We start from the raw sequence: 57,671 nt of genomic DNA, 5'->3' as shown, positions 1-57,671 counted from the left end.
GGGCAACATCGACATTTCAATCCACGTGCCTACGTGAGGCACGACAGTTATGTCCGGTCATTCCTCAGCTACTTGCGCATTTCAATCCACGTGCCTACGTGAGGCACGACGTCAACGACGATATCCGGCCGCGAGTATCCTGTCTATTTCAATCCACGTGCCTACGTGAGGCACGACGAGTTATGTCCGGTCATTCCTCAGCTACTTGCGCATTTCAATCCACGTGCCTACGTGAGGCACGACGACGATGATCGAGATCCCGGTATCGGCGTTCCTATTTCAATCCACGTGCCTACGTGAGGCACGACGTATTCGGTCGGGGTTAAGAATTGGATCCCGATATTTCAATCCACGTGCCTACGTGAGGCACGACTCGATGACAACGCCCCGTTCCAGTGCGCCCTCGGATTTCAATCCACGTGCCTACGTGAGGCACGACATCCACGACCTGCGTCCAGTCGCATTTAGCAAATTTCAATCCACGTGCCTACGTGAGGCACGACAGGAGCGCTTGCAGCGACGGCGGGGACTGAGAAATTTCAATCCACGTGCCTACGTGAGGCACGACTTGACGTCATCGGTATCGTCCGGGATCTCCGCATTTCAATCCACGTGCCTACGTGAGGCACGACCCCGATGCAGATCATCCTGGAGGCGACCGGGCAATTTCAATCCACGTGCCTACGTGAGGCACGACGATCTCACCGGCCATCCCGATGAACTGGGATGCATTTCAATCCACGTGCCTACGTGAGGCACGACCTGGAGTTCAAAGACCGACTATACCGGGATTTGATATTTCAATCCACGTGCCTACGTGAGGCACGACGGCTGCACAAGAAATGATCTCCATTCGTCGAACATTTCAATCCACGTGCCTACGTGAGGCACGACGTCAATGGAATCAACATATGCCTTCGCTCAATATTTCAATCCACGTGCCTACGTGAGGCACGACAGATTATCAAGCAGATCTTCTCCGAACTCATCGAATTTCAATCCACGTGCCTACGTGAGGCACGACCCGGGCGCCACCCCGACCCCGGACACCAGAACCGGTATTTCAATCCACGTGCCTACGTGAGGCACGACCCCATTCCGACGAGTTCCGGGAGTACATCGAAATTTCAATCCACGTGCCTACGTGAGGCACGACCTGTAGAACTCCAGCCGACCGGCGGTGGCATCCCATTTCAATCCACGTGCCTACGTGAGGCACGACCGACTTCCTGCCCAGTTACAAGCAACGCCTCTTCATTTCAATCCACGTGCCTACGTGAGGCACGACCTATATGGCAGCAACAAAGCAATTTCTCGTCGAATTTCAATCCACGTGCCTACGTGAGGCACGACCAGGAGGCCCGGGGCGACGGCACGCCCTGGTGATTTCAATCCACGTGCCTACGTGAGGCACGACATCGTCACCGTGCCCTGCAGCGGCTGCCGGGAATTTCAATCCACGTGCCTACGTGAGGCACGACACCATGATACGACAGATCCCACAGTCAGGTCAGTATTTCAATCCACGTGCCTACGTGAGGCACGACGCCGTAGCCCCATCGCCAAACTGCCAGAACCATATTTCAATCCACGTGCCTACGTGAGGCACGACGGACGACGAGGAAGAGCTCGAGGCGACGGTATATTTCAATCCACGTGCCTACGTGAGGCACGACCATAAAGGACGAGGACGGCCGCAAAGTTCTCGATATTTCAATCCACGTGCCTACGTGAGGCACGACGTTCATGATGACGGCGTAGTTCTGCTGCAGGATAATTTCAATCCACGTGCCTACGTGAGGCACGACGGCCGTCACCCGGACGCACCAGGAGCATATCGAATTTCAATCCACGTGCCTACGTGAGGCACGACGATACTGCGACGCGGAGCGGGCATGGTATATCTGGCATATCGAATTTCAATCCACGTGCCTACGTGAGGCACGACCTCGGGGCAGGGTCTACGCCCAACGCCCGCCTATTTCAATCCACGTGCCTACGTGAGGCACGACAGCCCGGGAGGCCGCGGAGGCCCCATGTATCTATTTCAATCCACGTGCCTACGTGAGGCACGACGGTGATCCCGCTGCAGGCCCGTAGGTCGTTCACATTTCAATCCACGTGCCTACGTGAGGCACGACTGCTCGGAAGGCGCTCACGAACGTTGCGCGGGAATTTCAATCCACGTGCCTACGTGAGGCACGACGACGTCCGGCCGCACCATCGCGACCGGGCTCATATTTCAATCCACGTGCCTACGTGAGGCACGACTGGTGCAGAGATGACGCCGAGAGGCCGCCCTATATTTCAATCCACGTGCCTACGTGAGGCACGACGGGGACTCCGCCGTGACCCAGGCAGCCAACTGGTCATTTCAATCCACGTGCCTACGTGAGGCACGACAAGCCGCCGGATCCCGCTGACCTTGATTGCATTATTTCAATCCACGTGCCTACGTGAGGCACGACGCGGAAGCCGGGGAGACTCCGACGAGACTGTTTCCCATTTCAATCCACGTGCCTACGTGAGGCACGACAGGAGACGAACCGGCCCGCATGGTAGTACAGTATATTTCAATCCACGTGCCTACGTGAGGCACGACACGTCCGGGTGCGCCATCGCAACCGGGATCATATTTCAATCCACGTGCCTACGTGAGGCACGACTCCCGCGTTGCTTCTGCTTTTTGGGCACTTAGTATTTCAATCCACGTGCCTACGTGAGGCACGACCCCCGCCGGTACAGACCCCACCACTCGCCCCGGTATTTCAATCCACGTGCCTACGTGAGGCACGACGTGGGAACTAAGCGCAAATGTCCCCTATGCGGATTTCAATCCACGTGCCTACGTGAGGCACGACGGATCTCCTGGCAACTGAGGGAGGGGCGGCCGTATTTCAATCCACGTGCCTACGTGAGGCACGACTTGTGCGTGGTATTTCCTAAGAGTTTTCACCGTATTTCAATCCACGTGCCTACGTGAGGCACGACGGAGATCGCCCGCGGGATCCGCGAAACCGGCGAATTTCAATCCACGTGCCTACGTGAGGCACGACCTGTAGACCCTGCGTAGATGTGCTTCTCGTAGCATTTCAATCCACGTGCCTACGTGAGGCACGACCTTAACTCTCGTTTATAATATTGGGTGATCACATTTCAATCCACGTGCCTACGTGAGGCACGACCTGCAGGCACCGGGTGACCTCCGTCGGGCTCTTATTTCAATCCACGTGCCTACGTGAGGCACGACAATGGTACGTTCCTTCAATTCTGGGCTCGTAGATTTCAATCCACGTGCCTACGTGAGGCACGACGAGGCGCTGCGACAGCGGGCAGCTGTCCTTGTATTTCAATCCACGTGCCTACGTGAGGCACGACGTTATCCCAATGAGCGGTTGATCCTGGTAGAGATTTCAATCCACGTGCCTACGTGAGGCACGACACATACGGGGGCGTCTCTGTGCGACTGGTAAGTAATTTCAATCCACGTGCCTACGTGAGGCACGACCCGGGACAATCTTTCTCATCGGCGCTGCGAAGTTATTTCAATCCACGTGCCTACGTGAGGCACGACTTGTATGGATACGGAGAATAACTCGGAAGGAGATTTCAATCCACGTGCCTACGTGAGGCACGACAGTTTGGCCTGTCGCCGGGTGGCCCGGCGGAATTATTTCAATCCACGTGCCTACGTGAGGCACGACAGGTGGGGGGCATCCTCGCCACGACACCCGGCACATTTCAATCCACGTGCCTACGTGAGGCACGACCATTGCTAGGTATGCCCTCCAGTACGGGCGCGTATTTCAATCCACGTGCCTACGTGAGGCACGACGCGCGGCCCGATCCGACGCTTGACGACGGGGAATTTCAATCCACGTGCCTACGTGAGGCACGACGGCCTTCTTGTTCGCCCCGGTGAGCTGCATCGCATTTCAATCCACGTGCCTACGTGAGGCACGACCCCGGATGCGACCTTCTTCAGCGATGCGCACGGATTTCAATCCACGTGCCTACGTGAGGCACGACGACCGGCGGGGTGCCGACCAGGACCGCAAACTCATTTCAATCCACGTGCCTACGTGAGGCACGACCGAACGGGTCCACCACGAGATCCCCCGGCCGGGTATTTCAATCCACGTGCCTACGTGAGGCACGACAGCGGTCGTTGATGATCGAGCGAGAACTAGAAATTTCAATCCACGTGCCTACGTGAGGCACGACCGACCCGCAACACGGATGGACATGGGTGAGGGCATTTCAATCCACGTGCCTACGTGAGGCACGACTCTTCGGCTTGCCGTCCTTGCCGGTTGCCGGGGTATTTCAATCCACGTGCCTACGTGAGGCACGACGCTGTACATGCTCGCGAAGAGGGTTGGAAGGTATTTCAATCCACGTGCCTACGTGAGGCACGACATGCGTGACGAAGCGATTCGGCTGGAAAGGTTCCTATTTCAATCCACGTGCCTACGTGAGGCACGACCATCGGACTCTCCCACTACGTGTGGGGCGAGTCATTTCAATCCACGTGCCTACGTGAGGCACGACGCGGCCGGGGGGCGAGGGTCGGGGGTGCGGGGATTTCAATCCACGTGCCTACGTGAGGCACGACAGTTACGGACTGTTTGACGCCGCCGATAAGCTATTTCAATCCACGTGCCTACGTGAGGCACGACCTGCCGGGCGAGAGCCCTCCCACATGTCCGCGAATTTCAATCCACGTGCCTACGTGAGGCACGACCTGCTCTTCGGTCTGCTCTTTGATAATCTCGATATTTCAATCCACGTGCCTACGTGAGGCACGACCAGGCGGGATCGCCTCCGGGGTCGTTGGCGGATCATTTCAATCCACGTGCCTACGTGAGGCACGACCGTCGAGTTGCCGGAACAGGCCGCTGATGAGGTATTTCAATCCACGTGCCTACGTGAGGCACGACCCGATCATCGCTTTCCCCTTCTTCGACCGGAGATTTCAATCCACGTGCCTACGTGAGGCACGACAGCGATCCTCCATCGTCCGTAACCAGAGCATAGGATTTCAATCCACGTGCCTACGTGAGGCACGACGTGGGTGTGGCAGGAAGCAAACTGCCCAAGCAGATTTCAATCCACGTGCCTACGTGAGGCACGACCGGGCGAACCGCTCTGATCTCAAGCCGAAAAACAAGCATTTCAATCCACGTGCCTACGTGAGGCACGACGTGACCTCGGGCAAGCCCCTCTCGGCGAGAGAATTTCAATCCACGTGCCTACGTGAGGCACGACGGTCTGCCAGCGCGTCGTTCATCTCGGTGATCATATTTCAATCCACGTGCCTACGTGAGGCACGACGACCGTGAGCACGACCAGTTCGGGATACTCGATATTTCAATCCACGTGCCTACGTGAGGCACGACCGCGGAGCTCAACGCACAGGGGGTGCAGGCGTATTTCAATCCACGTGCCTACGTGAGGCACGACCGGTGGCCACCGTCTCGAGTTAATACTATAGTAATTTCAATCCACGTGCCTACGTGAGGCACGACCTGCTTCCAGGAAGACCTCCATCGCGTTCCCCATATTTCAATCCACGTGCCTACGTGAGGCACGACCATGCAGCGCGAGAGGTCCTTGATGGAGACCAGATTTCAATCCACGTGCCTACGTGAGGCACGACTGAACCCCGGATCGCGAAGATCGGGTCGGGGGCATTTCAATCCACGTGCCTACGTGAGGCACGACTTCGTACTTGGTGTAGACGGTTCCCGTGACGGTATTTCAATCCACGTGCCTACGTGAGGCACGACTCTGCGTCGAGCACTTCTCGGAGTGGTGGACCGCATTTCAATCCACGTGCCTACGTGAGGCACGACCATATTCCGCGCGGCGTGCTGCCGGAGGATCCTATTTCAATCCACGTGCCTACGTGAGGCACGACTCACAGAGGATCCTCCTCCCCCGGGGCCCGATCGGATTTCAATCCACGTGCCTACGTGAGGCACGACCGTTCCACGGATGGGAAGGCAGGCCATATCGGTCATTTCAATCCACGTGCCTACGTGAGGCACGACGGGGAGGATGCCGTGTTCGTCGGGGTTTTTCGTATTTCAATCCACGTGCCTACGTGAGGCACGACGGATGATCGACCCCTGGCACAAGCCTCGGAGATGATTTCAATCCACGTGCCTACGTGAGGCACGACGGTTCGACGTGGAGCCCTCTACCCCACGCCGCATTTCAATCCACGTGCCTACGTGAGGCACGACGGAGACCGGTTCGCCGCCCGGGGACGGAAGAAATTTCAATCCACGTGCCTACGTGAGGCACGACGGGCGTGGCCGGTGGCCACGATGTTGAGCCGCTTATTTCAATCCACGTGCCTACGTGAGGCACGACCGGGTATGGGAGCAGACCGGCGACCAGTTCCAATTTCAATCCACGTGCCTACGTGAGGCACGACCGACGACCTCAAATCCCTCTCCCGGCGGATCTCCATTTCAATCCACGTGCCTACGTGAGGCACGACTTTATAGATTATTGGTACAAAGTAGAATATGGTAATTTCAATCCACGTGCCTACGTGAGGCACGACGCCGGACGTTAACGCCTGCAAGCTCTGGCTGACATTTCAATCCACGTGCCTACGTGAGGCACGACGGGACGACCGCCTGCATGGGCGGCGGCGAGAAGAATTTCAATCCACGTGCCTACGTGAGGCACGACTTCCCCGCCCCGGTCGATGCAGCGATCAGCCGGTATTTCAATCCACGTGCCTACGTGAGGCACGACTGATGTGGAGCATCAGGAACAGGTGACGGTATATTTCAATCCACGTGCCTACGTGAGGCACGACTAAAATGCTGCTCATAAAGTCCGTTTTCAAAATAATTTCAATCCACGTGCCTACGTGAGGCACGACCTCCTATGAAGTCGATCCCACCGTCACCGAAGACGTATTTCAATCCACGTGCCTACGTGAGGCACGACAAGCCGCCGCCGAGCCGAAGATCATTTCGATGGAATTTCAATCCACGTGCCTACGTGAGGCACGACCCCAGTACCGCGACGTCTGGGACAAATTCCTCGTATTTCAATCCACGTGCCTACGTGAGGCACGACCCGGGACCCTGAATCATTCCGTGCGAAGATCAAATTTCAATCCACGTGCCTACGTGAGGCACGACCGCCCGGCAGAACGCCGACCCGGACGGCATCAAATTTCAATCCACGTGCCTACGTGAGGCACGACTCGTCGCCGGAGGCGTCGCAAAACTCGGTATCGAATTTCAATCCACGTGCCTACGTGAGGCACGACCCGACGGTGCGTGTTCTACCTCTGGGCGCGCGGATTTCAATCCACGTGCCTACGTGAGGCACGACCTCCTACGACGTTTCGCGCCTTTCGGCGAAGACATTTCAATCCACGTGCCTACGTGAGGCACGACAGTGTAGAGGTCGGCGAGATAGGGCGGGTCGGTATTTCAATCCACGTGCCTACGTGAGGCACGACCGGTTCCCTCCGGAAGTGGTCCGCAGGATCGACATATTTCAATCCACGTGCCTACGTGAGGCACGACTTATGTGTTGAGTTTAGTGAGTTTAAGCGAGGAATTTCAATCCACGTGCCTACGTGAGGCACGACGCCCGTCAGGATACCGACGTCCACCATGTCGGCATTTCAATCCACGTGCCTACGTGAGGCACGACCAGGTTGATAGTTCGCAGGATCACCGGTGGGAATTTCAATCCACGTGCCTACGTGAGGCACGACGCCTTCGCCTCCGCCTCGGACATGCCGAGTTTCATATTTCAATCCACGTGCCTACGTGAGGCACGACTCATCGGAGCCACCCCCCGGAGGCGAGTGCGGTATTTCAATCCACGTGCCTACGTGAGGCACGACTTATGTGTTGAGTTTAGTGAGTTTAAGCGAGGAATTTCAATCCACGTGCCTACGTGAGGCACGACTGTCCTGACCTATGCCGATTCAGGCGGCGACGCATTTCAATCCACGTGCCTACGTGAGGCACGACAGGCCCCCCTCGCCCCTCTGGCTCTGGCTGATATTTCAATCCACGTGCCTACGTGAGGCACGACCGGGGATACGCCGTGCTGGAGGGCGCCGCCAAATTTCAATCCACGTGCCTACGTGAGGCACGACCCGCACGGGTCTCATGGCCAGCGAACCCCCGGAATTTCAATCCACGTGCCTACGTGAGGCACGACTCGATATCGCTCCATGAATGGAACGTATAGATATTTCAATCCACGTGCCTACGTGAGGCACGACCGTGACGGGTTCGGGTTCAGGGGCAGGCTCCGGATTTCAATCCACGTGCCTACGTGAGGCACGACATCGGGATCCGGGGGTCCCGGATGTTCGTCATCTATTTCAATCCACGTGCCTACGTGAGGCACGACCTGCTCAGGCACAGATGATGTGATGCTGTGCCCAATTTCAATCCACGTGCCTACGTGAGGCACGACAACGTCGCCGCCGGCACGATCACCTCCCTGGCCGATTTCAATCCACGTGCCTACGTGAGGCACGACAACAAACGGGGGTGGCTCTGTGGCATTTCTGAAAAATTTCAATCCACGTGCCTACGTGAGGCACGACGATCGTGGCATACCTCGTAGACGTCATTAACCGGATTTCAATCCACGTGCCTACGTGAGGCACGACGGGGTTTGCGGTTCCGCCTCTTAAATCTAGTGCATTTCAATCCACGTGCCTACGTGAGGCACGACCAGCATCACGGTGACGTGAGATGACCGGGACAATTTCAATCCACGTGCCTACGTGAGGCACGACCCGAAGAGGAGCGCCGGATCCTCCGGCAAACGATATTTCAATCCACGTGCCTACGTGAGGCACGACCCGAAGAGGAGCGCCGGATCCTCCGGCAAACGATATTTCAATCCACGTGCCTACGTGAGGCACGACCACCGGCCCGGCCGGCTACAACCGGAAACCCCCATTTCAATCCACGTGCCTACGTGAGGCACGACCTCCGGCCGACGCCACAGGCATGGTAGGACAAATTTCAATCCACGTGCCTACGTGAGGCACGACTGCGAAGTACTTCCCCATCGCCCCGTCCGAACTATTTCAATCCACGTGCCTACGTGAGGCACGACATGATGCCAGGCAGCCGCCCGGCGGAGACGTATTTCAATCCACGTGCCTACGTGAGGCACGACTCTATACTATATATCAGGGAACAAATATCTTACTTGCCTTAAGCGCCGCATTATTGCCATCATATCCGATAGAAAGCGTAAAAAACATAGAAGTACACTCTGAAACACAAATACAGTGCTTCAAACGATTAGTTGTCTGCATCACGCCGTGGTTCACCTTAGAAATACAAGAAATGTGCTTCGTATCGGGGAACAGCCAATATTTGCCGGATCGCGAACCTCCCCAGGAAAACGTGGGCACTTCACCTTCGCGGCACTCCTCGGAAACAGTACTACAAAATCAGCACGCCCTCAACATTCAGCCCCGGCTTTGCCCCCACATGCTCCACATGATCTCGACCATGCTTCCCTAGATTATAATACCGTACACTATCAATCGCTGGATCGATGACCTCACCGATCTTCGTTTTCATCTCCATCAGTTGAACAGAATCCACGACACACTCGAAGACCGAATTCTGCACGCGCGTACCATAATTCATGCAGATTCTCGCAACCGTGCGCAGTCTGCGTCTCCCTTCCGGACTCTCTGTATTTACATCATACGTAACCAGAACAAACACCACGCTCACCTCATCACGAACGGTGGATACCCATCGATGTCCCCCCGCAGGTGCCGGGCGAGCAGCATTGACTGTGCATACGGCAGAAGGCCAACCGGAACCCGTTCATCTAAATAGCCGTGCATGACCTCTTCCGTCTTCCGTCGCTGCCACGCCGCAAGAACTGCTTTCCGCCCTGTATCTGTCAGGATCACGGCCCCATTCTCCTTCACCAGGAAATCATCCGCCGCAACAACCCGGTTGTTGATCAGACTCAACACAAACCGGTCTCCGAGATACGGCCGGAACTCCTCCATCAGGTCCAGCGCAAGGCTCATCCGCCCCGGTCGGGCGCGGTGGAGAAACCCCACCTGCGGATCAAGCCCCACGGATTCGAGAGCTGAAGCGCAATCCACCGCGATCAGCGTATAGACAAACGACAGTAGAGCATTCACCCGGTTCAACGGGGGTCTCCTGCTCCGGGACTCAAAAGCAAACGCAGGATCTTGCGACAGGATCAGATCATCGAAACAATCAAAGTAACACTTCGACAGAATCCCCTCACGGCCCCGGAGTTCGTTCAGCGTGTCGGATGGCGATTCCCGCAGCTGGCGAACACCCTCTGTCAGCCATTGAAGACGCTCTGAAAATTCAGGTGATACCTTCTCAGGATAGTCACGGCCAAACCGGAGGAGAACGCTCCGACAGTTCAGCATCTTTCCGAGCACGCAGTTCATTGCAATCCGCGCCGCGGCCTCCTCATCGTCCGAAAGAAGATACTGCCGCTTGCGGAGCAGCACGTTCCCGGACACGCGGCCAGATACCCGTCCAAGAAATTTCCCGTACGGCGACACGAATGCAAGCCCCACGTGGTGAGATGCACATAACTCCATCACGCCCGGACTTGCTCCCATAAACCCAAAACAGATGACCCCCTCCAGGTTGTGAATGGGGATCCGTCCTACCTCCTTGTGCTCAACGGAAACGACGATATTTTCCCCATCTTTCGCGAGATAAGAGTCAGGGTTGGTAACATACAGAACGTTCAGGAGTTTTCTCATGCATCATCCCTCCCTATGCAGGTGGCAAGATAGCGGTCCACCGAACGCCTGCGGGACGAGACGGCTGGCATGCAGAGCTCGACAAGAGAACAGTTTTTGCAGTGCGGCAGCAGGACCGCCGGAGGAGTGGTACCTGCATCGTAGAGCACATACATACCGGCGACTAACTCCGCCACCCGCCTGCGAAGTTCATCGTCAAGAGCTACCTCCGTCCGCCGCCGGGTTTTGCCGTAATATAGATATCCATATTCAATCCGCGTCCGGTACATCTCCTCAAGACAGATCGCCTGAGCGCACAGTTGCACCTCGTCGCGGTCGTCCGGCTTCCGCTTTCCCGCCTTGTACTCTACCGGCACGACGGTCCAGTGCCCCTCCCGTCCGGGGATCACGATCCCCGAATCCGATCGATGATACTCCACCACATCCGCAACACCGTATATCTTCAGCGCGTGGGAGACCAGAGGCACACTCCGCGAGATCAGCACATCGCCCCGGCTCTCCGTGAAGAAAGGATCGTCCGCATTCCTATGCATCTGCCTGCCGCCAAAGGTGAGCACGTTTTCCTTCCACACCTGTTCGATATGGATGAGCGCCCACTGCCGTCTACAGAACGCAAAATGCTGGATGCCGCTGAGCATGAGGTAGTCGTCAGGGTCCATGGAAGTCCTGATCCCGATAAGGCATTATTATAAGTTGTGATATAAGAACCTATCAACAGACGTGACCGCCCATGTACCTTGCTCGCTACGATTCTAAAACCCAGACTCAGTACTTCGTTAAACTCTCCTCCCTCTCCTTCCGTTTGGCTTTGCTCCGCTAGCCTTTCTCTACACCGGGCACCGAGGGAAGGGGCGAGTTAATCTCAATCCACCTCGACATATTCCCTAATACATGAGGAGTTTGAGCTCAGATTTTTGAATAATTCCCGCCATATATCCCAGAAAATCATCATATGCGAGATTCCAGTGGTAAATGTCTTCTGTGATTTGCGGTATATGCAGCTCTTGCAGTTTATAATGGGATATTTGCAGCGAATGTTTCTGTAATTCATGCCAGTCACAATGCCCATTGCGTATTCTATCGACGATTTTAGTGTCTGCAACCGCAATGCGTGTATCCGTATTGATTACCTTGAAATTCTCTTCGACAAATGGAAAATCCTTGTCGATTTCCTTTTCGAGCAACTTCCTGTGAATCGGCTTGCTGCCATATATCTTAAGTTCCTGCTCGATAGCCTCGGTCGTGAGGGACGGAGAAATATCGACTCCTGTTTCTATGAGCTTACGTAGGACTGCGGCGGAATTTTTTATGTCAGGGTTTGATTTTAACATATTGCTCTCTGAAAGACAAAATGTATGCATTTCAGAAACACCGTACTCACCATTTCGGTTGACACGCCCCGCTGCCTGCAACAGCGAGGTCAGCGATGCAAGTTCCCGGAAGCCGGTTCTAAACGAAAAATCAACGCCCGCCTCCACGCAGGATGTAGCGACAAGTGTCCAGTCATCATCATCGGACCTGTTAAGCCGCGCCTTCACCTGCCCAAGCGTTTTCTCCCTGTCGCTCGGCGTAAGCGAGGTTGACAGATGCTCTACGCGCCCGCGCCCGTACTTCTCGCAAATATACTCTGCAACTACCGCCGCGCTTTGCACTGTATTGAGTATAACAAGCCTTGGCCCTTGTGATTGCGCCACAACTTCAACAAATGTCTCCAGTGACTGCGGCGTCAGGTTAGCCTGATATTCTATGCGCTTGCCTTCAAATGCGTTGAGCGAAGCCCTTAAGGATGGATTTACTATATTTGGCACTTCCAACTTTTGTTCGGAGATCTCTTTTATTTCCCAGAATTGATTAAGCGAACCTGAAGCCAGAATCCAATAACAAGACCACTCTTTAGCGTAAATGTTAATCCATCGCCATGCTAATGGCAATAAGTGCGCAGGCAGCGCGCCGTGTGCTTCGTCCACGAATACCGCGCTGCCCGCCAACTCATGCATCCGCCTAAGCGCGGACGGAGTTTTCGCCGCAAGGGTTTCAAAGAATGCAACCGCTGTGGTGACGATGATCGGCGCGCGCCATAGCGCCGTGAGATGCCGCGTATCCTCGCTTTCAAATTCGGCGCGATGGTGCAGTTCAGCCACAACCTCTTCTCCGTTTTCGCCTGGGAAAACCAGTGCTTCACGGTATTTCTCGACCGACTGCTGGATGATATTTGTAAATGGCAGCACTATAAATATGCGACGCAATCCACGCGTATTCGCTTGCGCCAACAGATGCGCCATTACCGCAGTTGTTTTGCCTGAACCAACGGGAGCGTCACAGGCAGCAATGTTTTCACATATCAAGGAGTCCCTACACACTGCATACATTTCAGAGCGCAGTTTATTTCGTTCGTCATCTTCGCCTGTTTTTCTAAGTGTTTCGACATAGTGATCCAATAACGCGAGACGCTCTGCCGGACGAAGCGGGATGGAATTTTCCGCCTCAGGATACTTGCCGTAATGCGAAGCGGTATCGGTGTGGTCGGCATCAACCAGGCAAGACAGCAGCATACGCAAGAATACCGACAAATCCCCCGATGGTATAGCGCTCTCTATTTGCGGCCTTGTGCTTACATTGCTGCTGTGTATTTGCGAATACTCCAATAACGCCGCATCAACCCGCGTCTTTATTTCATCATCGCGGAACGCGGACTCCTCGCGGATGCTCTCCGTGCCAAAATCCGGAAGTCCAATATGGTGCGCCGCGACAGAAACAGCAGCAAGAAGGGCGGGGGATACATCGTCCAGCAAAAAAGCCGCACCTGCATCCGTGTGATTAAGCGGCAGACGTTTTGCCGCTCTCTGGCCGGACAAAACTGACTGATTTTCCCCATCAAGTTTACCCAGATCGTGGTAAACTGCCGCAACTTCCGCTGTAGTTAAAAGCAGTGCGCCGTCGTCAAGGGAGTACCGGGCAGCGTCAGATGCATGACGCCTGGCTCGTTCCGATACTCCGTTGATATGTTGCGCATATGTCTGGGCGGGATACCCATCCTTCGGACTATGAGCGAAATATTCCATCACAGTGTCATCAAATCGACCACTCTATCAATCCGCGATTTGAGATTCTCTGGTAGAGAAGTTTTGTCCTCGTAGTCTGCCCACTCGTTGGAAGGATCAGATACATTACCTATGCGAGTAGGCGTCAACGCCTCAAGCAACAGATAATCCGGGCAGCTTCCAAGCGCATTTTTATGCTCGATATACCAGGCATGACGGATTCGCACATCAGGGCGTATAGCCGAGCGGTTCAAATCGTACGCCTTCGGAATCAACAGTTTGAGCAGTTCTATATCGTCCGGGGTGCAGCCACTCTTTCCCGCGTAGTTTGGATTGATAAAGAATGGCATACAATACACGCCATGCTGTACGATACGGAACGCAAGCGGTGCCATGCCGGCATTTTTTCCCTCTTGCACACCGGCTTTATTTGTGTTCGTATGGCGTACAATATCTATCGGCGATATGGAAACTCCTACGCCAAACTGCGCCACACCCGTCTTGATGAAGCCTTTTGCCGAACCCTCTTCAAGGAACGTGTTGCCGAACACACGAGCATCCCAATATTTTTTTACGAAGATGCTTTTGAGGAAGGACTGTTGATTAAAGTTTTTGGTATCGCCCATTTCCTGTGTAATCTCTCTGCGGTCACGCCCACGTGATTCAAGTATGCGGTAGTGATCCGGATTTTCCTTAAACTTCTCTGGCAGGCTTTTGAAGAATGGGCTATCCGAATCCTCCAACAAATCGCGTAGTTTACGTTTGAAGGATACGGGTGATATTTCGCCGCGGCCATTCGGGCGCTGGCGTGGTTCGCTCTCTCGGTCGGGGTCGCCATTAGGATTTGAATTCACGGCCTCTATTACCAAAAGCCCCGTTGCACGTTTGACTTCATTTTGCATCTGTAAATACCTCCTCAGTAGATTGTTTGTTTGTCAATTTGGGAAGATCCGCAAGGTAACCGATAAACAACTGTGCTTTTTCTAGGTCGCCGAACCGGATATTCTCTGTCAGGTTTTGACGCAGTTGTGGCATGAGTTGGCCATACTGCCGCCTGTACCACGCTGCTAAGCCACTTTTCTCCTGACCCTGCCGTCTGTACTGGTCTGCCCATGCTATGTACGGAATCATTCGCGTACAGAGCAGAGCCACGGCCTGCGCCGGTGTTTCTGATGCCGTTACGAAAACAGAGTTTCCCGCCAGTTGTGGCGGCACTTCACCGTCGCGCTTGACCTCACAATACAGCGCATGCAGCTCGTCGGAAATTTTCAGTAGCTGTCCAATTGAATATGCCGTGTCTTGCATATAATCCTCCTTTGTTATGCCGCTCTTGTACAGGAGCAGCCCGAGTAAGGGAAATAAATCGCCGATTTCCGCTCTAATCACATCTTTAACGGCACTCCTGCCTCTTGGCAGGTTATTGCCGACAAACAGTATCAAACCCAATGAGTTCGCGGTCACGCCTCTGGTAATGCGCAATATCTGCGACGGGATGGGCTTATCCAAAAGCAGCCCCATGCCTTGATAATATCGTATCAGTTTAACCTCGTTCTTGCCGTCCGCACGTGTGCCGTTCCGTTTCCAAACTTTGTTTGCGATTTTTGAGATATTCAAAGGGAACGGTGTGATAGGTTCAGTTCGTGCGATCGGCGGTAGATTGAGGCATCCCCGCTGCCACTCGGTAGCTGCATCTATTAGCCCGCTTGGGGTTAGATTGCGAGAGAACACCACCCTTGCGCGCTTAGATAGGGCCGGCTGCATTTGCTGTAATGCAAACACATGGATATTTTCCGGCTTCTGATTTGTTTCAAGTCCGTTGAGTGTCTTACTAAAATCCTCTGCAACCTTTTCAAACCTGTTTGTGATATCCTCATGGTTCTCCGTACCACCGAAAAGCGCAGTAAACTTAGGCGGAATTTTTGGAACCCTGTTTGGATATACAAACAGCATTGCATCTTTGTCAATTCTGCGCCACGTAATGTTCTCGTTGTCAGGTTTCACAATCCATTCAAGCGAGGTTTTCAGAGTGTCACGATTCGCTTTGTTAACTGGGAAAGAGTGGCCATCAGCTTTTCTATAGCGGTACTGGCACCCTTGCTCACGGAACATGGAACGCAACGCCACCTCAAACCCCGGCGCAAGCCGCACAGAGGGCATGGGTTCGTCAAGCTCCGCATATGGAGATCCAAAAGCATCAAGTTGATCGCTTGTTTCGGGCTGGTGGTCACTTTCGTCGGCAAAAAGCCAATCATTCACTTGCTTTGTGGTATTTTCATTGGCTATTGGATATTCGAATTTATCCCAATTTACTAAATCAAGCACAATCGATACTGAACCAACATCATCTTCCGGCCGCTTCCTTTCGTTTCCTTTATGAATAAGCAATGGCAGATACGCCTTTATATCGCTTGGCAGTCTTTTCCAAACCTGCTGTTTAAGGGTGCTGCGCAGCACGTCAATGTCAAGCGATGTTGTGATGTTCATCAGCGCGACGATTGCGCTATCTTCAGGCATATTCGGCATTTGCCTGTTCAGGCAGCCCGTTATCTTTTTGCGAAGTTTGGGCCCCCAATTATCGGTAGTGCATATCGATTGCAAATAGTTTATATCCAGTTCCGTTTTACCTTCGTAAAGCGCATCGTAATACCTCTTATCTTCATCCGATGTGACGCGGTACAACGGTGCAATGTTGAATGCGGGAAATGTCCCCTGATTATTGCCAAATTTTCGGCAGACCTTCACCAGATCCTTGCTCATCAGCTCAACGTCCGCCACCGCGTCATCATCGCCAAACCATATACGATAACAGGCTCCGCCCGGTAACGGTTTATACTGATGGTGCCACTTTTGCTGCTTGATGTTGTGGCTTGCAAGGGTTGCAGACAGCTGATGCAGTTCGTTCAGCATGGTCTTTCTCCTTTCCCGTAAGCCAGCACGCCTCCTGTAATCTCAACATCCGTGTCATACAGATACGCGACTTCGGATTGGTAGCCTTTTGAAAATACCTGCCGTAGCATAGAGGGAATAACCGCAGTCTCCATATCAGACATGACATGTGTATCATCACGGAACTCGCCGAAATAGGATGGCGTGAACTCCCGCCACCCCAAGCAGGGCACAGCGAAACACTGCCCGCGCTTCAGCCTTCTGGCGAATATCTCTTGATATGCGTGCCCCGGCGACGTGGTTGCGTTATCCCAGTTCTTCGCTGCTTGAGGAAGTCTACCTTTTATCTTATACGGAACAACTTCGGCGTACAAGCGATAGCAGACATCAATAAGAACGGTGGCGCAAAGCTGGTAACTGTCTCCGTGTTTGATGTTCGTTGTTTTTCGCAGTGGGCCACCATAATTTGTGTAATAATTGTGAAACTGCACCGGCGCACAAATTTCCGCCTTAAGTGGAATAATTTCTATCGCAGGTCCCCACAGCACGGACTCAAAAATAGCTTTAACCGCCGAGTATGTGGGTGCTGGATAACTGACGGGGTTGTCACCGGTGTCCGGTCTTGTCCACATAGCGGTGTCGCCGGCGATTTCCAACTGAACGATATATGCTATAGTTTTCACCTCTTAGTTGTTCATCCAGGCAGATCTCTAAGATCTTCAAACAACCCTGACCAGAACTCCACTCACACTCTATGACTTCTGCACCAGGGATCCTCCAATACCTATCTTTCCGCACCCAGGCAACCACCAGAATCCTCAATGCCGGTAACTGTGATCTCTGATTTTCTGTAGCTCGTCTGAGTCCTGTCCCTTTTTTTGACTATTCTTTCTCCATGCTCAAATACCTTTTGCCGGTGTCACACTCGTTTGATATGTTAATCTGAATGAAATCAGCCAAAAAAAGGAGATTCCTCATCGGAAACACACCTAAGCCTTAATTCCACCCTTAAGTTTCTTAGTGCCCTGGCCGATTCGAAAACGACAGTTCATCCGCCCGCCCGGAGGGCAGTATGGAGGTCTGCAAGGTGTTCTGGTGGAAACACAACTCAAAGAGCGGGCAGTATTCTTCCGCAAAGGTTCACCGGACGTTGCATGTGCAGCCGAAGATGGATGCACCGAAGTCCATCGAGGACTACGAGATCACGGTAGACAGGCTGGAAGGTCTCGAACCCGAGATCTTTGAAGGAAGGTAACGAAAACTCTGGCGGTGGACGCCGCCGGTGCGGACCATCCCGACCATCGGGATGGCATATCGGTGAACATCGGTTCGATCGATCTTGATCCAAGAGGTAAAGGTGGGAGAACTCCCCGCCTTCACCGCCTTCCGAGCCAGACTGCAACAACCGCAAGCGCCCCGAGCACGACCACCCACCCGGCCGCCGCCTGTGTCGGCACCGCCGAAGGCTCCGCGGTCGCGTTCTCTGCCTGCGCCTCGATCCAGTCGACCGCATACGCAAGCTGGACGTCCTCCCCGGCCATCGCCCGCGCCAGGGTATCCCGGTCGAGCGGGACCCGCACCGTCGGGGCGACTCCGCCGACCATCGACGCGTTGCTGTCGACCTGGATCCTGCCGTTCTCGTCGAGCGACGCGCCCGCCGGGAAGGCCGTCATGATACCGAGGGGGAGGACCGGCCCGAGAGACTCCATCCCGAACGCCCCGTTTGTCCCGTACCACGAGACGATCGCGCCCGTCCCGGACTCCGCAAAGACCTTCGGGAGCCCTTCGCCTGAACTGATGGTGTAGGGGCTGACGAGGAGGGCGACCGGGCCATCGTATCGGTCGGGCCGGGGCTGTGTCCAGGACTCCCAGAGGACCGCCTGCTCCCCGGTCCCGGGGTCGTAGGTGGTGCCGTACTCGTAGAAGACCGGCCGGTCCACGAACCACCCGGCGTAGGCGGCGGCCAGGTTGTCGTCCCCGCCCCGGTTGAACCGGAGGTCGACGACGATGCCGGGCGCCCCGTCTGCGATCGCATCCTTCACCGCCGCCTTGAAGGGCTGGTAGACGTCGTAAGACTCTTCGTAGATCCCGATGTAGGCGATCCCTCCGGGGAGGGTCCGGGTGGTCACGGTCTCGTTCGTAATCATCGCCTTGAGCTCCGCCGACGATCCGGCCGCTCCGTCGTTGACCTCGCGGCCGAGGAAGATGCTCGTCCGGGCGAGGGTCTCGTAGCCGTCGTCCGCTGCGGTCAGGTTGATCGTGCGGGGGGCTGAGTCCGCCGGGCCGGCGATGCCGACGGTCGCCCCGGCCCCCACCGGTGCCCGGGTCAGGAACCGCTGCTTATGGAGGAGGACACCTTCGGCCGTCGAAGGCTTGACCGGGGTCCAGATGATCGACGTCGCGTCGATCGCCTCCCCGACCGGCCGGCCGTTCCAGGAGATCACCTCGTCGCCGAACCGGATCCCCGCCCGCTCCGCATCGCTCCCGTTTGCGACGTAGGTCACGATTACCTCGCCCGTATCGAGCCGTGCGACGGCGAGCCCGTAGCCGCCGCCGATATCGGCGTGCTTCGCCCCGAAGTCGTCGGGAGAGAGGACCAGGACGTGCCCGTCGGGGATGGCGAAGACGAACTCGCGGAGCGTCCGGTAATACGCGGCGTTGTCATGGTTCCTCTCGGCATCCGCGATCTTCGGCGCGTAGGTCGCGTACAGCGCGTCCCAGTCGACGCCGCGCCACTCCGTAAAGGCGTAGCGCTCTTCCATATAGGCGCACGTCTCGCGGAAGGAGTCGCTCCAGGTCATGCTGCTGAAGTCGGGTGGCCCGTCGGTCAGGTTCGCCATGATCGGCGTGTAGGACGCCATCAGTTCCTCGTTGTAGGCCGTCTCGTTGTTCCGCTCGAACGGGACGGCGGCGTCCGTCCATACCATCCCGCACGAATCGGTGTAGAGGCCGGCGGATACCGGCGACATTACGGAGAAGAGCAGGAGCAGCACGATCAATCCGGCTCTCGCTGTGCGCAAACTCTCTGGTTGCACGATCAACTACCCTGAACATCTGTCTTCTTGCCGGGGATTTGGAGTTTGCGTTTTCTTCCGGCATATCCGGACCGGCGGGCCGGTGAGCCGCCGGAGATCACTCCGGCGGATACGCGACGAGCCCTTCCTTGACGCCCCGGACGAACCCTGCCTTCTCGTCGGCGTCGTGCAGGTGCGTATAGGGGGAGAGGGCTACGCATCCAGGTCGCTCTCAACGGCCTCCCGGACGAGCAGCGTGTCGCTCTACATATCTCGATCCGCCTCTCTGGTAATCTGCTTTTGGCTCTGGAGCGGAGATCGCCCATGGTGTGGCCTCCCGGAGCAACCTATTTACCCGACCATGAACAAGCATATACATCAAAGCGCATACCTGCCTCCCGGAGCCTATCCATGCCAAACTGTACCACCTTCCTCGATGCCAACGCCTGTAACCCCGATAAGATCGCTCTCGTCGTCCCCTCCCGGGGGGAGATCTACACCCGTGCCGAACTTAGGGACCGGGTCGCCCGGGCTGCAGGCGGTCTCCTCGCCCTCGGTATCGAGCGCGGGGAGCAGGTCTGCATCTACCTTGAGAGTTCGCCGGAATACCTCATCACCTACCTCGCCCTCTGGCGGATCGGGGCCGTCGCCGTCCCGACGAACCGGGTATACACGGAGAGCGAGGTTCTCTACGCCGTCCGCGACGCAGAGGCCGTCGCCGTCGTCACCGACGTCGAGGGTGCAGGCCTCGTCGACCGCATCCGCAACCGGGCCCCGGCGCTCCGGCACGTCGTCGCCGTCGGGGGGGAGGCCGCGGGCGCAACGCCGTGGGCCGACCTCTTCGATGCAGCCCCGTGCCGCCGTGCCGCCCATTGCCGGTTCGACGACCTCTGCCAGATCCAGTACACGAGCGGCACCACCGGCAAGCCGAAGGGCGCCATGCTCACCCACGGGAACTGGATCGCGGCGATGGACGCCGAGCGGGACGTTCTCCGGATCACCGATGCCGACGTCTACCTCGGGATCTACCCGATGGGGCACGTCGGGGTGAGCTGGGGGATCGCCACCCTCCGGGCCGGCGGAACCTACGTCGTCATGGAGCGGTTCGATCTCGACCGCTACCTCGAACTCGCCCGTGAATACCGGGCGACGATCGTCGCCGGGATGCCGCCGGTGATCCACTCCCTCATCCAGACCCCGCCGGGGACCGAGGCGGCGCTCGCGACCGCCCGGGCGATGATCAGCGGCGGCGGCCCCCTGACGCCCGGCGTCTGGAAACCCTTCCACGAACGGTTCGGCATTCCCATCGTCAACGCCTACGGCCTCTCCGAGACGGTCGTCGTCGGGACCGGGACCGCCATCCGCCCCGAGCACTACGCGAGCGCCGATGAGTTCCGGAGCGTCGGCACCCCGGTCGGGTTCTCGGAGGTGAAGATCGTCGATGCGAACGATCCCGCACGGGAACTCCCGCCCGGCGTTGACGGCGAGATCGCTCTCCGGGGGCCGGGGGTAGCGCTCGGCTACTGGCAGATGCCCGAAGAGACGGCCGCCGTCTTCCTCCCCGACGGCTGGTTCCTGACCGGTGACGTCGGCCACCTGGACGAAGACGGGATGCTCTACATCACCGACCGCAAGAAGGACATGATCGTGATGTCGGGCTGGAAGGTCTACCCGACCGAGGTCGAGGACGTCCTTGTCCAGCACCCGGGCGTCCGCGACGCGGCGGTCTTCGGGTGCGCCGACGAGCACCGGGGCGAGGTTCCGGTGGCCGTGGTGGTTCCTTCCGGGGAGGATATCTCGCCCGACGAGATCGTCGCTTTCGCCCGCGAACGTCTCGCGGGATACAAGGTTCCCCGCCGGGTCATCATCGCCGGCGAGATCCCCCGGGTGAACGGGTGGAAACTCCTCAGAAAGCGTCTCCGGGAGGAGTACTGCAGCGACGGAGCGCATCCGACAGGGTAGTTATTTAGGAACGGGCGGCAAAGATCCTGCGAGACATACCCGAGGTAGAGACGTGGCAGACACCACCAGACGTTCGACAGGAATTGCGGGCCTGGACCTGGCGCTTGACGGAGGATTCTCACCGGGCACCCGTATCGTCATCGCCGGATCTCCGCTGAGCGGTCTTGAACTCCTGGCACAGCAGTTCTGGCAGGAAGGGGGAGGAGCGGGAGCCTACCTGATGCTTGATACCATGCCGGGAGAGAGTATGATCGACGCACGGGGCATGGACCCCACGGCGATGGCGGCGGCGATGGCGGGCGAGAAGATCGTCGTGGACTCGCTCTCCACGCTGGTCGCCGCCTGGGGGATCGACACGGCCGTCAGGTTCGTCCTCGAGGAGACGCGCCCGATCATCGAGGGGGGTGCAAACATCGTCTACCTCGTCTATACGGGAGTCCACAGCCCCGCGGAAGAGGTGCGGATTATGCGGGCGGCCGACGTCTTCATCTCTCTCAGGCAGCAGGTTCACGGCAACGAGTTCGAGCGGACGCTTGCCATCGAGAAACTCAAAGGTTCGGACGTGCCGCAGCGGGTCATCCCCTATCATATCATCGCAGAAGGCCTCGAACTCTCGACGACGAGCAGGGTGGTCTAGGCTGAAAACCCGGCCCGGCCACATCTTCGCGCGGCTTCGCGTGAGATGATAACGGCCTAGCCCGTGTACTCGGCCCGGATTTCGCCCGCCGCAATAACCATATTTTTCAGTTTTCCGAGCGCTGCGTCGCGCGCCTGCATCCGGAGACCGCAGTCGGGGTCGATGAGCATGAGATCGGGGGAGAAGATGTCGATCCCGGCCTCGATTCGTTTTTCGATAGTCTCGATACTCTCGATGCCGGGGTCGGCGGAGTCCACGCAGCCGTAACCGATCATCCGGCCGCGCAGGTCTTTTGCCGAGAGCACCTCGAGGTTTCCGGGGTTATTCGCGAACTCAAAATCGAATACGGCGACGTTTGTCCTGAGAACGTCATCGATGACGTTCCCGAGGTTCCCGCAGACGTGGAGGCAGACCGGCACCCGGAGCATCCCGGCGATCGCGTTCACCGCCTCGCGGCCGACGGCGAGGTTCGCCGCCCCCGTCGAGAAGATGGGCTCGTCTATCTGGATGAGCGCAACACCGGCGTCCTGGAGATGGTTCGCCTCGACCGCGAGCGCCTGCGCGAGATCGAGAACCAGCTCGTCTTTGTTCCGGTAGAACGGCGTCTCGATCGAGAGGCCGTGCGCGAGCGTGCTCGGCCCGGTGAGGATGCCTTTCACCTTCGGGTGCCGGGAGAGGGCGTATTTCGTGTCCGCGAGGGTGATGGGTCGGGCGGCCGGCTGGACCTTCCCGACGACCGACGACCCGCGGATCCCGGGGAGGTGGGAGGTGAAGGCCCGGATCATGTCGCCCCGGACCTGGCCGTCGGAGATGATGTCGATCCCGGCGCCGATCTGGTCGGCCACCGCTACCTCCACCGCATGTTTCAGCGGGTCCATGAGGGCGCGAACCCCCGAGCCTTTCACCACCGGGTAGCTCCCGACCACGGTGGTCGGGAGGCGCACGCTTGTCAGGGTCATGGGACGGTCCTGTGCCGGTTATGCAAGCACATCGATCCGTAGGTCGGCGGTGTAATTAAACTCATGGCGTCAGTCTGTGCCGGTCACGCGGGAAGAGCACCGCCTCGCGGATGTTTGGAAGGTCAAGCATCGTCATCACCAGCCGCTCGATGCCGAGCCCCCACCCGGCATGCGGGGGCATGCCGTAGCGGAACGGCTTCAAATAGAACTCAAAACTCTCGGGAGAGAGGCCTTTCGCACGGATCCGCTCCACGAGGAGGTCGTGATCGTGGATACGCTGGGCGCCGGAGGAGAGTTCCATCCGGGGGTGCATCATATCGAACGCCTTGCAGAACTCGGGACGATCCGGGTAGGGCATCGCGTAGTAGGGCCTGATATCGGTCGGCCAGTCGACGATGAAGTAGTGCTGCCCGACGGTATCCCCGATCGCCCGCTCGGCCGCCGGAGAGAGGTCGTCGCCGAAGGTGAGTTTCTCCTCGATGACGCGGTTCGCGATCTCGATCGCCTCCGTATAGGGGATCCGGGGGAACGGCTTTGCCGGAACCGTAAGTTCGACCCCGAGTTCCGCGAGCTGGTCGGCGCAGTTCTTCGCGACGTGGTCGTATATGTGGACGATCAGGTCCTCGAGGAGTTCCATGACGTCGTTGTGGTCGGCAAACGAGACCTCGACGTCGAGGCTCGTCGCCTCGTTGAGGTGCCGGACGGTGTTGTGCTCCTCAGCGCGGAAGATGGGGCCGAGTTCGAAGACCGCCTCGAACCCGGCAGCCATCATCATCTGCTTATAGAGCTGCGGGCTCTGGTTCATGAACGCCTCTTTCTCGAAGTAGGCGATCGGGAAGAGTTCGGTGCCGCCCTCGGTCGCCGCCGCGACGATCTTGGGGGTGGTGATGTTGATGCAGCCCCGGGAGGCGAGGAACGCGGTCGCGGAAGAGGTCACGGCGGACCGGATGAAGAAGATGGCGCGGACACGCGGTTTTCTCGCGTCCAGGAACCGGGAGTCGAGCCGGGTATCGAGTTCGGCGGGGACCTTCTCGGCGACGTCGAGCGGGAGCGGGCTCTCTGCGGTGCTGATGATCTCGAGCTCTTCGGGGACGATCTCGCGCCCACCGGGTGCTTTCTCGATTGCCTTTACCCTGCCCTGGACCCTGACCACCGACTCTCGCGAGACGTTCCGGGCGGTATCAAGGATCTCTGCCGGGACTTTCTTCTTCGGGATGGTCACCTGGATGATGCCGGTCCGGTCGCGGATCAGGAAGAACGAGAGTCCTCCGAGGTCGCGAACCTCGTGTACCCAGCCGACGATCTCGGCAGATTCCGTTTCCGGGGTTACGGCCTGTATTGGTAGACGCATGTGAAAAACCTGAATACAGTGTGGGGCCCGGGAGGTATTTTGCTTTGCGCTCCGGCCCGGGAGAAGACTTCGGCGGGGCAGCCGCAGGAAAAGAGATCGGCTGCCCCGGGAGGTGCAGGTCTTAGAGGAAGACCGCTGCGGCGATGACCGTCGTCCAGCGGCCGTCCATGACCCCTTCCGCCGCCTGGCAGGTGTGGGTCGTGCTGATGATCCGGCCGCTCGCCTTGTAGATCTGCTCCCGCTCCTGCCACGCCCTGTCGGGGTCGAACTCGATCCCGAGCGTCGTCGCGAGCATGGTTGCCGCAAGGTCTTCGGCGTATTCGCCCGAGACTTCCGCCGTCTCCCCGAAGGCGTGGTGCTCGGAGAGGTAGCCGTAGGTGTTGCTCTCTTTGGGCATCGCGTGGCCGATGGCCGCGGAGGCGAGCCTGCTCGGCTCGTTGGTCTCGGCGCGGGCCATGACGACGTAGACGATGCTCCCCGGGGAGAGCTCCTTCAAGCCTTCCTCAGGCGAAACCAGCTGGCAGTTCGGGGGGAAGATACTCGAGACGTAGACCAGATTGTACTTCTCGATACCCGCCTCCCTGAGAGCCAGTTCAAACGATGCCAGTTTGTCTTTGTGGATACCCACACCTTTCGTAAAGAAACACTTGGTCGGAACGAACATTAGAGATCTTCTTATCGCTTGAATTTTTTAATATTTTCGGTTATAACAGTCACAAATCAAAAAAGGAACGAAATTTCCTCTATTTTCGGCAATAGGTGGGTAAAATGCCTGCAAACCGGGAATCAGCCTGAAAAAAGCGGGTGGTTACTATGCCCCCAGGCGACTGCGGCCACGCCGGATCGTGTCTCCCCATCCTTTTAGCGCGGCCCGAACCGGGATTGCCGCCGTATTCGCCGCTACCGCGAGAACCCTGCGTTCTCTCGGGGAAGGGGGAGCGCGCCCGTCAGGCGAGGTCTCCCCGCGCCTTGATCGCTTCGAGCGCCTCGAACGCCTCCCGCCGGACATCTCTGTCGGCGTCCAGGGGGAGGGGCTGCAGCGCTTCGGACGCTCCGGGAGCACCGATCTCGCCGAGCGCACGCACCGCTCTTCACCGGGCCGCGATATCCTTGCTCTCAAGCGAGAGAACGAGCCCCGCCACCCGGGCTTCTTCCTCCGCATCGGTTGATGCGTCCGTTTCCTCCCCCTTCCTGCGTCCGAGCCGGTTCCACAGTCCCGTCGGCATCCTCCGTACGATCGGTCTTCTCCGATGATGGTACGTGGCAGGAGACGGAGTATAACTTTTCTGATCTTCCCACCGAAGCACGGGAACCGCCCGTTGCCGTGCTCTATCGCCACCACCCCGGAAGGAACGCTTATATGGGATGGGGCAGCATCCGGTGCTCCCGGGAGCGGCACGTTTCCGGGTCGCGGCACCGGATTCCCATGCGCGTTCCGCAACGGGGGGCAAGAGATGGAACAGGAGAACGAACCCGGGCGGTCGCGGACTGCCGGGCTCTCCTGCCCCATGCCGATCACGATGATGAAAGGGGCGGACGGCCCTGCCGCGGAGGAGGATATCCGACGTCGGGGAGACCGGATGGGGCACGAGATCGTGAAGTTCGAGGAGGATGACGGGGCCACGAGGTTCGTTATCCGGAAGATGAAGTGAGGTGAGACGAATGTACGCGGATAAGACGGTAAACTGTGTCGGTGCCTGCCAGTCGCCCATGCTCCTGATCGAGGAGGAGATGGAGGTGCTCGAGAACGGGCAGATCCTGCAGGTGACGGCCGACAGGCACGACCTTGTCGAGGCGGTCAGGTCGTGGGCCGATAAGAGCGGGCATAAGGTCGAGGAGGAGCACGTCGCGAGCGGCGTTACGACCCTCATCGTGCGCAAGGGGGCGGCACCGGCGGCAGAAGCGACGTGACCGGCCGGGGAGGGGGCTGAAGCGTACGGCACGGTACCGGACTCCGGACCCACGGCACCGCGACCCCTGAGCGGCCGTATGCGCCGTTTCTGCTCGCGATGACGGTGCGAAGCATGGACGGAGAAGATCCTGCCGGGAACTTCCTGCCCCTCTCGGAGATCATGCAGCAGGCGATCTCGGCGGGGGCGAAGGTCTCCATCTGCGAGCAGGGCAGCCGGCTCCCCGGCATGGAACAGGGCGGCTTCATTCGTGGGGGCGGTCACCTCGAACGACCCCTCGGTCGATGCCGAAGCGGTCGTCTCGCCGGGTTACGGGGAAGAGGCCTGCCCGACCGGTCTTTGCTTCTCCCCGGGCGACTCCGGAGCGCAGGGATGGTCGAAGAAACAGTTAAACGCCTGCGGGCTATTACATCGCTGTAGGTGGAACAATGGCGGACCAGATCGGATACAGCCAGAAGGTGATGGAGCACTTCATGAACCCGCACAACGTCGGGGTGATCGAGAACCCGGACGGTTACGGCAAGGTCGGCAATCCCGTCTGCGGGGACATCATGGAGATCTTCATCAGGGTCAGGGACGACGTCATCGAAGATATCAGATTCCGGACGTTCGGGTGCGGGTCGGCGATCGCGACGAGCAGCATGGTGACCGACATGGCTAAAGGAAAGACGCTTGAGGAGGCGATGAAGATCACCCGCGACGACGTCGCGACCGAACTCGACGGGCTGCCGCCCAGAAAGATGCACTGCTCGAACCTCGCGGCGGACGCGCTCCACGCGGCGATAGAGGATTACCGGGGGAAGCAAAAACAGGGGTGAAGGGCTCTTTCAGCACCCGTAGATCAGGGTCAGGATACTCTTTGCGAGGTCGAGGCTCTTGCCCCGGTTGACCATGAGGGTGTCCTGGCGCAGCGCCCCTTCGAGCTCGACCGGGTCGCGGGTGTCCTGGATGAAGACGTCCGCGAAGTCCTCGTAGAGACCGTAGGTTCCGGCGGACGAGGGCTCTTTTCCGAACGCTCGCATCAGGGCCGCCGCCGGGCCGCTGATCGGCGCATCGCCGATGAACGGGCTGACGGCGATGACGTGCTGCCGGCGGAGCGCCTCCCGCACCCCGGCGCACTCGAGGATCGGGGATATGCTCGTGACGGGGTTGCTCGGTCCGATCACCACGGCGTCGCTTGCCTCGATCGCATCGATCACCTCGGAGGTCGCGACCGGCGGCTCATCGAACTTCCGGACGACGCCGTCGATCGCCATGTCGCCGCGGTGCTTCACCCAGTACTCCTGGAAGTGCATCTCGCCCCGGGCCGTCCGGACGTAGGTCGTCACGACGGAGTCGGTCATCGGGAGAACGGTCGCCCGGACGTCGAGCGTGCGGCAGAGTGCGTGGGTTATCTCCGTCAGCCGCATGCCGCTCCGGAGCATCTCTCCCCGTGCTGCGTGAACCGCCCGGTCCTGGTCGCCGACGGCGATGTACTCGTCGATGCCGAGCCGTGCGAGGAGGTCGTGGGTGACGTAGGAGTCATTGCGGATCCCCCACCACCGGTTGGTGTCGAGGATGCCCGCAAAGAGGTACATGACCGTGTCGATGTCGGGCGAGAGGTGGTTGCCGGAGAGCCAGGTGTCCTCGGCCGTGTTGACGACGACCGCGATATCCCGCTCGTCCAGCAGTTCCCGCATCCCGCGGAGGAGTTTCGGGGTTCCGGTCCCGCCCGAGAGGAAGGTTATCATTGGATAATTAGCGTATCAAGCCCATGCGTATATGAATTTTCCCAAACTTTGTCCGGGGGTCAATGCCCCAATTTCACGAAACGGCGTGGCGGATGACCGCCGTGATGTCCCACGCGAGCGATTCGGCCTGCCGTTCGTGCAAAAGGCGGGTCTCCAGGCGGAGCGATCCGGGAACGTCGTCGGGGTCGTGGATGTCCTGGACGAAGACGTCGACGATATTCCCATACAGCCGGGAGACCGCCGGGGATGTGGGGGGCTCTCCGACGGCGTACATGAGGGCGGCGTCCTTTGGGTCGGGCGTGGCGCCGCCCCTAAACGGCGAGACCGCGACGACGAATGCATCGCGGAGGAGGTCCCGCATCCCGGCGCAGTCGAGGATGGGGAGGATGCTCGCCGCCGGGTTCGCGGGGCCGATCACCACGGCGTCGCTTTCCTCGATCGCCGCCCGCACCCTGTCCGTGACCGCGGGCGGAACGGGCCGGACGAGTTCGCGCACCTCCGTCCCGGGGTCGGCGGCCATCCGGTAGGTGAGGAGCGGGATACGTTCGGTGCCGGTATCGACGAAGAGGGCGGCGTCGCCGTCGGTCATCGGGAGGACGGTCGCCCCGATCTTGAGTGAGCGGCACTGGCGCTCGACCGCCTCGGTCAGGGTCAGCCCCTCGTTGAGGAGCGCTGCCCGGGCGATCTGGACGGCCCGGGCACGGTCGCCGACCGGGAAGGGTTCGCCGCCCGCCACCTTCGGGAGGTAGTTATGGGTGGCGTAGGTGTCGCCCTTGATTCCCCACCACCGGCCGGTGTCGAGGATGCCGGCAAAGAGGAAGACGGCGGTGTCGATATCCGGCGCACAGTGGCCGCCCGATATCCAGAGATCCTCAGCGGTATTCGCGACCACGGCGATCTCGCTGTCGTAGAGGATCTGGCGGACGCCCCGGATGAGCGAGAGGGTCCCGGCTCCGCCGGAGAGGAAGGTGATCATGGCTGAATGTCATGTATGTGGGGTGTCGGGGGGGTTAACGGTTTCAGTTGTTGTGGGGGGGAGGGAGGTGGGGTTGGGGCGGGGGTTGTTGATGCTCTCGCTCTTGGACGAACCATCACTCCACCCGAGGGTCTAAAGCTAGGGGTTATGATCATTTTGGGTTCAAATATCTGAATAAAAACTATTCACGTGGTCATTATCGTGAATGGAGAATTGCGTAGCCCTTCTTTGTAAGCGCTTATACTCTTTTTGCAAATTCTCAATTTCTCGGGCATTGACTATTGCGTCTTTATCTTCACGGATCAGTTGGATTACTTTTTGGAAGTGTTTTTTATCAACTTTATCAACTGTTACCAATGGCTCTAAAAGCCTTTTTCCCAAGGTTTTTAGATCCGTGTCTGTTGAATACAGAGCTTTTGCTGTCACTTGCCAGTAAATCCGAGAAAAGTAATCATCGTGCAAATCAATGTAGGGCAGATGCATTTCCTGAAGATATGGGTTAATCTCATACAGTAAGAAACTCCCTACCTCATTCAGTTGGCTCGCGGGGTGATCTGCAGTCCGTAAACATGCTCGATAAAAGAGATCGCCACTCCTTTTCAAACCGAGCATCTTGTTTGATGCCCGATAAATCCTGTATTTGTGATAAATCACGCTTAACACAAACGTAATAATATATGGATCTTTAGAGAAATTTATCAAAAATGTTTCGATTTTGTGGGAGATGAGATAACACGAATAACTCTCGTTTTCTTCACCTTCACCAGTAAGATATAGTAAATCCGTGACAAGTTTCCTTACTTTGTTGTAATCATGTTGGTGTGCAGCTTCGATCAGAAATCCTTCTATTTTCAATATCTCTAACCATATATTCGAATGATGGTGCTTAACATGTCGCTTAAATAAGTATAGTGTGAATGTATAATCGAAGTTCTCTAAGACTTTTATTCCAATTACAGCAAAAATACCTGCAACCGCCCCTGCGAAAATCGATGATACAAGGCCTGTTATAAGGCTGGGCCCCTGAAAAAACAAGATAAGAAGAATACCTCCTATAGTAAGGGCAATAACAAATAGTATCGTGTCTATCGTCGGGTGATATAGTTTCATCATGTTTTTGCAGGGCTCCGAAAGGTGACGCTTTTTCTTTTAGCTAATTTGTGAAGATTGTCTGTTGTGGAAATCGTTCCCTAAAACTATCATTTTACTATTGAGATATAAAAAAGCATATTATCTCCCTGCCGCAATCTTCCACCGTGATATACCAATCAGTAACTATCACTCGGAAGGTATGCCTCTCTGTCCTCTTCCCCAGACTCTCCTCCTGATGATCGCAATAGCAATCGGGCAATACTGCCTTACCGAGCCGATATGATTCCCGACAGTCAGCTTTGCGGTTCTGTTCGAGGTGTCGCCCCCGTACGGGGTCTGTGCGAAGCGGGAACTTAGGAAACAGTGTAGTCCTTGAGTAGCGAGAATAGTAGTCTTAAAGAGATGGCAAGGTAAATAAGAGCCTTAACATCACGACACTGGAAGTCCTCTATGTTATCGCTTGGTATCACTGTTTATGTGTTACTTCAAATATTCTTATTTGTAGGGCCAATAGTTGAAACCAGATGTCTTAACTGGAAAAATGTGCCCAAGCCAAAACCAAGGGTCCTCTCTACTAAACTCTCTCAAATTAAATTATATTTTCAGGTGCATTTATCTATTCTATTCCTTATACGAGACTATATTCACTATATCCCAGTTTGGGATTTCCTTCACGCCTTATATGGTAGAGGAATTGCCAAGCGATATGATTCATACATGCCGAACCTAGGACACAATGCCATAGTTATCGTTCATTCCAACTTTGCAGGCATGTCTATGTACGGAAGTGGCATAGGTTTATTGATAAGTCACTTTAGGAAAGCATCCCCGATCACTCCTTATGTGTCTATCACTGCACCACAATAGAACAACTTAGAGATGTTGTGAGAAACCCCTTAGCCGAAAGCCTGTGGATCTTTGGTCACGGTTATCGGGGAGGAGTGGGTTTGTATTCTTGGAAGCGAGAGACCTGTAACTATTCAGAGTTTAAGAACATCCCTCAATTGCGTAAAAAGTACATCTACCAATTCCACTGTAATCACGGTGATGAGGAATCGCTTACTGAAATTCTATCGAATGGCCGCGGATTTGTTTCGAATCAGATAAACGACCCGACAAAAAACAGAAAATTCATCAAACAAATCCAAAATGAGTTTAAATTCGATTAGCAGGCAGGCATGGGAATTAATATGGACAGCAAAGAGATTGACATAATTGGCGATGAGATTGCAGTCACAGGGAGAAACATGCTCTTGAACCTAGCCCCGGGCGTTGGTCTGATGGTGAGGGAATTAATTGAATGCCGAGAGCGGATTATTCAAAAGCGTATCAACTACTTCGTTTTAGGGTTTGAGGCCTTTTTAAAGTCGGTCGATCCTAAATGCATTGATAAAACATACATCGAATGCGAGGATTACAATGATTTATTTTACTCTATCCTCCAACGAGTTCTCACTACAAAATCTGAGGATAAAATAAAGCGGTTTCAAAAAATATTGATCAACGAAGCTGTGTGCCCTTACTCTTCTGACTTCAAAGAAACCTTCTTAGACTTGATCTTACGGATTAATGAGGATCAAATCCGGGTTCTCAACTATTACCGAAATCTGCGGAAAGAACTGAAAGAAACTAGTCAAGGCGAGCAATCACCAGAAGTTCTAGATAAAATTAGGAGTTTCTGGGCTGCTAAATGTCTTAATATGGACTACACTTTGCTGAAATTTTACAATCAAGATCTGATATCAAAGTCCCTCCTCAGTGATGACGGTATGGGTCGGTTAAACACTGAAGCATATGATATTGTGAAAATATCTGCATTTGGATTGGAGTTTTTAGAATTTATTGAAGGAGATAGCGAAATGAAGACTCCCTCCCTAGGCTGATGTAATACTTGGTGGTGACCGTTGGAGCATCCATCCATGGGGTCTGGGTGAAGCGGTAACTTGGGAAGCAGTTATAGTCATGAGAGCAAAGGAAACTGCAAAAGGGTTAAGATAATGCTCCTCTCTGCCAGAAGAATGGCTTTCTCGGGTTTCTGCTATACTTGTTAAAGATACTCGGATAGAGGGTAGGGTATTTCGCATCTTCGAGGGGGATGACGAACATATCTTCTGGGTCATCGTCGAACCCCTTAAATCCAATGATGATGAAGACCGGGATACCCCTTTCCTTCGCAAAGGCTCGATATCGCTCCAGTTGCCTCGCGTTTGACCACTCAAGCATTCCCTTTGGATTCAACCCCGAACGATACTTGCATTCGACGGCAAAGAGATCTCCTGTTCGCTTGTACCTGAACACAAAGTCGGGATTCATGCTGCTCTCGACATAACGATCCTCATTTTGACGGTAAGAATGGGTCTTCTCCACTATCGAATAATACTGGGGATCAAACAACTCCTCGACGTAATCCTCAAATCGTTTCCCCTTCCACTCCGGTTCGTCAGAGAGGTGGTATTTTATCCCATCCTTTATTCCGTCTAACAGACCCATATGAACACCTGAATCGGGGATTTCGTTCTTGATACGATAACGTTTCCGAAATAGAAGTTGCAAATCTGATGTTGTATCTGGCAGTGGCCACTGAGTCATAACTCTAGGGCTGCTGGCATACGCGGCCTGACTTGAGGACTACATCCCGAGGTCATCCCGAAATGCCTCTGCCGGGAGGGGTGTCCCCCTCCCGGTCCCTCCCCCGGTGGCGATATCCGGTGGGGAGCCGTGTCCGGAAGTTGTTGCAGAATTTCGTTTAATTCTCTTAGAGCGCACTTAAGAACATTCAAAACCATGTGGGTCTTCAACCACGAGGTAATTTAGGGATGACTTCCCTTAGGCGAACCGCGCTCCCCCAAAAGAAAACCGCCCCGCACGCCGCGCGCCTTCAAATACCTTTATCATACATCTCCCAAGATTCTTAACTGAACCGATGAAGATCATCAAGGATCCGGTGCACGGCTACGTCGAGGCGGACGCACTGGTGCTCCGGCTGCTCGACTCGGAGGTCGTCCAGCGGCTCCGCCACGTCACCCAGCTCGGGTTTGCAAACCTCGTCTACCCCGGGGCAAACCATACCCGGTTCGAGCACTCGCTCGGGACGATGCACCTTGCGGGTCTCATGTCGGGCCAGCTCGGTCTCGACGGGGATGAGACGAAACTCGTCACCACGGCCGCCCTCCTCCACGACATCGGCCACGGCCCCTTCTCCCACGTCACCGAGCCGGTGATGGAGGAGTTCACGGGAAGAAGCCACCACCAGATCGACCGCCTCGTCCGCGAGGGAACGACCGCCGGGATCCTCGAAGGCGAAGGGCTCGACCCCGCCGAGGTCTGCGCCGTCGTCGCAGGAAAGCACCGCCTCGCGAGCATCATCCACGGGAGCCTGGACGTCGACCGGATGGACTACCTGATGCGCGACGCCCACTACACCGGCGTCCCTTACGGGACGGTCGACGCACACCGGCTGATCCGGAGCACCATCTTCACCGAATCGGGCATCGCCCTGCACGAAGGCGGGATCAACGCCGCCGAGTCGCTCCTCATCGCCCGGACGCTGATGCGCCCGGCGGTCTACTTCCACCACGTGAGCCGGATCGCGACGAGCATGTTCGTCCACGCCCTCCGCGAGGAGGTGCAAAACGTCCCGGGCACGGACGCCCGCGAACTGATGCGGATGGACGACGCCGCCTGCATGGAGCGGCTGAAGCACTCTTCCTGCGAAATTACCCGCGACCTCGCCCGCCGGGTCTACTACCGCGACCTCTACAAGCGGGCGCTCTATGTCGGCGAAGATCGGGTGAACGCCGCGGCCCTCCGGCAGGACCTCGGCCCCGCCCGGGAGCGGGAGATCGCCCGCGAGATCGCCGAGAGCGCCGGGGTCACGGAGGACTGCGTCTTGGTCGACATCCCCCCGCTCCCCCGGGCGCTCTCGATGGAGGTCCGGGTCAGGAACAGCCACGCGATGGTCGATATCGAGGAGGTCTCCCCCCTCATCAATACCTTGAACGACACCCGGCGGCAGCAGTGGCGCCTCGGTGTCTACACCGTAGAGGAGCACCGGAACGCGGTCGAGCAGGCGGCGATGGAGATCCTCCGGGTGAAGCGGGCGACCAAACAGGATAAACTCATAGTGACATAGTACATGGAGAGCGCATGAAGAAGGAATTCGTCGTCGGGGTCACCGGGGCGAGCGGCGTCGTCTACGCCCGCCGCCTCCTCGAAGTGCTCTGCGAACGGGCAACGGTGCATATCGTCATCTCCGACACCGCCCGGCAGATCGCCGGGATCGAAGGCGTCGACCTCGGGGGATTCGACGCCGTATACGCCGAGAACAGCAACCTCGCGGCCGATATCGCGAGCGGATCGTTCCGCTACGACGGGATGGCAATCGTCCCCTGCAGCATGAAGACGCTTGCCGCCGTCAGCAACGGCCTCGCCGACAACCTGATCGGCCGGGCGGCGGACGTCTGCCTCAAGGAGAAGCGCCCCCTCCTCCTCCTTCTCCGGGAGATGCCGCTCTCCCGGATTCATTTGAAGAATATGCTTGCGGCCGACGAGGCCGGCGCGACCGTGATGGTCGCAAGCCCCCCCTTCTACCAGCACCCGGAGACCATCGACGATCTCGTCGATATGGTGGTGGCCCGGGTGCTCGACCACATGGGGGTCGAACACAACCTCGGAACCCGATGGAGCGGATACGATGCGTGACTTTATCGAACTGATGCGGAAGCAGGGCAGGGTCGAGGAGATCGAGAGCCCCTGCTCGACCGTCTACGAGGCTCCCCGTATGGCGAGCCGGACCGACAAGATCCTCTTCTTCCACGACCTCGACGGCCGCCGGGGAGTGATGAACCTCCTCTCCGACCGCCGATCGCTTGCAGCGGCGCTCGGTGTGGAGGAGCGGGACCTCGTCGCGCACCTCGCGGGCATGACCTACGGCGGCCGCGTCGTGGATGCCGGACGGCTTGAGGGCGGCGTCAAGCCCGATCTCTCCCGCCTCCCGGTCATGAAGCACTTCCCCGGCGACGCCGGGCGCTACTTCACCTCCGGGATCGTCTTCTCGCGCTACGACGGCGTCGAGAACGCCTCCATCCACCGGATGATGGTTCTCGACGATCATAGAGTCGTCGCCCGCCTGGTGGAAGGAAGGCACACCCATACCCTCCTCAAGACAGCGCTCGCCCGGGGGGAGAAACTCCCGGTCGCCGTCACCGTCGGCACCCCCCCCCTCGTGACGTTCGCCGCCTGCACCCGCGTCCCGCAGGGGAAGGAGCTCGCCTACGCTGCGGAACTGATGGGCGGCGAACTCGCCGTCCGGGAGTGCGAGAACGGCGTCCGGGTTCCCGACGCCGAGTTCGTCCTCGAGGGCTACATCAGTGCCGAAAAAGCGGCGGAAGGCCCGTTCGTCGACATCACCGGGACCTACGACCCCGTGCGGCAGCAGCACGTGATCGAGTTCACGAAGATGTACTGCAAGGAAGACCCCATCTACCACGGCATCCTTCCCGCTGGCGACGAGCACAAACTCCTGATGGGAGCGCCGTACGAGCCGAAGATCTACCGCGCCGTGGCCGAGGTGACGACGGTGAAGGACGTCCTCCTCACGAAGGGCGGCGCAGGCTACCTCCACGGGGTGGTGCAGATCAGGAAGAACACGCAAGGCGACGCGAAGAACGCCATCATGGCGGCGTTTGCCGCCCATACCTCCCTCAAACACGTCGTGGTGGTGGACGAGGACATCGACATCCACGACCCTTACGACGTCGAATACGCGATCGCGACGAGGGTCCGGGGCGATACCGACATCATGGTCGTCGCCGGCGTCCGGGGCTCGTCGCTTGACCCGACACGGTTATCCGACGGGACGAACGTGAAGGTCGGTGTCGATGCCACAATGGTCATGGGGAAAGAAGACGAATTCAGGAGAGCGGAGTGGGTGTAATGTATCTGGAGAAGGATGACGAGCGGGTGCTCGCCGGCGAGTTCGGCGAGACCCGGCAGAAGATGATGGAGATCCTGGTCACGCTCGGGAGGGTTTACGGGGCGGAGAAACTCGTCCCGATCACGAGCGCCCAGGTGAGCGGTGCGTCCTACAAGACCATCGGAAGATGGGGGCTCTCCTGGCTGCAGAGCCTCAACGCCCGGGCGGCGGTCCCGGCGGTCCTGAACCCCATCGGGATGCCGCGGGAGGGGTGGCAGGAGTTCGGGATCGGCGAGGAGTTCGCCCGCCGTCAGGCGGAGGTCGTCGAGGCCTACCGGAAGCTCGGGATCCGGGTGGAGTGCACCTGCACGCCCTATTACCTCCGGATCACGGAGTACGGGGAGCACCTGGCCTGGTCGGAGTCCTCGGCGGTCGCCTATGCAAACTCGGCTCTCGGTGCCCGGACGAACCGGGAAGGCGGGCCGAGCGCCCTTGCGGCGGCGATCATCGGAAAGACCCCCTATTACGGCCTCCACGTCGTCGAGAACCGGCGACCGCAGGTCGTCGTCGAGGTCGAGAACGGCACGGGCCCGTATGCCAACCATTGGGGCGGCATCGGTCACGTTGCCGGGAAGAAGGTGGGGAACCGGATCCCGATATTCCAGGGGATTCGGCCGAACCGCGACCAGCTCAAAGCTCTCGGCGCCGCGATGGCGGCGACCGGGGCGGTCGCCCTCTTCCACGTCGAGAAGATCACCCCGGAGACCCGGGTCTTCTCGTTCGACACCGGCGACCTCGACCGGGTGACGGTGACCGAGGCCGAGGTCGAGGCCCTCTTTACCGAGACCGAGGTCGAAGCGGTCGCGGTCGGGTGCCCGCACTGCTCCGCCGACGAGCTCCGGGAACTCGCGGAGCTCCTCCGGGGGAAGACGACGACGAAACCCTTCTACGTCTTTGCTGCAAAGGGGGTTGCAGCGGCGAACCCCGACCTCGTGAGCGTCATCGAGCGGAGCGGCGCCCGGGTGATCCCGGACACCTGCATGGTTGTCTCGCCCCGGATGGACGAGTTCGGCTCGATCATGGTCGACTCGGGCAAAGCCCTCGCCTACGTTCCCGGGATGTGCGGCGCGCTCGCCCGGATCGGAACGCGGAGGGAGTGCGTCGAGGTCGCGACGTCGTGAGGGCATGCCGTTATCCTCACCAATTCCCTCACCCGAAGCCGCGGAGGGCGCGAAGTTCAGTGAATGGGGGCGGGTAACACCTCTTCGCGGCTTCGCGTTCTTCGCGTGAGATTGTACTGTTCCCTGTACCGAAAAACTCACGCGACGAGCCGCGAAGGACGCGAAGTTCGGCATACGTGTGCCGGCGACTTCCTTCGCGCCTCCACCCGAAATCTACCGTTGTCCGAACAGGTCAGCTCACGCCCCAACCGGCTTCACGTCGAGCACCTGCATCAGCCCCTCGTCGAGCATGTAGCCCCGGAGCCGGTCGCGGTTGCCCCGCAGGCTCTCGATGCTGTTGATCCCGGCGGCACCCAGGAGTTCGGCGAGTTCGAGCGTCCACGCCCGGATCAGGTTCGCCACCTGTTCCGACCCCTCGTCGGGGTCGAGCCGCGCCACGAGGTCGGGCCGCTGGGTGGCGATCCCCCAGGGGCAGAGGCCGCGGTAACAGTTCCCGCAGACCCGGCAGCCCATCGCCGCGAGTGCCGCGGTGCCGATGTAGACCGCGTCCGCCCCGAGGGCGATCGCCTTCGCGACGTCGGCGCTCCCCCGGATACCCCCGCTCGCGATGACGGATATCTCGTTTCTGATCCCCTGGTCGCGGAGTTTTTTATCCACGCTCGCGATTGCCGCCTCGATCGGGATCCCTACGTGGTCGCGGAAGACCGTCGGCGCCGCGCCGGTGCCCCCGCGGAACCCGTCGACGACGACCGCATCGGCCGGCGAGCGGGCGATGCCGGCGGCGATGGCCGCGACGTTGTGGACGGCGGCGATCTTTACGAAGACCGGCTTCTTCCATTCCGTCGCCTCTTTGAGCCCCCGGACGAGCTGGGCGAGGTCCTCGATGCTGTAGATGTCGTGGTGCGGCGCGGGGCTGATCGCGTCGCTCCCCTCCGGGATCATCCTTGTCCGGGAGATATCCGCGCAGACCTTCTCCCCCGGGAGGTGCCCGCCGATGCCGGGCTTCGCCCCCTGCCCGATCTTGATCTCGATCGCGGCGCCGCGCTCCAGGTAATCGATGTTCACGCCGAACCGCCCGGACGCGACCTGGACGATCATCCGGTCCTGGTAGGGGTGGAGGGCGGCGTGCAGCCCGCCTTCCCCGGTGCCCATGAACGTCCCGGTCTTTTTTGCCGCCCGGGCCATGGCCACCTGGGCGTTGAGGCTGATCGCCCCGTAACTCATGTGCCCGATCATCACCGGGGTCTCGATCCTGAGGTTCGGGGTGAGGCGTGTCCGGAGCTCGATGTCGCCGCCCTCCCGGCGCCGGAGATCGAGCCGCGCCGGCCTCTTCCCGAGGTGGGTCGTCAGTTCGATCGGCTCGCGGAGCGGGTCGAGGCTCGGGTTCGTGACCTGGCAGGCGTCCAGCACCAGGCGGTCGAAGATGACCGGGTAATCGAGGGCGTTGCCCATCCCCGCGAGGATGATCTTGCCCGTCCGGGCCTGGTTGTAGATCGCCTCCCGTGCTTCCCGTGTCCAGAGCGGGTGGCTCCGGTAGTCGCAGGGATGCTCCTCGAGGCTGATGGCGTCCCGGGGGCAGCAGGCGATACAGCGGTGGCATGCGGTGCAGTTGCGGGAGTTGACCTGTATCCGGTCTCCGTCCCGTGAGAAGACGCCGTAGGAGCAGTTCTCGATGCACCGTCCGCACTCCATGCACCGGACGGGGTCGATGCCGATCCGGTAGCGTGAGGGGAGGCTCCCGATCATGCGACGACCCTCCCGATCACCGGCTCGCACGCGGCCGGCATCCGGATCGATTCGACCCGTGGTTCCATCGCCCGGATTGCAGCCTCTTCGCTCGAGATGTAGAGCCGGTCGCCGCACTCGCCGACGACCATCGGCCGGAGCTTGCCCCGGTCGGTGAACCCGACCATCATGTCGCGGTTCGCGGCCACGATGGCGAACGGCCCGTTCATCATCGCCGGCGCGTAGGCGAGCCGGAGGGCTCCGTTCCACTCCCGCTCCGCGTCGGGCATCCGGTCGATCTCCTCCCAGTAGGGCGGGGCGAGCGCCCGGACCGCGATATCGACGTCAAGGCCGTGTCGCCGCACCAGGAGGTCGACTAAGTATGCGACGACCTCGGTGTCGGTATACATCGTGCAGGTGTAGCCGTAACTCTCGATGTAGCGCCGGTTCGTCCCGTAGGAGGTGATCTCGCCGTTGTGCACGACGCTCCAGCCGAGGAGGTTGAACGGGTGCGCGCCGCCCCACCACCCGGGGGTGTTCGTCGGGTAACGGTTGTGCGCGAGCCAGATGTAGCCCTCGTAGTCCTCGATCCGGTAGAAGTCCGCGACGTCCTCGGGCCACCCTCCGGCCTTAAACACCCCGAGGTCCTTGCCGGAGGAGAAGATGAGCGCGCCGCGGCGGGCGGCGTTGACCTGCATCACGAGGGCGCTCACGATATCGTCCTCCGGCGTCGTGCTGCCGGCGAGCGCGAGGGAAGGGTCGGGCTTGAAGAAGTAGCGCCAAGGGGTGTGAACCGCCCGGAGGTTCGGCCGCCCGTAGGTGGGGATCGCCTCGTCGTGCTCGATCGTCCCCCACTGCGCGAGCGTCGAATCGAGGAGCGGCTTGTTCTCGCGGACGTTGTCGAAGAAGACGTGGAGGGCGTAGCAGTCCCGGTAATCGGGATAGATGCCGTAGGCTGCGTACCCCGCCCCCTCGCCGCTGCCGCGCTCGTTCATCATGGAGAGGGCCTGCCGGATGCCGGAACCGTCCATCGTCCGGCGGGATCTGTCCATTACGCCAATTATGCCGCACATACCCATCACGGTCGACCCGCTCCCCTCCACCCGGGGTGGTCGGGGAACGCTCTGATAGATGTAGATGCGTCAAGTATAAATAACATCGGAAGGAAGTTTCCTTCCGTATGTCTGGCGACAACATCTCGGCGATGCTCGAGCGCATCGAGCAGGACAACGTCCGGTTCCTCCGGCTTCAGTTCACCGATCTCTTGGGCATGCCCAAGAACGTCTCCATCCCGGCGAAGCAGGTCGGGAAAGCGCTGACCGACGGTATCGGGTTCGACGGGTCGTCGATCGAGGGATTCGTCCGGATCGAGGAGTCCGACATGGTGCTCAAGCCCGACCTCTCGACCTACACCCTCCTCCCATGGCGGCCCCGGGAGAAGAGCGTTGCCCGGTTCATCTGCGACGTCTGCAAGCCGGACGGCACGCCGTTCGAGGGCGACCCGCGCTACGTGCTCCGGCGGGCGATGGAGGATGCCGCGAAGGACGGCTACGTCTTCAACACCGGCCCTGAACTGGAGTTCTTCCTCTTCAAGATGCTCGACGGCCGTCCGACCACGCAGTTCCAGGACGTCGGCGGCTACTTCGACCTCGCGCCGACCGATCTCGCGGAGGACCTCCGGCGCGAGGCGATCCTCACGCTCACCGAGATGGGGTTCGATATCGAGGCCTCGCACCACGAGGTCGCCGAGAGCCAGCATGAGATCGACTTCAAGTACAGCGACGCGCTCCACACCGCCGACAATGTCATCACGTTCAAGTTCGCAGTCAAGACGATGGCGCTGATGCGCGGCCTGCACGCATCCTTCATGGCGAAGCCGATCCACGGGATCAACGGGAGCGGGATGCATACCAACTGCTCCCTCGCAAAGGACGGGGTGAACGCCTTCTACGACCCGGATGCCCCGCGGCAGCTCTCGACGACCTGCATGCACTTCATCGGCGGGCTGCTTCGCCACGCAAAGGCCATCACCCGGGTCGCGAACCCAACGATCAACTCCTACAAGCGGCTCGTCCCCGGCTACGAAGCGCCCTGCTACGTCAGCTGGAGCGCGAGCAACCGCTCGGCCCTCGTCCGGGTTCCGGCGCCCCGCGGCAACAGCACCCGGGTCGAGTTCCGCAGCCCCGACCCGACCTGCAACCCTTACCTTGCCTTCACGGCGATGCTCGCCGCCGGGATGGAGGGCGTCCGGCAGGGGATCGAGCCGCCGGATGATGCTCACAAGAACATCTTCCACATGACGGCCGACGAGCGGGGCCAAAACGGGATCGAGACGCTGCCCGGAGACCTCCACGAGGCTCACTCCGCCCTCCTCGCCGACGACCTCATCTGCAGGGCGCTCGGCCCCCATGTCGTCGAGGCGCTCACGAGCGTTGCCCAGATCGAGTGGGATGCCTACCGGACGACGGTTCACCCCTGGGAACTCGACCGGTACCTGGCGACCTACTGAACTCTTTTTTGTGAAAGCGACGGGCCGAAGGGTGCGATGTTCCAACGGAACGGAGCTAGAGCACCGCAGGTGCAAGCAGCGAGGTTCCGTAGGAACCGAGTTCGGGCACCCCCGGCTGCTCAAGTGCGACTGTCGCAAATCCGGCCGCCGCAGGAACGTTCATATCCCCTAAAGCGCATAGATGCGCTTATCGGCCGAACAGGGAAGACACATGACGCAGAGAAAGGATATCGACACCATGCGAAGGCGCCGGGATATCGACGGCCTGATTGCAGCACTTTCCGAGCCCGAAGAGATCGTGCGGCTGACCGCTGCCGAAGCCCTCGGCCTCGTCGGCGATGAACGAGCGCTCGAGCCGCTCGAGCAGTTGAAGTTCTCGGATTCTGATGCGGGTGTCCGGCGGGCCGCGTCGGTCGCGCACGCCCAGGTGGCCGCGAGGCTTGCAGCCCGGAAGGCGGCGGAGGGGATCCCCCGCGAACTGTAGCCCGCACGCGGTAAGGCATATATATCCCCGGGACGTCTACGCGAAGACGATCAGGAAGATTGCCATGGCGACAATCGATGAGGTCGATACCATGCGTGACGCCCGGGACGTCGACGGGCTGATCCGGGCGCTCGCCGACCCGGACGAGTTCGTCCGGTCGCAGGCGGCCCTCTCGCTCGGGACGCTCGCCGACCCGAAAGCGCAGGAACCGCTCGCGAGGGTGAGGGACGAGGACCCGAGCGCCTCGGTCCGGGAGGCGGCCGCGACCGCGTATAAGTGGGTCGTCGGCCGGATCCAGGAGGTCGAGGCGACCCGATAGCACCGGCCTACAGGACGACGAAGTTGAGCCAGAGGATGGCTGTGCCGATCCCGACCGTGACGAGGAGCACGAGCATCCCTATCTTCAGGAACTCCACGAACGATATCGTGAAACCGTTTCGTGCGGCTATCCCGAGCACGACGACGTTTGCCGACGCGCCGATGACTGTGCCGTTCCCGCCGAGGCATGCACCGAGCGAGAGCGCCCACCAGAGCGGGTAGATGTCCATCGACCCGCTCATACCCTGGATCAGGGGGATCAGGGTGGCGGTGAGGGGAATATTGTCCACGATCGCCGAGGCGAACGCCGAGAACCAGGCGATGATCAGGATGGCCTCTCCCTCCGAGTGGACGTTCTCGACCACGAACTCCGCGACGCTCGCGATAACCCCGGTCTCGACGAGGGCGCCGACGACGACGAAGAGCCCGCCGAAGAAGAAGAGGGCCGGCCACTCGATCTTCTCAAAGATCTCCTCCGGGGACTGTCTGCTCCAGAAGAGGAGGATCGATGCACCGATCAGGGCGACGAGGGCGGGTTCCAGGTCGAGCTGAGCATGGATGAAGAACATCCCGATGACGAGCGCGATGACGATGACCGACTTCTTGAAGAGTGGCCAGTCGCGGATCGCCTCCCGCTCCTTCAACTCCGCGAACGTCCTCTCGATCCCCTCCCGTTCGTCGGGCGAGACGTGGAGTTCCTTTCTATAGATGAGGGCAAGCATCCCGAGGACGACAACCAGGTTGATCACCATCATCGGCGTCATGTTGACGATGAACTCATTGAACGTCAGGCCGGCGGCCGAACCGATCATGATGTTCGGGGGGTCGCCGATGAGCGTCGCCGCCCCACCGATGTTGGAGGCGAAGATCTCGGCGATGAGGAAGGGAATGGGATTGACTTTCATGACGCTCGCGACGTAGAGGAGCATCGGGGTGATCAGGAGGACGGTGGTGACGTTGTCGAGGAAAGCGCTCGTGATGCCGGTCACGAGTGAGAAGAGCAATAGCACCCGCATCGGGCTCCCTTTTGCAAGTTTCGCCGTCTTGATGGCGATGTACTCGAAGAGACCGCTGCCGCGGGCGGTGTTGACGATGATCATCATCCCGATCAGGAGGAAGATAGTGCCGAGGTCGATGTACTCCGGGATCATATCCCAGGGGACGATGTGGAGGAAGACGACGACCGAGGCGCCGACCATCGCGACCACCGCGCGGTGAATCCGCTCATCGATGATGAGCGCGTAGGTGATGATGAAGACCACGACGGCGATCAGTTCCGGGGTGACGATCATCTTCCGTCACCCCGACGACGGCTGGGATGATCTGTGGCGGTCTGTGCTACACGAAGGGTTCTGACAGTCATGGGATCCCTGAATACAGATAGTAGGATTCTGTTTAGCGTAACCCGTCTATAATTATGCCGATATCTATCGCCCGTTGGGAAGAAAGAGTCCGGTGATTCCGGTACTCAATGTTTGAGACCAGCAGGGGCGCGACGGCGGGGGGAGGGGCCCATTCAATCCGACGCGGGTGCCTCCCCCCCGAGCCGCAACCGGAGGTTCTTGTAGACCTCCCCTGCGAGCAGCACCGGAAGGCCGAGCAGGGCGAGCAGCCCCCAGTCGGCGAGGGTCAGCGGCGCGGTCCCGAGGAAGAGGTTGAAGACCGGGACGTAGACCACCAGCGCCTGGAGGGCGAGGCTCCCGAGGATTGCGAGGAGCAGGGCGGGATTCGAGAAGAACCCGATCCGGTGGAGGGGGAACCGGAACGACCGGAAGTTCAGCACGTTGTAGAGCTCGAAGACAATGAGCCCGGTGAACGCCATCGTCCGCGCCCGGTCGAGATCGACCTCATAGAGACCCAGGAAGACGTAGATAGTCAGAAGACCGAGCCATATTCCGAGGATGAGGATGACGAGGTACGCGTTCCGCGTGAGAATGGCCTCCTGCGGGTCGCGCGGCCGCCTCTGCATGACGTCCCGTTCGGCGGGTTCGAGGCCGAGGGCAAGGGCGGTGAGACCGTCGGTGACCAGGTTGATCCAGAGAATCTGGACGGGGATGAGGATCAGCGGCAGGCCGAGGAGGAGCGCGCCGACGATCGCGACGAGCTCGCCGACGTTCGAGGAGAGGAGATAGCGGGTGAACCGGGCGATATTGTCGTACTCCCGCCTTCCTTCCTCGACGCCGGCGACGATGCTCGCGAAGTTGTCGTCGACGAGCACCATGTCGCTCGACTCTTTGGCCGCGTCCGTCCCCTTGATCCCCATGGCTATCCCGATGCTCGCCTTCTTCAGCGCCGGGGCGTCGTTGACGCCGTCGCCGGTCATGGCGATGACCTCCCGGTCGCGGGAGAGGATATCGATCACCCGGAGTTTGTGCTCCGCGGTGACCCGGGAGAGCACCTTCGTCGTCCGGAGGCGTTCTTTGAGTTCATCGTCGGTCATCGCCTCGAGATCCGCCCCGGTCATCGCCCCCTCGCTCGATAGGCCGAGGTCGCGGGCGATGGTGGAAGCAGTCAGCGGGTTGTCCCCCGTGATCATGATGACGTCGATCCCGGCGCTCCGGCAGAGCCGGATCGCCTCAGCCGCCTCGGGCCGTGGGGGGTCGACGATCCCGGCAAGCCCGAGGAAGACGAGATCGGTCTCCACGGTATCGACCGTCCACTCGATGCCGGCGGGGAGCGGGCGGCAGGCCGCCCCGAGCACCCGGAGCCCCTGCGACGCGTACCTCTCGATCTCGGCAAGAAGCGCGTCCCGGAGTTCGTCCGTGAGCGGGACGACCGAACCCCCTAGGAAGACCCGGGACGAGCGGGCGAGGAGAACCTCCGGCGCCCCCTTCACGTGGGCGACGTTCCCCTCCCCCTCCCGGTAGACGGTCGTCATCCGCTTCCGGGTGGAGTTGAACGAGAACTCCTTCACCGGCTCCGGGGCGTCGTCGCGCGAGAGCCCGGCCTTCTCCGCCGCGACGACGAGCGCCCCCTCGGTCGGGGTGCCGAAGATCCGCCACCCCCCCTCCTCGAGAGCGAGGGTCGCGTGGTTGCAGAGGAGGACGGTGCGGAGGAACTGCCGGAGCCCCGGGTCGGCAAGCGGGTCGATAGGTCTCTCCTCGACGAGAAACTCCCCCATCGGGAGATACCCCGCCCCGGTGACCGCGACCTCCGTATCAGCCGTCCGCACCCGGACGACCGTCATCTCGTTCCGGGTGAGCGTCCCGGTCTTGTCGGTGCAGATCACCGAGACCGCGCCGAGCGTCTCCGAGACCGGCAGGTGACGGATCAGGCAGTTCCTCCGCATCATCGTCTTGATGCCGATGGCGAGCGTCAGCGTCACGACCGCCGGAAGCCCCTCCGGGATCACCGCCACCGCAAGGGAGACGCCGACGAGGAACATCTCAAGGAGTTCCCGCTGTTGCAGGAGACCGACGACGACCACGAGCGCGGCGATCCCGAGGGCGATCAGCCCGAGATCGCGGCCGAGACGATCCATCTGCCGGGCAAGGGGCGTCGTCTCATCCGCGATCCGCTGGGAGAGGCCGGCGATCCGCCCGAACTCCGTCTGCATCCCGGTGGCGACCACAAACCCCCGGCCGTGCCCGTTCGTCACCGTCGTGCCGGCAAACGCCATGTTTCTCCGCTCGGCAAGGGGTGTCCCGACAGGGAGCGAGCCCGGTGTCTTGTCCACGGGCGACGACTCGCCCGTCAGCGGCGCCTCGTCGACCTGCAGCGACGTCGCCTCGACGATGTAGATGTCGGCGGGCACCCGTTCCCCCATATCGAGGAGGACGAGATCTCCCCGGACGAGTGCGGCCGCATCGATCTCCCGCCGCTCGCCGTCGCGGACGACCACGGCGTGCTGGACGAGCATCTTTTTAAGCGCCTCGATCGCCTCACCGGCCTGCCACTCCTGCGAGTACCCGAGGAGGGCGTTTAAGATGACGATGATGAGGATTGCGGCGGCGTCCAGGGCTTCGCCGACGAAGAAAGAGACTGCAGCGGCAATGATCAGGATGACGATGAGGACGCTCTTGAACTGCCGCAGAAAGACCTGGAGCCGGCTCTCCCGCTCCTCCTCGCGGAGGACGTTCGGCCCGTAACGCTGCAGACGCTCCTCCGCGTCTCCCGTGGAGAGACCCGACGGATCGGCGTCGAGCTCCCGTTGCACCTCCGCCGCCGAGAGGGCGTGCCAGTCGGGCGGAGGGCTTCCGCCTGCAGACTCTCCTGTCGGCGCGGGCATATGTCCGGGTTTCGCGCCGAGGTATAAAAAGGTATAGAAATCGCTCCCCCAGCCGCGAAACCGCTGTATTTGTGGCCGCTTCGTCCCTGATCCGTTGTCCCTCCGGCAGGATTATATCTTCCGGGCGAACCGATCCGGTGCCGGGCCGGGCGACCGGTCCGGGGAGGAACGACGATGAGCAGAATAGCAGTCCTGATCACGGATATGTTCGAGGATGTCGAGTATACGGAGCCTGCGGAGGCATTCCGGGAGACCGGCCACGATCTCGTCCACGTCGGCCTCTCCGCGGGGGAGACCGTCCACGGGAAGGCGGACCAAACACCGGTCACCATCGACCGGAGCGTATCGGATGTCTCGCCGGACGACTTCGACGCGCTCTTCATTCCGGGCGGCTACTCGCCCGACAAACTCCGGGCTCACGAAGCGCCCGTCGAGTTCGTGCGCCGCTTCGTCGAGAGCGCCAAACCGGTTCTCTCCATATGCCACGCGCCCCAGCTCATGATCACCGCGCAGGTGCTCCGCGGGCGGAAGATTGCCGGCTGGAAGTCCGTCGCACAGGATATCAGGAACGCCGGCGCGGAGTACGTCGACCGGGAAGTGGTCGTCGACGGCAACATTGTCTCAAGCAGGCAGCCGGACGACATTCCGGCGTTCATCAGGGCATCGCTCGCGAAACTCGAGGAGGCTTCCGGGCAGGAGGCCCGGGCTGCGGCCGCAGGGCAGCGGTGAGGCGGAAGCCGCACCGCATAAACTCTTTATGGATGCGGCCCGCACCCCCTCTTCAGGATGAGTCCTGCAGGTCCGTCGAAGAGCGCAGAGGCATGGGGCAGGCCTGCAGTCATTGTCCTCGTCACGGCCCTTGCCGTTCTCCTGGATCTCACCTTCGGCATGATTGCGTACACCCACCTCTTCTACCTGGTGCTCATCATCGCCGCGTTCTGGTACCGGAGGCGTGCGATCGTCGTCGGGATTCTGCTCGCCATGGCTCACGTCACCGTCGGGAGCATCCTCTACGGCACCCCGGACGCCGGCATTCTCGTAAATGCGGCCGCCTTTGTCGTCGCCGCATACCTCCTCGGCTACCTCTTCGAGATAGCGGGCAGGCGTGCCGGCGGCCTCCACTTCCATATCGATGAGGCCGGCGGGGCCGCGTGCGACCGGGACACGAGACGGCTGATCGCCCGGCTCTCGAGCCGCGACCCCGATACCCGCTACCGGGCGGCCGGGTGCCTCGGCGACGCGGGCAACCCCGCGGCGGTCGAACCGCTCGCCGCCCTCCTCGAGGACCCCGAGGTCGGCGTCCGCTGGAAGGCGACGGAGTCGCTCGGAAGACTGGGAACTCCTGCCGTCAGGCCGCTCACGGCGAGCCTCAGGAGCGAGAACGTCGACGTCCGCTGGATGGCCGCGGTCGCTCTCGGGGAGATCGGCGCTCCCGCGGCAATCCCGGCGCTGATGGCTGCGCTCGACGACGAGGACGCCTACGTCCGGAGCAGGGCGGCTCTCGCACTCGGCGCGATCGGCGAGCCCGCCCGGGAAGAGGTCGCCGCCGCTCTCTCTGACGGGAACACACGCGTCAGGCGGGGAGCGGCGATTGCGCTCGGGAGCATCGGCGGTGAGAGAGTCGTCGAAGCGCTCGTCGAAACGCTCCGCGACCCGGATGGGGGGGTGCGGCAGCGTGCCTGCGCTGCGCTCGGCGATATCGGCGAGCCCGCCGTCCAGCCTCTCATCGAGGCGCTCGGGACGGAGAACGAACTCCTCCGGCGCGGGGCGATCGCCGCCCTCGGCCTCGTCGGAAAGCCCGCCGTCCCCGCGCTCGCCATGGCGCTCCGGCACGGTGACGACCGGCGCGTTCCCGCGGGAGCCATCCACGCCCTCGGGGAGATCGGCGATCGCAGGTCGGCCGATATCCTGATCCGGGCGCTCGAAGACGAGCGGGAGGAGGTGCGCGAGGCTGCCCGGGAGGCGCTCGCCGGCATCAGGAAGACATAACAACAGCAAGGGTGCACCTGAACGCTATGACTGACAGAACCCGGATCGAGGAACTGATCGCCGATCTCCGGGACAGCCCTCTCGCGACGCGCCGGGCGGCGACCGCCGAGCTCGGTGCGAGCGGAGAAGCGGCCGTAGAACCGCTCATTTTCGCGATGCAGGCCGAAAACAACGACGTCCGGTGGTATGCCGCCCGCGCGCTGGTGCAGATTGGGGAGCCGGCGATCGCCCCCCTCCTCGCGGCGATGCGTGCCGCGTGCGACTGCGACTTCCGGCGATACGCCACGGCGGCTCTCGCGGGGATCGGCGCCGCCGCCGTCGAACCTCTCGTTGCCGTCATCGAGAACGCCGATGCCGACCTCCAGCCGTTTGCCGCGATGGCCCTCTGCCGGATCGGGGAACCGGCGGTCGCACCGCTCCTCCGCCTGATGGAGAGCCCTGATGCGAAGACGCAGGAGCGCGCCGCTCTTCTCCTCTGGAAGATGGGGGAGACGGGCGCCGTCCCGCTCACCGAGGCGCTGGAAGGGAGAGGCCAATCCGCGAACAATAAATGATCGCGACGCCTTCAGATCGTTAAGGTCTGATGGCATCTCGTACGGCGGGGGGTCTCCTCCGGTTCCTGCAGGAGGGCGATCTCCGTGAACCCGGGAACGTTCTGGTAGCCGGTGCTTTCGGTACGGCAATCCTTGCCGCCTCTCTCGTGGAGCCGCCCGGCACCAACCTCATCCTCTGGGCGCTGCTCTTCGTCCCCGCCGCGGCGGTCGGCTACCTCTACCGCGAGAAGGGAATCGTTGCCGCCACCGTGCTCGGGCTCGTCTATCTCGGCGTCACGGCAGGGCGCGCCTACCCTCCGAGCCCGAGCATATTCCTTCCCTTCGTCGCCATGGTCGCCCTTGCGTCGCTCGCCTCGACGGTCGGCTACTCGACCCGGGAGCAGATCCACTACCGCGAGGCCATGGAACGGGCTCCCGGCGGCGCGTTTCTTCTCAGGCGGGAGGACGGGACGATAGCGGACGCAAACCACGACTTCGCGGAACTCCTCGGCTACGCGAGGAGAGATCTCGCGAACCTGCCGGTATCGAAGATCTGGCCTTACGGCGACGACCGCGAGCGGTTCTTCGCGCAGGCACAACCGGGCTCAGGCAACGCGGTCGTCGAGACGCAGTTCCTCGGCCGGGACGGCAGAACACGCTGGCTCGTCCTCTGGGGGCGGTGCCTCGAAGACGTCGTCATCACCTGCCGGGTTTCGGAGATCACCCGGTACAAGGAGGCGGAAGCGTCCCTGAACGCCGAACGCCGTCGTCTCTTCGCGATCCTGGATACCCTCCCCGCGTATGTCACCCTGCAGGGGGAGGATCACACCGTCCGGTTCGCCAACAGGGCGTTCCGGGAGACCTTCGGCGACCCGGAGGGCGGGCTCTGCTACGAGGTGCAGCGGGGCTCCCGGAGACCCTGCAAACCCTGCAAGGGGGCGATGGTCTTCACCCTCCGGAGCCCGCAGCAGTGGGAGTGGGACCACACGAACGGGAAGACCTACGAGGTTCACGCCTACCCGTTCACCGATACGGACGGGGCGCCCCTGATGCTGCAGCTCGGGATCGACATCACCCAGCGGGTGCAGGCGGAAGAGGCGCTCAAAGGGTTTGCCGGGAACCTCCAGGCAAAGAACCGGGAGCTGGAGACGCTCCGGAGCCAGCTCTCCGTCATCAACCAGGAACTCGACGCGACGGTCCGGGAACGGACCGCCGACGTGGAGAAACTCCTCGCCCAGAAGGATGAGTTCATATCGCAGCTCGGTCACGACCTCAAGACGCCCTTGACGCCGCTGGTCGCGCTCATGCCGAGGGTCATCGAGCGCGAGCAGAACCCGGATCTCCGGCGCCTCCTCGAGATCGCCGGCCACAACGTCACCTACATGAAGGATCTCGTCCAGAAGACCCTGCAGCTCGCCCGGATGAACTCCCTCTACGTCGAGCTCGATCTCGAGCCCCTCGACCTGAAGACGGAACTCGACAACACGCTCCGGAACTACGCCGTCCTCTTCAAGACGAAGGCCATCTCGCTTAAGAACAACATCCCCCCCGGAACCACCGTCAGGGCCGACCGGGTTCTCCTCGGGGAGATCTTCAACAACCTGATCGCCAACGCCGTCAAGTACATCGAGGGTGAGAAAGGGACGATCACCATCGACGCCGCCCGCGAGCAGGAGGTCGTGGTCGTCTCGGTCAGGGATACCGGGATCGGCATGACCCGCGAGCAGCTCGAGAAGGCGTTTGCCGAGTTCTACAAGGCCGACGCCTCCCGGCACGACCTCGACTCGCCGGGCCTCGGCCTCACGATCTGCCGGCGGATCGTGGAGCGGCACGGGGGGCGGATATGGGCCGAGAGCGCCGGGGAGGGGAAGGGGTCGATGATCATGTTCACCCTCGAGGCGGTAGACGCCGCGTGAGAAATCCGCAGGGTTATATACTGGTCCGGGTGAGAGATGTTATTTAACAGCCCGGTGGGTCCCGGGGAGGAAACAGATGGCGGAGGAATCGTGCCGGCGGATTATGGTCGTTGACGACGACGTCTTCATCCTCGAGGTGATGGAGGAACTCCTCGAACCGGAGGGGATCGGGGTCGTCGCCGCGGAGAGCGGCGATGAGTGTATTGCGGAGCTCGCGAACGGGTTTCGGGGCGTCATCCTGATGGACATCATGATGCCCAGAAAGGACGGGTGGGAGACGATCCAGGAGATGATCGACCGCGATCTCATAGAGGGGAACGTCGTCGCGATGCTCACCGCAAAGGACATCCCGGACGCGGAACTGGACTGCCTCAAGGAGCACGTCATCGACTACATCACGAAACCGTTCGAAGCGGACGAGATTGTGGCCCTCGTGAAGGGGTACCTCAATTACCTGCCGTGAGGGGGAGAGTACATGGAGCATTCCTCATCTCTTCCCCGCGATGGGCGGACGATCGTCGTCATCGGTTCGTCGACCGGAGGGGCGCGAACCCTGGAAGTCATCTTTTCCCAGTTCCCACTCGTCGATGCCGCCGTCATCCTCGTCCAGCACATGCCGTACTCGATGAACAACGCGCTTTGCCGGCATATCGAAGAGATCTCGTTCATGGAGACCGGGATCGCAGAGGACGGTGAAGCGATCGAGCACGGCAAGGTCTACGTTGCACCGAGCGACCTTCACCTGAAACTCGTCGAAAACCGGACGATCAGCCTCTTCGACGACGCGAAGGTGCAGTATGTCAGGCCCTCGATCGATGTCGCCATGATGTCGCTTACGCGGCGCGGCAGCGACCGGTTTGCCGGGGTGATCCTCTCGGGGATGGGAAGCGACGGCGCCGAAGGGATCCGCTACATCAAGTCCATCGGGGGGACCACCCTCGCGCAGGCCCTCCGGACATGCGCCATCCACTACATGCCCCGTGCCGCGTTCGCGACCGGGCGGGTGGACCAGATGCTCTCGCCGGAAGGGATCCGCGAGAATCTCATCCGGTTTGCCGGGATCCTCTGACGCTCAGCCTTTTTTGCAGCCTGCCGGAACCGGGCCGGCGAACCCGAACGACTGCTCTAAATGCGTGAAGGGCCCATACTTCATGTATGGAGGTCTCGCCTGCTATCGCCCGGTACTTCGACGAGATCGAATCAGGGCTCGAGGCCGCGATGCAACTCGCCGCCGCCGCACGCGCCCGGGGGCTCGATCCGAGAACGGAGATCGAGATCCCGGTGGCAAGCGACCTCGCCGACCGTGTTGAGGCGCTTCTCGGCTACAAAGGGATCGCGGCCCGGATACGGGAACTCGAGCAGGAGATGTCCCGTGAAGAGGCGGCGCTCCGCATCGGCGACGATTTTGTGGCCCGAAAGTTCGGCGAGACCACGCAGGAGGAGATCCTCGACCACGCCATCCGGGCAGCGATGGCGCTCCTGACTGAAGGAGTGGTGGCCGCCCCGACGGAGGGGATCGGGAAGGTCAGTCTCGGGAAGAACGACGACGGGACGGACTACCTGAAGATCTACTACGCGGGCCCCATCCGGAGCGCGGGCGGGACGGCGCAGGCGCTCTCGGTGCTGGTGGGCGACTATGTCCGCCAGGCGCTCGGGATCAACCGCTATATCCCCCGGACCGAGGAAGTGGAGCGCTACATCGAGGAGATCCGACAGTACAACAACATCATGAGTCTCCAGTACCTCCCGAGCGAGAAGGAGCTCCGGATGATCATCGAGAACTGCCCGGTCTGCATCGACGGCGAACCGACGGAGCAGCAGGAGGTGAGCGGCTACCGGAACCTGGAGCGGGTGGAGACGAACACCGTCCGGGGCGGGATGGCGCTGGTCGTCGCGGAAGGAATGGCGCTGAAAGCCCCGAAAGTCCTTAAAAACGTCCGCAAGATGAAGATGCAGGGCTGGGACTGGATCGAGGAGCTGATCAGCGGCGGCCCGAAGAGCGACGACGACGCAAGCGCCGCGATCAAGCCGAAAGACAAGTACATCCGCGACCTGATCGGCGGCCGGCCGGTCTTTTCCTACCCGATGCGGAAGGGCGGATTCCGGCTGCGCCTCGGCCGGTCAAGGAACACCGGGTTTGCGGCCGCGGGCCTGAATCCCGCGACGCTGCACATCCTCGGGGACTTCCTTGCGGTCGGGACGCAGATGAAGGTCGAGCGGCCGGGGAAGGCGGCGGGGATCGTGCCGGTGGACTCGATCCAGGGGCCGACGGTCAAGCTCCGGAGCGGGGAGGTGCGCCGGGTGGACGACGCGGCGGAGGCCCGGCGGCTCGCGGGGCAGGTGGACGAGATCCTGGACGTCGGCGAGATGCTGGTCAGTTTCGGGGAGTTCATGGAGAACAACCACCCGCTGATGCCGCCGGCCTACTGCGAGGAGTGGTGGATGCTCGAGGGCGGTACCCGCCACCCGGAGAACGAGCTCGAGGCGATCGAGTTCGCGCTCGACGGCGCACCGCTTCACCCCGACTACACCTATATGTGGGACGACGTCCCCCCGGCCGATATCGCCCGCCTTGCGGATGCGGTCGGCACCGCCGGGACGATCGAGGACGGGATGCTGATGATCCCGAACACCCCGGAGGCGAAGGCGATCCTCGAGGAACTCCTGGTGCCCCACCACCTCTCGGGGGATCGGCTGGCGATTCCCGAGCACCTGGTGTTCCTCGCCTGCCTCGGCCTGACGCTGCAGCTTGAAAAGCGGCCGGCGTGGCAGGACGCGCCGATGGAGAACTCGCTCGACCTCGTGATGCACCTCTCGGGCTTCCGGGTGCGCTCGCGGGCGGGAACCCGTATCGGCGGCCGAATGGGGCGGCCGGGGAAGTCGAAGCCGCGGGAGATGCGCCCGCCGCCCCATTCGCTCTTTCCGATAGGCGACGAGGGCGGCGCCCGCCGGTCGTTCCAGGCGGCCTGCGCCTCAAAGCCGCGGTCGAACACCGACGGTGGAATCATCGAGGCGGAGGTCGGGGAGCGGCAGTGCCCCGCCTGCGGCGCCTTCACCTACAAGAACCTCTGCGAGTGCGGGGCGCACACGAACCCGGTCTTCCGGTGCCCAAAGTGCAGCAAGGACGTCGGGCAGGAGGTCTGCCCCCGGTGCAACGTGCCGACGGTCTGCCTCCAGAAGGTCACGATCAACGTCAAGAGCGAGTACCTGGCGGCGATGGAGCGGCTCGGGGTGCGCGAGTCCTCGGTCGCGCTCTTAAAGGGCGTGAAGGGCCTGATCTCGCGCGAACGGCCGGTGGAACCGATCGAGAAGGGGATCCTCCGGGCGCTGCAGAACCTTTATGTCTTCAAGGACGGCACCGTCCGCTACGACATGATCGACCTTCCCCTGACCCATTTCCGGCCGGATGAGGTCGGTGTTCCGATCGAGCGGCTCCGGGAACTCGGCTACACCCACGACACCTACGGCCGGGAACTCGTCTCGGACGACCAGGTGCTGGAGCTTCGCCACCAGGACATCCTGGTCTCGGAGGACTGCGGCGAGTGGCTCGTCCGGGTGGCGAAGTTCGTCGACGACCTTCTGGTGCGGGTCTACGGGCTCGAACCCTTCTATAATGCGGAGAAACCCCTCGACCTCGTCGGTCAGCTCCTGATGGGGCTTGCCCCGCACACGAGCGCCGGGGTTCTCGTCCGACTGCTCGGGTTCTCGAAGGCGCCGGTCGGCTACGGCCACCCGTTCTTCCACGCGGCGAAACGGCGGAACTGTTTTGCAGGCGATACGGAGATCGCCGTCTCCGACGGGCGGCGGTGGACGACGATGCCGATCCGGCAGTTCGTGACGGAGAACTTCGATCTCTCGAAGCCGGGGATCGACCACGTGGGAACGTTCTATTCGGATCCCCGGCAGCCGTTCTACGTCCGGAGCATCGACCCGCAGGGGAAGACGAGCCTGAAGAAAGTGACGTCCGTCTCCGTCCACCGCGCCCCGGCGCACCTCGTCCGGTTCGTAACAGGGCGGGGGAAGGTCCTCACAGTGACGCCCGATCACGCGATGCTGGTCTGGGACACGGACTACCTCCGGAAGATCCGGGCGCTCGAGGTCGCGATCGGCGCCCGCGTCCCGGTGGAGGAGGGCGGGCTCGTCGTGGCGGACGAGATCGTCTCCCGCGAGACGGTGCAGGCGCTCGACGACCGGGTCTACTGCCTGACGGTCGCCGACAACCACACCCTGGTCGCGAACGGGATCTTCTGCGGGCAGTGCGACGGCGACGAGGACTGCGTGATGCTCCTCCTCGACGGGCTGATCAACTTCTCCCGCGCCTACCTCCCCGAGACCCGGGGCGGGACGATGGACGCTCCGCTCGTCCTGACGACCCGGATCGACCCGGCGGAGGTCGACAAGGAGAGTCACAACGTCGACGTCTGCGACCACTACCCGATCGAGGTCTACAACGGCTGTCTCGCCTACGCCCACCCGAAGGATCTCGACAAATACGTCGACCGGGTGGAGCGGCGGCTCGGCACCCCGGCGCAGGTCGAGGGGTTCTCCTTCACCCACCCGACCTCGAACATCTCGGCGGGGCCGCTCGAGTCGACCTACACGAAACTCGGGTCGATGCTCGACAAACTCGATGCGGAGCTCGACCTCGCGAAGAGGATCCGGGCGGTGGACGAAGACGACGTCGCGGAGAGGGTTTTGAACACCCATTTCATCCGCGACCTCCAGGGGAACCTGAACGCGTTCTCAAAGCAGAAGGTCCGGTGCACGAAGTGCAACGCGAAGTACCGGCGGATGCCACTTGCGGGGAAGTGCACCCGCTGCGGCAGCAACGTCATTCCGACCGTCCACGAGGGCTCGGTGAAGAAGTACCTGGAGATGTCGCGCAACATCTGCGCGACCTACGCGATAACGGAGTACACGAAGCAGCGGGTGGAGGTGCTCTTCATGCAGATCGAGTCGACCTTCGGCGAGCCCCCGGAGAAGCAGCTCGGGCTCGCGGATTTCATGTAGAGGGGCTGGAGGGCGCCGGAGGCCGTCCGGGGATCGGTCTTCGTCCGGCGGGGCCGGCCGCCAGCAAGCTCATTACTTTTGAGGTTCAAGAGGTACAGGCGCGAGTGTTACCGAGCGGCCAAAGGTGATCGACTCAAGATCGATTCTCGAAGGAGTTCGCAGGTTCGAATCCTGCCACTCGCATCCTAACTTTGGGTTATCGTTATCTCGAAAAAATGCCACTCTTGTAAGACTGTTTCACTTAATAGCAATGGCTTCGACTGTGCTGCACAGTTTTGACAAGTTACTAAGAACCCTTTAAATCATTAGCACGTTTTTCTGCTTCAATAAGTGGACTATACCAACTCCATAACTCGGTGAAGGAAACATCCTTTGGGATTGGATGAGGTTCAATAAATCTTGCAGCATATTTTTCATTACTAAATGCCTCAATTGTGCGGCGGGGATGATTTGCAATCCATGATTCATAAAAATCGTTATGCGTTTCATAATGATGGGTGTGGATAAATCGCGCCCAATTATTCCGTAAGGTTTCGTCATTTTTGATATCGATAATCTCAATTTGTTCAAATTCGCGAACTTTAGGTTTCCCCCATGCTTGAGATAAAATATCGATGGCCGCAGCATCAGAAGCGGGTGCTCCATACCCAAAGATAGTGACAACTAGAGCATGTTTCAATACGTCTTTAAGAAATTCCCATTGACTGGAAATTTCCGGATCGGAATTATAATCCTTCGTTTTAATGGGGTAGAGAAGTTGCGATGGCGTATAGGGTTGGCCACATTTTGCGCAACGACCATTTTTAGTTCCATGAATATTATCGCGCCTACAATATCCACTAAGTACATTTCCATGAAGAAATACGATTTTTGGAAGAGACTTAACCGTCTTGTGATTCCTACGATAGGCTTGAATTAGAAATGGATCCCAATTGAATGTTGCAATTACATCTTTGTCACGCAATGATAAGATCAAATGATCATAGAGCGTGGGGTTTTGTGGAAGCGATAATGTAGAGAAATAACCATAAATTATTGTTTGTAATTCATTGCAAACAGATTTCATTGATGGATCTGTTGAAAGATTACTGTAAATCTCTTCAAAATTGAGACCTTGATGACTAATCCCATTTGTTTCAAGAAGTGATTTTATTGGAACTAAGTCAACAAAATCCTCCATTAGGGGAATTTTTTTTCCTGCGGCCTCTCCATTTGGAAATGCTGCCCTGCTAGCACCTGCCCCCAATATTACCAAATGCGGACGTCCCGCCTCAACATGCTGAACTTCCTCATCAACACTCACGCAAATATCTTCTAAAGACATTGATTCACAGTATTTCCATTTGAAACCTCTTGATATATTAAGGATCTGAAAAAAATCTATTTTTTTAGCATATCAAGAGTTAACAGGGTCTGATGATAAGTTCTACCGCGCTTGAAAATTCTGTTATTTCGTTTTATTAACCTTAGCACGTTGCTTTAATTCTCCGAAGATTTTCTCTATTTCCTTCATTTTG

45 protein-coding genes, 1 tRNA gene and 1 CRISPR repeat array (2 of these 47 running past the window's edge) are annotated in these 57,671 nt (G+C 59.8%); of the genes, 23 read left to right on the top strand and 23 right to left on the bottom strand.

What is annotated here, in order from left to right; all coding sequences use genetic code 11:
* Positions 1–9,186: direct repeats of the CRISPR family, unit length 32 nt; unit sequence ATTTCAATCCACGTGCCTACGTGAGGCACGAC (it extends 3,241 nt beyond the left edge of the window).
* A gap of 272 nt (positions 9,187–9,458) precedes the next feature.
* The 7 genes from cas2 to cas5 all read right to left on the bottom strand — a co-directional run bounded on the left by cas2 (position 9,459) and on the right by cas5 (position 17,372).
* Positions 9,459–9,749, bottom strand: a complete 291-nt coding sequence (cas2, locus tag MchiMG62_RS12620) for a CRISPR-associated endonuclease Cas2 (protein ID WP_221058785.1) — start codon at positions 9,747–9,749, stop codon at positions 9,459–9,461.
* A 5-nt stretch (positions 9,750–9,754) separates the two neighbouring features.
* Complete coding sequence (cas1c, locus tag MchiMG62_RS12615; RefSeq protein ID WP_221057266.1) at positions 9,755–10,789, bottom strand: type I-C CRISPR-associated endonuclease Cas1c; 1,035 nt, start codon at positions 10,787–10,789, stop codon at positions 9,755–9,757.
* The gene (gene cas4 / locus MchiMG62_RS12610; protein WP_221057265.1) at positions 10,786–11,448 is read right to left on the bottom strand and encodes a CRISPR-associated protein Cas4; all 663 of its coding nucleotides are present in this window, start codon (positions 11,446–11,448) and stop codon (positions 10,786–10,788) included. The genes cas1c and cas4 overlap by 4 nt, the downstream gene beginning before the upstream one ends.
* 225 nt (positions 11,449–11,673) lie before the next feature.
* Positions 11,674–13,851: a CRISPR-associated endonuclease Cas3'' gene (locus MchiMG62_RS12605; RefSeq protein ID WP_244987722.1), complete on the bottom strand. Its 2,178-nt coding sequence runs from the start codon at positions 13,849–13,851 to the stop codon at positions 11,674–11,676.
* The gene (locus MchiMG62_RS12600) at positions 13,851–14,732 is read right to left on the bottom strand and encodes a type I CRISPR-associated protein Cas7 (RefSeq protein ID WP_221057263.1); all 882 of its coding nucleotides are present in this window, start codon (positions 14,730–14,732) and stop codon (positions 13,851–13,853) included. Before MchiMG62_RS12600 ends, MchiMG62_RS12605 begins: the two co-directional genes overlap by 1 nt.
* Positions 14,722–16,737, bottom strand: coding sequence for a hypothetical protein (locus MchiMG62_RS12595; RefSeq protein ID WP_221057262.1), 2,016 nt, complete (start codon positions 16,735–16,737; stop codon positions 14,722–14,724). The genes MchiMG62_RS12600 and MchiMG62_RS12595 overlap by 11 nt, the downstream gene beginning before the upstream one ends.
* Positions 16,731–17,372 (bottom strand): CRISPR-associated protein Cas5, encoded by a 642-nt coding sequence (gene cas5 / locus MchiMG62_RS12590; protein ID WP_244987721.1) that lies wholly within the window; start codon positions 17,370–17,372, stop codon positions 16,731–16,733. Before cas5 ends, MchiMG62_RS12595 begins: the two co-directional genes overlap by 7 nt.
* A 416-nt stretch (positions 17,373–17,788) precedes the next feature.
* On the opposite strand from cas5, the gene MchiMG62_RS12585 reads away from it, so the two are divergent.
* Positions 17,789–17,971 (top strand): type I CRISPR-associated protein Cas7, encoded by a 183-nt coding sequence (locus MchiMG62_RS12585; RefSeq protein WP_221057260.1) that lies wholly within the window; start codon positions 17,789–17,791, stop codon positions 17,969–17,971.
* 121 nt (positions 17,972–18,092) lie between these two features.
* Here the strand turns inward: MchiMG62_RS12585 and MchiMG62_RS12580 are convergent, their stop codons facing one another.
* Complete coding sequence (locus MchiMG62_RS12580; RefSeq protein ID WP_221057259.1) at positions 18,093–19,736, bottom strand: S41 family peptidase; 1,644 nt, start codon at positions 19,734–19,736, stop codon at positions 18,093–18,095.
* A gap of 405 nt (positions 19,737–20,141) precedes the next feature.
* Between MchiMG62_RS12580 and MchiMG62_RS12575 the strand changes: the two genes are divergently transcribed.
* Complete coding sequence (locus MchiMG62_RS12575; protein ID WP_221057258.1) at positions 20,142–21,692, top strand: class I adenylate-forming enzyme family protein; 1,551 nt, start codon at positions 20,142–20,144, stop codon at positions 21,690–21,692.
* Positions 21,693–21,744: 52 nt separating this feature from the next.
* Complete coding sequence (locus MchiMG62_RS12570; protein ID WP_221057257.1) at positions 21,745–22,329, top strand: RAD55 family ATPase; 585 nt, start codon at positions 21,745–21,747, stop codon at positions 22,327–22,329.
* Positions 22,330–22,385: 56 nt separating this feature from the next.
* Here MchiMG62_RS12570 and MchiMG62_RS12565 read toward each other — a convergent pair whose 3' ends face one another.
* From MchiMG62_RS12565 to MchiMG62_RS13335, 5 genes are all read right to left on the bottom strand, one after another.
* Positions 22,386–23,288, bottom strand: coding sequence for a methionine synthase (locus tag MchiMG62_RS12565; protein ID WP_221057256.1), 903 nt, complete (start codon positions 23,286–23,288; stop codon positions 22,386–22,388).
* Positions 23,289–23,349: 61 nt separating this feature from the next.
* Positions 23,350–24,639 (bottom strand): aspartate--tRNA(Asn) ligase, encoded by a 1,290-nt coding sequence (aspS, locus tag MchiMG62_RS12560; protein ID WP_221057255.1) that lies wholly within the window; start codon positions 24,637–24,639, stop codon positions 23,350–23,352.
* 121 nt (positions 24,640–24,760) lie between these two features.
* Complete coding sequence (locus tag MchiMG62_RS12555) at positions 24,761–25,303, bottom strand: pyruvoyl-dependent arginine decarboxylase (RefSeq protein ID WP_221057254.1); 543 nt, start codon at positions 25,301–25,303, stop codon at positions 24,761–24,763.
* A 283-nt stretch (positions 25,304–25,586) separates the two neighbouring features.
* Positions 25,587–25,724, bottom strand: coding sequence for a hypothetical protein (locus MchiMG62_RS12550; RefSeq protein WP_221057253.1), 138 nt, complete (start codon positions 25,722–25,724; stop codon positions 25,587–25,589).
* A 6-nt stretch (positions 25,725–25,730) separates the two neighbouring features.
* Positions 25,731–25,865 carry a hypothetical protein gene (locus tag MchiMG62_RS13335; protein WP_280636159.1) on the bottom strand — a complete coding sequence of 45 codons (135 nt, stop codon included), beginning with the start codon at positions 25,863–25,865 and terminating at the stop codon, positions 25,731–25,733.
* A gap of 228 nt (positions 25,866–26,093) precedes the next feature.
* On the opposite strand from MchiMG62_RS13335, the gene MchiMG62_RS12545 reads away from it, so the two are divergent.
* From MchiMG62_RS12545 to nifU, 4 genes are all read left to right on the top strand, one after another.
* Positions 26,094–26,291: a sulfurtransferase TusA family protein gene (locus tag MchiMG62_RS12545; RefSeq protein WP_221057252.1), complete on the top strand. Its 198-nt coding sequence runs from the start codon at positions 26,094–26,096 to the stop codon at positions 26,289–26,291.
* A gap of 10 nt (positions 26,292–26,301) precedes the next feature.
* Complete coding sequence (locus MchiMG62_RS12540; protein ID WP_221057251.1) at positions 26,302–26,550, top strand: sulfurtransferase TusA family protein; 249 nt, start codon at positions 26,302–26,304, stop codon at positions 26,548–26,550.
* 113 nt (positions 26,551–26,663) lie between these two features.
* Positions 26,664–26,969 carry a hypothetical protein gene (locus MchiMG62_RS12535; protein WP_221057250.1) on the top strand — a complete coding sequence of 102 codons (306 nt, stop codon included), beginning with the start codon at positions 26,664–26,666 and terminating at the stop codon, positions 26,967–26,969.
* An 8-nt stretch (positions 26,970–26,977) separates the two neighbouring features.
* Positions 26,978–27,367, top strand: coding sequence for a Fe-S cluster assembly scaffold protein NifU (gene nifU / locus MchiMG62_RS12530; protein WP_221057249.1), 390 nt, complete (start codon positions 26,978–26,980; stop codon positions 27,365–27,367).
* A gap of 9 nt (positions 27,368–27,376) precedes the next feature.
* On the opposite strand, the gene cofD is transcribed toward nifU, so the two are convergent.
* The 3 genes from cofD to MchiMG62_RS12515 all read right to left on the bottom strand — a co-directional run bounded on the left by cofD (position 27,377) and on the right by MchiMG62_RS12515 (position 30,368).
* Positions 27,377–28,279 carry a 2-phospho-L-lactate transferase gene (gene cofD, locus MchiMG62_RS12525; RefSeq protein WP_221057248.1) on the bottom strand — a complete coding sequence of 301 codons (903 nt, stop codon included), beginning with the start codon at positions 28,277–28,279 and terminating at the stop codon, positions 27,377–27,379.
* A gap of 73 nt (positions 28,280–28,352) precedes the next feature.
* Entirely contained in the window at positions 28,353–29,255 is a 903-nt protein-coding gene (locus MchiMG62_RS12520; RefSeq protein WP_221057247.1) for a 2-phospho-L-lactate transferase CofD family protein, read from the bottom strand.
* 162 nt (positions 29,256–29,417) lie between these two features.
* On the bottom strand, positions 29,418–30,368 hold the full coding sequence (locus MchiMG62_RS12515; RefSeq protein WP_221057246.1) for a hypothetical protein: 951 nt from the start codon (positions 30,366–30,368) through the stop codon (positions 29,418–29,420).
* 1,169 nt (positions 30,369–31,537) lie between these two features.
* Here MchiMG62_RS12515 and MchiMG62_RS12510 point away from each other — a divergent pair.
* Entirely contained in the window at positions 31,538–32,230 is a 693-nt protein-coding gene (locus tag MchiMG62_RS12510; protein ID WP_221057245.1) for a hypothetical protein, read from the top strand.
* 106 nt (positions 32,231–32,336) lie between these two features.
* Here the strand turns inward: MchiMG62_RS12510 and MchiMG62_RS12505 are convergent, their stop codons facing one another.
* The gene (locus MchiMG62_RS12505; RefSeq protein WP_221057244.1) at positions 32,337–32,837 is read right to left on the bottom strand and encodes a hypothetical protein; all 501 of its coding nucleotides are present in this window, start codon (positions 32,835–32,837) and stop codon (positions 32,337–32,339) included.
* 433 nt (positions 32,838–33,270) lie between these two features.
* On the opposite strand from MchiMG62_RS12505, the gene MchiMG62_RS12500 reads away from it, so the two are divergent.
* The 4 genes from MchiMG62_RS12500 to MchiMG62_RS12485 are packed head-to-tail and all read left to right on the top strand — an operon-like array spanning position 33,271 to position 37,442.
* Entirely contained in the window at positions 33,271–34,479 is a 1,209-nt protein-coding gene (locus tag MchiMG62_RS12500; RefSeq protein WP_221057243.1) for an HD domain-containing protein, read from the top strand.
* A 14-nt stretch (positions 34,480–34,493) separates the two neighbouring features.
* Complete coding sequence (locus MchiMG62_RS12495; protein WP_221057242.1) at positions 34,494–35,048, top strand: UbiX family flavin prenyltransferase; 555 nt, start codon at positions 34,494–34,496, stop codon at positions 35,046–35,048.
* Entirely contained in the window at positions 35,041–36,282 is a 1,242-nt protein-coding gene (locus MchiMG62_RS12490; protein WP_221057241.1) for a UbiD family decarboxylase, read from the top strand. Before MchiMG62_RS12495 ends, MchiMG62_RS12490 begins: the two co-directional genes overlap by 8 nt.
* The gene (locus tag MchiMG62_RS12485; RefSeq protein WP_221057240.1) at positions 36,282–37,442 is read left to right on the top strand and encodes an aconitase X; all 1,161 of its coding nucleotides are present in this window, start codon (positions 36,282–36,284) and stop codon (positions 37,440–37,442) included. The genes MchiMG62_RS12490 and MchiMG62_RS12485 overlap by 1 nt, the downstream gene beginning before the upstream one ends.
* Positions 37,443–37,679: 237 nt before the next feature.
* Here MchiMG62_RS12485 and MchiMG62_RS12480 read toward each other — a convergent pair whose 3' ends face one another.
* Together MchiMG62_RS12480 and MchiMG62_RS12475 are read right to left on the bottom strand one after the other, a co-directional pair.
* A complete protein-coding gene (locus MchiMG62_RS12480; RefSeq protein ID WP_221057239.1) occupies positions 37,680–39,188 on the bottom strand; it encodes a glutamate synthase-related protein in 1,509 nt (502 codons plus the stop codon).
* Complete coding sequence (locus MchiMG62_RS12475; RefSeq protein ID WP_221057238.1) at positions 39,185–40,240, bottom strand: class II glutamine amidotransferase; 1,056 nt, start codon at positions 40,238–40,240, stop codon at positions 39,185–39,187. Before MchiMG62_RS12475 ends, MchiMG62_RS12480 begins: the two co-directional genes overlap by 4 nt.
* Before the next feature lie 107 nt (positions 40,241–40,347).
* On the opposite strand from MchiMG62_RS12475, the gene glnA reads away from it, so the two are divergent.
* The 3 genes from glnA (at position 40,348) to MchiMG62_RS12460 (ending at position 42,479) form a co-directional block, all read left to right on the top strand.
* Complete coding sequence (gene glnA, locus MchiMG62_RS12470; RefSeq protein ID WP_221057237.1) at positions 40,348–41,676, top strand: type I glutamate--ammonia ligase; 1,329 nt, start codon at positions 40,348–40,350, stop codon at positions 41,674–41,676.
* A gap of 211 nt (positions 41,677–41,887) precedes the next feature.
* Positions 41,888–42,160, top strand: coding sequence for a HEAT repeat domain-containing protein (locus tag MchiMG62_RS12465; protein WP_221057236.1), 273 nt, complete (start codon positions 41,888–41,890; stop codon positions 42,158–42,160).
* Positions 42,161–42,224: 64 nt separating this feature from the next.
* On the top strand, positions 42,225–42,479 hold the full coding sequence (locus MchiMG62_RS12460) for a HEAT repeat domain-containing protein (RefSeq protein ID WP_221057235.1): 255 nt from the start codon (positions 42,225–42,227) through the stop codon (positions 42,477–42,479).
* Between the two features lie 7 nt (positions 42,480–42,486).
* On the opposite strand, the gene MchiMG62_RS12455 is transcribed toward MchiMG62_RS12460, so the two are convergent.
* Entirely contained in the window at positions 42,487–43,770 is a 1,284-nt protein-coding gene (locus MchiMG62_RS12455) for an ArsB/NhaD family transporter (protein WP_221057234.1), read from the bottom strand.
* A 224-nt stretch (positions 43,771–43,994) separates the two neighbouring features.
* Positions 43,995–46,706, bottom strand: a complete 2,712-nt coding sequence (locus MchiMG62_RS12450) for a cation-translocating P-type ATPase (RefSeq protein ID WP_221057233.1) — start codon at positions 46,704–46,706, stop codon at positions 43,995–43,997.
* Between the two features lie 174 nt (positions 46,707–46,880).
* Here MchiMG62_RS12450 and MchiMG62_RS12445 point away from each other — a divergent pair, with 174 nt between their 5' ends.
* The 8 genes from MchiMG62_RS12445 to MchiMG62_RS12410 all read left to right on the top strand — a co-directional run bounded on the left by MchiMG62_RS12445 (position 46,881) and on the right by MchiMG62_RS12410 (position 56,337).
* On the top strand, positions 46,881–47,435 hold the full coding sequence (locus MchiMG62_RS12445; protein WP_221057232.1) for a type 1 glutamine amidotransferase domain-containing protein: 555 nt from the start codon (positions 46,881–46,883) through the stop codon (positions 47,433–47,435).
* 57 nt (positions 47,436–47,492) lie between these two features.
* Complete coding sequence (locus MchiMG62_RS12440; protein WP_221057231.1) at positions 47,493–48,695, top strand: HEAT repeat domain-containing protein; 1,203 nt, start codon at positions 47,493–47,495, stop codon at positions 48,693–48,695.
* A gap of 26 nt (positions 48,696–48,721) precedes the next feature.
* On the top strand, positions 48,722–49,249 hold the full coding sequence (locus MchiMG62_RS12435; protein WP_221057230.1) for a HEAT repeat domain-containing protein: 528 nt from the start codon (positions 48,722–48,724) through the stop codon (positions 49,247–49,249).
* 29 nt (positions 49,250–49,278) lie between these two features.
* A complete protein-coding gene (locus tag MchiMG62_RS12430) occupies positions 49,279–51,144 on the top strand; it encodes a sensor histidine kinase (protein ID WP_221057229.1) in 1,866 nt (621 codons plus the stop codon).
* A gap of 76 nt (positions 51,145–51,220) precedes the next feature.
* Positions 51,221–51,607 carry a response regulator gene (locus tag MchiMG62_RS12425; protein ID WP_221057228.1) on the top strand — a complete coding sequence of 129 codons (387 nt, stop codon included), beginning with the start codon at positions 51,221–51,223 and terminating at the stop codon, positions 51,605–51,607.
* A 12-nt stretch (positions 51,608–51,619) separates the two neighbouring features.
* Positions 51,620–52,213, top strand: a complete 594-nt coding sequence (locus MchiMG62_RS12420; RefSeq protein WP_221057227.1) for a CheB methylesterase domain-containing protein — start codon at positions 51,620–51,622, stop codon at positions 52,211–52,213.
* Positions 52,214–52,299: 86 nt separating this feature from the next.
* On the top strand, positions 52,300–56,154 hold the full coding sequence (locus MchiMG62_RS12415; protein ID WP_221057226.1) for a DNA-directed DNA polymerase II large subunit: 3,855 nt from the start codon (positions 52,300–52,302) through the stop codon (positions 56,152–56,154).
* Between the two features lie 100 nt (positions 56,155–56,254).
* Positions 56,255–56,337, top strand: a tRNA-Leu gene (locus MchiMG62_RS12410).
* Positions 56,338–56,440: 103 nt separating this feature from the next.
* Here the strand turns inward: MchiMG62_RS12410 and MchiMG62_RS12405 are convergent.
* Positions 56,441–57,457 (bottom strand): hypothetical protein, encoded by a 1,017-nt coding sequence (locus MchiMG62_RS12405; protein ID WP_221057225.1) that lies wholly within the window; start codon positions 57,455–57,457, stop codon positions 56,441–56,443.
* A gap of 144 nt (positions 57,458–57,601) precedes the next feature.
* On the bottom strand, positions 57,602–57,671 hold the final stretch of the coding sequence (locus MchiMG62_RS12400) for a hypothetical protein (RefSeq protein WP_054847468.1). Its footprint extends 116 nt past the window's final position; 70 of the gene's 186 nt are visible here — the last part of the coding sequence; its start codon lies beyond the right edge, outside the window; its stop codon occupies positions 57,602–57,604.

Source organism: Methanoculleus chikugoensis, assembly GCF_019669965.1.
Taxonomy (GTDB): Archaea; Halobacteriota; Methanomicrobia; order Methanomicrobiales; family Methanoculleaceae; genus Methanoculleus; species Methanoculleus chikugoensis.
The sequence above is the reverse complement of the archived record's forward strand: the minus strand, read 5'-3'. Positions and strand labels throughout refer to the sequence as shown.

Bases quoted from the DNA above. Each gene is read 5' to 3' on its own strand.
- MchiMG62_RS12600 (WP_221057263.1), bottom strand. From the start codon at position 14,732: ATGCAAAATGAAGTCAAACGTGCAACGGGGCTTTTGGTAATAGAGGCC.
- MchiMG62_RS12515 (WP_221057246.1), bottom strand. From the start codon at position 30,368: ATGATGAAACTATATCACCCGACGATAGACACGATACTATTTGTTATT.
- MchiMG62_RS12510 (WP_221057245.1), top strand. From the start codon at position 31,538: ATGGACAGCAAAGAGATTGACATAATTGGCGATGAGATTGCAGTCACA.
- MchiMG62_RS12455 (WP_221057234.1), bottom strand. From the start codon at position 43,770: ATGATCGTCACCCCGGAACTGATCGCCGTCGTGGTCTTCATCATCACC.
- MchiMG62_RS12475 (WP_221057238.1), bottom strand. From the start codon at position 40,240: ATGTGCGGCATAATTGGCGTAATGGACAGATCCCGCCGGACGATGGAC.
- MchiMG62_RS12545 (WP_221057252.1), top strand. From the start codon at position 26,094: ATGGAACAGGAGAACGAACCCGGGCGGTCGCGGACTGCCGGGCTCTCC.
- MchiMG62_RS12490 (WP_221057241.1), top strand. From the start codon at position 35,041: ATGCGTGACTTTATCGAACTGATGCGGAAGCAGGGCAGGGTCGAGGAG.
- MchiMG62_RS12445 (WP_221057232.1), top strand. From the start codon at position 46,881: ATGAGCAGAATAGCAGTCCTGATCACGGATATGTTCGAGGATGTCGAG.
- MchiMG62_RS12460 (WP_221057235.1), top strand. From the start codon at position 42,225: ATGGCGACAATCGATGAGGTCGATACCATGCGTGACGCCCGGGACGTC.
- MchiMG62_RS12435 (WP_221057230.1), top strand. From the start codon at position 48,722: ATGACTGACAGAACCCGGATCGAGGAACTGATCGCCGATCTCCGGGAC.
- aspS (WP_221057255.1), bottom strand. From the start codon at position 24,639: ATGCGTCTACCAATACAGGCCGTAACCCCGGAAACGGAATCTGCCGAG.
- MchiMG62_RS13335 (WP_280636159.1), bottom strand. From the start codon at position 25,865: ATGCCGACGGGACTGTGGAACCGGCTCGGACGCAGGAAGGGGGAGGAA.
- MchiMG62_RS12540 (WP_221057251.1), top strand. From the start codon at position 26,302: ATGTACGCGGATAAGACGGTAAACTGTGTCGGTGCCTGCCAGTCGCCC.
- MchiMG62_RS12485 (WP_221057240.1), top strand. From the start codon at position 36,282: ATGTATCTGGAGAAGGATGACGAGCGGGTGCTCGCCGGCGAGTTCGGC.
- MchiMG62_RS12430 (WP_221057229.1), top strand. From the start codon at position 49,279: ATGGCATCTCGTACGGCGGGGGGTCTCCTCCGGTTCCTGCAGGAGGGC.
- MchiMG62_RS12535 (WP_221057250.1), top strand. From the start codon at position 26,664: ATGGACGGAGAAGATCCTGCCGGGAACTTCCTGCCCCTCTCGGAGATC.
- glnA (WP_221057237.1), top strand. From the start codon at position 40,348: ATGTCTGGCGACAACATCTCGGCGATGCTCGAGCGCATCGAGCAGGAC.
- MchiMG62_RS12450 (WP_221057233.1), bottom strand. From the start codon at position 46,706: ATGCCCGCGCCGACAGGAGAGTCTGCAGGCGGAAGCCCTCCGCCCGAC.
- MchiMG62_RS12465 (WP_221057236.1), top strand. From the start codon at position 41,888: ATGACGCAGAGAAAGGATATCGACACCATGCGAAGGCGCCGGGATATC.
- MchiMG62_RS12420 (WP_221057227.1), top strand. From the start codon at position 51,620: ATGGAGCATTCCTCATCTCTTCCCCGCGATGGGCGGACGATCGTCGTC.
- MchiMG62_RS12585 (WP_221057260.1), top strand. From the start codon at position 17,789: ATGGAGGTCTGCAAGGTGTTCTGGTGGAAACACAACTCAAAGAGCGGG.
- cofD (WP_221057248.1), bottom strand. From the start codon at position 28,279: ATGATAACCTTCCTCTCGGGCGGGACCGGAACCCCGAAACTCCTCCGC.
- cas1c (WP_221057266.1), bottom strand. From the start codon at position 10,789: ATGAGAAAACTCCTGAACGTTCTGTATGTTACCAACCCTGACTCTTAT.
- MchiMG62_RS12415 (WP_221057226.1), top strand. From the start codon at position 52,300: ATGGAGGTCTCGCCTGCTATCGCCCGGTACTTCGACGAGATCGAATCA.
- MchiMG62_RS12595 (WP_221057262.1), bottom strand. From the start codon at position 16,737: ATGCTGAACGAACTGCATCAGCTGTCTGCAACCCTTGCAAGCCACAAC.
- MchiMG62_RS12425 (WP_221057228.1), top strand. From the start codon at position 51,221: ATGGCGGAGGAATCGTGCCGGCGGATTATGGTCGTTGACGACGACGTC.
- MchiMG62_RS12605 (WP_244987722.1), bottom strand. From the start codon at position 13,851: ATGGAATATTTCGCTCATAGTCCGAAGGATGGGTATCCCGCCCAGACA.
- MchiMG62_RS12575 (WP_221057258.1), top strand. From the start codon at position 20,142: ATGCCAAACTGTACCACCTTCCTCGATGCCAACGCCTGTAACCCCGAT.
- MchiMG62_RS12500 (WP_221057243.1), top strand. From the start codon at position 33,271: ATGAAGATCATCAAGGATCCGGTGCACGGCTACGTCGAGGCGGACGCA.
- MchiMG62_RS12495 (WP_221057242.1), top strand. From the start codon at position 34,494: ATGAAGAAGGAATTCGTCGTCGGGGTCACCGGGGCGAGCGGCGTCGTC.
- MchiMG62_RS12520 (WP_221057247.1), bottom strand. From the start codon at position 29,255: ATGATCACCTTCCTCTCCGGCGGAGCCGGGACCCTCTCGCTCATCCGG.
- MchiMG62_RS12480 (WP_221057239.1), bottom strand. From the start codon at position 39,188: ATGATCGGGAGCCTCCCCTCACGCTACCGGATCGGCATCGACCCCGTC.
- MchiMG62_RS12505 (WP_221057244.1), bottom strand. From the start codon at position 32,837: ATGGGTCTGTTAGACGGAATAAAGGATGGGATAAAATACCACCTCTCT.
- cas4 (WP_221057265.1), bottom strand. From the start codon at position 11,448: ATGGACCCTGACGACTACCTCATGCTCAGCGGCATCCAGCATTTTGCG.
- MchiMG62_RS12555 (WP_221057254.1), bottom strand. From the start codon at position 25,303: ATGTTCGTTCCGACCAAGTGTTTCTTTACGAAAGGTGTGGGTATCCAC.
- MchiMG62_RS12440 (WP_221057231.1), top strand. From the start codon at position 47,493: ATGAGTCCTGCAGGTCCGTCGAAGAGCGCAGAGGCATGGGGCAGGCCT.
- nifU (WP_221057249.1), top strand. From the start codon at position 26,978: ATGGCGGACCAGATCGGATACAGCCAGAAGGTGATGGAGCACTTCATG.
- MchiMG62_RS12565 (WP_221057256.1), bottom strand. From the start codon at position 23,288: ATGACCCTGACAAGCGTGCGCCTCCCGACCACCGTGGTCGGGAGCTAC.